The sequence below is a fragment of the Bacteroides sp. DH3716P genome (assembly GCF_025914115.1).
Taxonomy (GTDB): domain Bacteria; phylum Bacteroidota; class Bacteroidia; order Bacteroidales; family Bacteroidaceae; genus Bacteroides; species Bacteroides ovatus.
The window spans coordinates 3,150,383-3,204,191 of the sequence record NZ_CP083673.1; the positions used below are offsets into that span (position 1 = coordinate 3,150,383).

A 53,809-nucleotide genomic window follows, 5' to 3' on the forward strand; every position below is an offset into this window, starting at 1 on the left:
GAGTGTCTTGACCACTATGTCTTTCAGTTGAAGCACGGACAGACCACCTGCATGGACTGCGGACACACTTGGACTACGGAAGAGGATGCGGACAAATGTGTCTGCCCGAAGTGTAAGGCAAAGTTGGAAGTGCAGCGCACCAAGCGACAGAAGGCAATGTCTTCTACCTATTTCAGCGTACTCACTGAGCGTAAGGGACTGCAACTTATGCGAGCATATCAGATGAAAGCATACTACCGCAAGGGACAAAAGGCAAACATTTATTGTTGGGAGGTGGCACGCTATTGGATGAACGAGAAAGGCAAGGTGGAGGTTATGGCACGCAAGCGCACAATGGGTATCTATATGGACACGTTCTGCTACGACTCCGACATTGAACTGCGCAGGGACAACACCACCTATCAGCATATTGCTTCATTTCCGGTCTGCCCCGATATGAAAGTCATTCCTCAGATATGGCGCAACGGCTTTGACGGAGCGTTTCACGGCATCGAACCGCTTACATTGTTCAAGGCGATGCTGACAGACCACCGCATCGAAACGATGATGAAACAATGTCGTTACGGACACGTCCGCCACTTCATAGACCATCCACGGCACTTGGAAACTTGTTGGAATGCCTACAAGATAGCCAACCGCAACCATTACCTTATTACAGACATCGGCAAATGGGCGGACTACATCTGTATGTTGGTAGAAATGGGCAAAGACATCAGAAGTCCACATTACATTTGTCCCGACAACCTTGAAGCCGAGCACGACAGAATATCCGAGAAAATCAGAGCCAAGAAAGAAAAGGAGCGCACCGAGGAGGAGATACGCAAGGCATTGAAGAACGAGGACAAATTCAAGGAAATGAAGAGCCGTTTCTTCGGTTTGATGTTCACGGACGGCAATATCGTGGTGAGAATGCTTGAAAGCGTCAGGGAGCACGTTCTTGAGGGTAAGGCGATGCACCATTGCGTAGGCAGCGGTACAAACTACTCACTCAATCCCGACTGCATCATCTTCTCAGCAAGAATAGCCGAACAAAGGGTTGAAACAGTGGAGTTTTCTCTCGAACAGATGAAAGTCGTACAATGCCACGGACTACAGAACAAGGACACCGAGTACCATGCCGACATCATCAACTTGGTGAACAGCAATGCAAGACTTATAGAGCAACGAATGGTTGCAACGACATGAAATCCATATCGGCGGAGCGATGAAAATTCGTTCCGCCACTTTCTTCATGAGCCGAGGAGCGGAAAGAAAGTGGCAAAGAACCGTTTTTTCCTTATCTGCGATGCTTGCAGAATAACAAAGGACAGCCCAAATCAAAAGGACTGTCCTTTATTCATAAATCGTTTTTTCTGTTCCTTGGGAGATAGTCCCATCTGGCGATTGACACTTTTGCTTACTAATGCGGCATGATGCCGTCCTATGGATTCAGTGGCAAGCTGAGATTTTAGCCGTAGTCTTTCTTTTTCATTGGCGTACTCTTAATTTATTGTCAGAGGCGATACGACTTGAGACCTTCATCGAATGCAGCCTTGATTTCGGCTGCATAGGCATTGAAGTGTTCGTTGATGATGTTATCCACATAACTTGCAATGGAAATCTTTCCCTTGCCTACGATACTGACAAATTTAGTCACACGCTCATGAATGTCCTCGCTGATGCCAACATGTCTGCCATATCTTGCGGTAAAACCTGCATTTGCCATGAACTTACCGACATACTGCTCAGCACGCTCTTTCTCCATTCTGTCGATTGGCTCAAATTCACCCACATCATAATTCTCATATGCTGCATCTTCATCAAAACACTCCTCCTTGTCGGAAATAGTTGACGATGTACGGTCTTGAAATGTCTCTTCAAGACAAGCGTCAATCTGTTTTCCAGCTTCCTCCATTGTCTCTTCATAATTTCTCATGAAAGCCTCATACAACTCCTTGGCATCTGTCGAAGTGAGTTGTCCTTTACCACAGTTTTTTGTTTTGTCTGCCATAATTATTTTTTTAATTGTTATACAAAATCTCTGCTATTGAAATACTTGTTGACTATTGAAAATCCAACCTCAACAGTTTTTGTCAGATACCTGACATATGCAATTCCATCAACGCATCTATTTTGCGTTTAATAATCTTTGAGCGTTCTGCGATTTCAGCTTGTAGCTTTTTGCTGTTCATTTCCGAGAATATCTTGCCCACATGTGCAAATCTATCCTTTGTTGCATTGTTCTCTTCTGTTCTTTCCATAATTCTCCTTATTAAATTGTTATACAAAGTCGAGGATATTGAAGTCCTCTATACAGTCTGGCACCTTAAACTCTTTCTTTGGCTTGGAAATCTCTACAATCTTATGAGTTTGCAAGTAGAAGGTGACGTAATCATGGATGTTCTTCTTGCACTCCTCGCTGTTCTCCATGAATTTCTCATAGAATTGGCTGCCATCCATCTCATGGAAAACCTTGCCTGCATGTCTTTTCTCCTTGTCCGTTGCTTTCGGTGCCTTGACGGTATTCACAGCTGCGTCAATGTCCTCAAAACTTGACCCTTTGGCTTGTGGCACATCGGCATCTTCCTTATTGTCAGAATATTTCACACCAATATCTTCTATGCGAACATTCGTAAACACATCATCAAGCTGTTCGTCAGAAATCCGTGCCGTACTCTTTGGAGAATCGTCAAATGTCACGTCATTATCCGATACGGACATGGATTCTGTTTGTTTTTGTTCCGTTTCTTCTTTCTTCCGCAGTTGGGACACTTTGAAAAGACTTTTGCCTACAAGTGCCATCGGGTCGATAGGCGTTTTTTTCTCCTTTTCCTTGCCGTTCGCAACTTCAAGGAGCAACTTGTTGTAAAAATAGATAGTCCAAACATTGAATGCAGCCAAGACTATCAAGAATATAGTTTCCATTGTCATGCTTGTTCCTTTTTGTTACACATTCCAATCGTCAATCTCTTTTCTCAGCAAGCCGTTGATTTCTTCCTGGTTCTCTTCAAGATGTCTCTCAAGAATAAGGTCGATGTAACCACCGACTGTCAACTCATGCTTTGCGAGCACACTGACTATTCTTGAAATTCTCCTGTGTATCTCACGGCTGATATAAACGCATTGACGAGTCTTTATCTCGTTTCGCTTGAAGAATGCCGAATCGTAACTTTCCGAAGAAGCCTTGGGAGGCTTGCGTGAAATTGGCGACTTATCGGTCTGCGAGCATTGGGACTTCCAGCCAACCTCTTCTTTCTCTTCGGTATCTTTCACTTGGGATTGGGAAGCTCCGTCAAGAATGGATGCCGTTGTCGTGCCAATCTTGCTCTTGCCAATAGAGGCAATGAGCAGATTTTCATCTATTGCGTCAGTGTTGATTTTTCTGCTTACCATAGGCTCATGTCTTTATGATTTCACAAATCTCGTCGGACAACTCCTTGATGCCACTCCCTCGCAACAGGTTTGGGTCTGATGGAAAGATGGTGGAACGGAACACTGCCTTTCTGTTCTCCGACAGCTCTCTTCTGAAACGTTTGCTGTCTGGCAGTCGTGTGTTGAGAACCGAATAGTCGAGAGACTTGAACATACCTTCATATACATCATACAAACTCGTGCGTTCTCGTTTGTCAACCATTGTCCAAAAGAAAGCAAGTTTCTTGGTGACCGACCAACCCTGTGTCAAAAAGTTGTCGTGGAACAACTGCATGAAGCTCATTGCGCTTTCTACAACAAAGCGGTCTGCGCTGACGGGTATAAAGATGTAATCCATCTGAGACAAGGTCTTCATGACGCCCTCACTTTTGATAGTCCCAGGCATGTCAAAGAAGATGAAGTCAAGTTTAACCTCTGTTTCATTCAACACTGTCTCTGCGTCGTCAAGCGCATTGACAGCATTGCTTCTCGTTACGCTGAAGGACTTCTTGCCCAGCTTTTTGAAATGCCCACAGGCTTGCGCCTTGAAATAGTCGCTGCTTTTGATGAGTTCCAGTTCCTCGTCTCGCAGGTCTGCAAGGTTGTATTGTGGCTCGTCACAATCTATGACCGCCACATTGAAGCCCTTGACATTGTGAAAGTAGTTGGCTACAAGAGCCGTGATGGTGGACTTTCCTATTCCACCTTTCTGTGTCGCGAATGCAACAAATCTTGTTTTACTCATATTTTTAACTTTTTAAATTGTTGATAACTCACTTCTATGATATTCTGCCAATTTAACGATGTGGACACATAAGAGTCCATGTCTATAATTCATAGCTCCATTATGGAGACCTTGAACCATTGCAGTGCTTCATCATTTCCATACGACAGTACGACAGTGAATCAGTAAGTCTGTACGTCAGTAGCGCATCATTGATGCAAGGCGATACTACAATAATGACAGGTTTATTCATTTCTACAAATGCTTGTTTCATCATATTTTCAAATCATTAGTTCGATGTTTACGGCTGCAAAGTAACAATGCTTTTTCCGAAAAACAATGGTTTTCAAATCCTGTGGCAGCATGTTGCCGATAGTTGCAGTGGTTGTCTGGGGTGCATCTGTTCCAAGGGTGCTATTTTAGCCGTAATTTTGCACCCGAAAGGCAAAGCGATGGATAGCGCATCCATATCGTTCCGAGAAGAACAAGGCTTGATGTTCCGCAAAGGACTGGATTTCCCGAACAGCTTCCATTCGGGATAGGGACAGCTTCTTACGAAGGCTAACTTCAATCCACCCTAAGCGGATTTTTATGTCCTCAAAGACATAGCAAGGTATGTTTTGAGTTACTCAAAACCTTTGGAGTTACTCTCCAAAGACCTTGCCCTGCCGGGTTGGTAGCCTCTCCGAAGTCGGGCTCCCCATGTTCCAATCTGACGATAGTTTGTGCAATTCCATTATTGCCGCATGTACCACTTAATCCATTTTAATATGAACACAGAAAGAAAACGAGGGGGACGAATCCCAAAACTGAACCCGAAGTCGCACCATGTGATGCTTCGGTTCGACGATGACGAGTGGATGAAATTCCTCGTCATGTATGAGCAGACTGATGTGAAGGCAAAGGCTGTCTTTGCCAAGGCACGCATCTTCGGCGAGCCGTTCAAGGTGCTGCGCGAGGACAAGACACTGGTGGAATACTACACCAAGCTTTCTTCTTTTCACTCGCAGTACCGAATGATTGGCAACAACTACAACCAGGTTGTCAAGGAACTCCGTTGTCATTTCTCAGAGAAAAAGGCGATGGCTTTGCTCTATAAGCTGGAGAACTGCACCAGGGAACTGGTCTCTCTTACCCGTGAGATTGTTGAACTAACCCGTAAGTTTGAGGAAAGATGGTCGCAAAGATAAGTTTCGGAAGTTCATTGTACGGCGCTCTGGCATACAATGGTGAGAAGATTAACAAGGAAGAAGGAAAACTCTTGGCAACGAACAAGATCTTCGATGATTGTTCGGGAAAGACGAGCATCGCCAATGCCTTGCGTGATTTCCAGCGATACCTTTCTCCGCATATCAGAACGGAAAAGCCTGTCGTGCATATCTCCCTGAATCCGCATCCTGATGATGTGCTGACGGATATGGACATGGAGAACATCGCACGGGAATACTTGGAGCGCATGGGATATGGCAACCAGCCATACATGGTTTACAAGCATGAGGACATTGACCGTCACCACATGCACATCGTGACCATCCGGGTGGATGAGAACGGCAAGTGTTTGGATAGCCGATACAACTACCATAGGAGCAAGGCTATCACCCGTGACTTGGAGGAGAAATACAATCTCCACAAGGCGGACCGCAAGCAACGCCAGGCAGACAATCCACTCCGCAAGGTGGATGTAAGCCAAGGCAATGTGAAGAAGCAGGTTGCCAACACAGTAAAATCTCTCTGCGCTACCTACAGGTTCCAGTCCTTGGGCGAGTACCATGCACTTCTCTCCTTATATAATATATCCTTGGAGGAAGTCAGAGGCGAAGTTGGCGGTCGTGAGTATCATGGTTTTGTCTATTCTGCCACGGACGGACAGGGCAACAAGGTGGAAAATCCTTTCAAGGCTTCCAAGATTGACAAAACTGTCGGTGTGGAGGCAATAGAAAAACTGTTCGCTTATTCTGCCAAGAAGTTCAAGGAGGACAAGAAACTCTCCGAGATGACCAAACATAGTGTGGAGGCAGTGTTGAAGCAGACTTACCATAAGGATAAGTTCGTTGAACTGCTGAAAGCAAAGGGCATTGATGTTGTTTTCCGCCATACAGCTGACGGCCGTATCTACGGAGCAACATTCATTGACCACCGCACCCAAAGCGTGTTCAATGGTTCAAGGCTTGGAAAGAATCTTTCTGCCAATGCCCTGCAGGAGCACTTCACCTTGCCTTACGAGAATGAGCAGCCGATACCGCTTGCCATTCCAAAAGAAGAAGACTCTGGCTTGGAGCAGGAACTTCAAGGTTCTGGCTTGTTCGATGAGGACGGCAGCGGTCTTGGACTTATGTCTGGAGGAGGTTCATCAAATGAGGCACAGGAAGCAGCATTCGACAGAGAACTACGCAGAAAGAAAAAGAAGTGCAAAGGGCGAAGCCTTTAGTTGTATCATCAAGATTGGCTTTCTTGAACAATGGAGAAAGCCAGCTTTATGTAAAATCAAAGTATAACTTCAAAATAGAAAAACAATGGCACAAGAAGATGATTTGAGAGCATTGGGAAAAATTATGGATTTTCTCCGTGCCGTGAGTATCATACTCGCAATTATGAATGTGTATTGGTATTGCTATGAGGCAATGCACATGTGGGGAGTGACAATCGGGGTTGTTGACAGAATCCTTATCAACTTCAACCGTACAGGTGGAAAATATTTTATATCGCAGTGACACTGTTTGTTTATGAAAAATATAATTGGTTAACTAAATCTCCAATATCACAGGATAGTGATCCCCACCCTTCATATGATATCCTCGTACATATGTTTTTAGCTGTAATCTGCTATCGATAAGGAAATAATCTAATTCTCGACCTGAAATATGTGTTGGCATACCACAACAGGCAAAATAAGCACTATTTCCCGGCCTACTTCTGGTACCTGTGGTCATTATTCTTAAATTATCTGATAATTCGCTTGGCGTTGAATTCATATCTCCGCCAATGATGAAAGGAGATACTGCATGGCGTACTAAATCTCTTATATCTCCTACAGCACCAGACCCAGATTCGCAATGAAGGGTATAAATGTTACATCCATTATAATTTAAACAAATTGCGGATCGGCCTGTTCCTGATATCAGATAATGTATTGATGCTACAAAATTCAAATCCGCAATGATACAAGTATTACATCTCTGATTATAAGCACCTGCATGTTCTACCACAATATAGTGGTATCTACCACTATGTTGTGCAGGCAGTATGAATTTACCACATTCTTGTATCATAACAACATTACATTGTTCTATTGTTAATAGATGATTCAATATATTTAATTTAATAGCATCATTAAGAGGATTTCCTTGGGAATTCCATGTACAAATTTTCATATGGCTATTTTTAGATGTTTGATGCATTTATTATGTTTTCATAATAATTGTTATCAAATTTGAACGGGACTTTATCCATCCCGTTCTATATGTTTATACTCTATTTACTGCTTTCTGTATTTATAGGCTCGATACATGATGCCATTATATCCATCAGTTTAGACAGACCTTCGGTCTGCGGCTGCTGGCTGGCAGAAACATGTATCTGGTATTTTGCCGTTTGGTTGGTCATGCGGGTGTTCTCGCGGGCGGTTGTGACTTTGCCGCTGATTTCCGCATTTATAAACCAATGTTTTGCAGAAGCTTTTGTCTCTACTTCTGCGTTGGTAGTGCTTTTTACGTTTGATGTATCGGTAACCTCCATCTGGAAATCGACATCCACGCGATCTATGAGCAGGGAAGGAATAGGCACCAATCCTATAAACGGAGCCTTGACACTTTGTGACATTGTTGTCATTTTTCCATCCTGCTGTATCGGTCTTTTAATATCGAATTCCAATACACGAGCTGTTTTACCGTCTTCATCAAAAGCAATTTTCTGGTAGAAATTCCATGCTGTCGCTGCCAATTCCTGTTGAGCTTCGGCTGCTGCAATAAGCGGTGCTGCAATCAGTTCCCGCATGGGAAGCCCCTTAAAATTGTCAGTCACATTCGGATCTCCAAGTACAGGGGATGTACCGTTATTTTTAGTCTCTTCCAATGCAGCGGAAATAATCTCTTTCGCTTGCCCGCTTATATTTTCTGCATATTCTTGTTGCCCTTGGTTCTTTGTTTCTTCTGCCATAACATTTGAATTTTGAAATTGTTAGATGTTTTTTACAAAATCGTCAATGATTCGGGAAATACTCTCCGGAGTCTCCTGAACTTTAAAATTGACGCAAACCTCCATGACATCATCTGTATCTGGTTTTATGTTGCTCATCTGCATCTGGAGATTGGCTCTGTGCGGACTGGATAACAGCAAGTTGTTTTCCGGAATCTGTGATTCCACGCTTCCGACCTTCGCCTTGAACTTTATCTGCACATTATCCATTGCAAGATAATGATGGGATATCAAGGCTATAAGTGGAATATCAATAGTCTTGTCTCCAACCATGATTTTTTTTGATTGGAACGTATTTGCGTTATTTGCATTTGTTCCTTCAAAAAGTCTGGTCAGATTTTGTATCTGATGATTCTGTAATGTATCTTGTGCACAGTTTACGGCGTACTGCAAACCATTCATAATATCAGAGAATGAATTGGTTTGAACACTGTCCGGCTCATCGTCATTATTTTTCTTGCCTCTGTGAAAAAGTCCCATGTTTTTAATTTAAATACTTGATTTGTTGTCTTTAATGAGCACCAATCTTGACAATGTCCGGCTTACAGCTTCCATATTTACACTGGAGACTATATTATTATTGACAATGCCTTGATGCCAAAACCAATATGGTGGATTCTCCGTGTGTTCCATCACGTCCTCCTTTCTTTATTGGGGTTATACTTCGGTTCTTTCCGTTGCGGGCGGAACTTTTTCCGCCCGACGGTTTACTGCTTCCTCAAGGTAGGCAATGCTCCGTTAAGTTCGTAACGCCACTCTGAGCCTACGTTCTGCAAGGCGGTGTTCATGGCATCAACGGCATTCTCCCAGGTAACGTAAGTGCCGTCCACCTTCGTAGATTCGGGGGCGGTCTTATAGCCTCGTTCCTGATTGTTCTTCCAGTAGCAGGCGGTCACGGTGGTGTAGTTATCTCCCAACAAGCCGAAGATATGTACATTGCCAGTGCTACTACCTGTACTGGTTACGTTGCCCGTGGCATAGCAGGCACGAACGCCTTTTCCTCCGTTCATTCCCACCAGACCGCCGCCAGAGATATTCTTTTTGGGGGCTATTTCTATGATCACGTTGCCCGTGGCATAGCAAGCGGTCAGGGTGGCACCCCCATTCGTCTGACCTGCCACGCCGCCGACATAGACCGTTCCCTTCACTGTGGCAGAGGAGCTGCATCCGGTGATGGAACCGTTCCATTGAGCACCCACTACACCGCCGACGTACACCGTGCCGCTGACGCTGCCCGACACCGAGCAGTTTTCAATGGTGCCATCGCTATATCCTGCCACACCGCCGGCAAAGCCCGAACTGCGATTGCTTGTTATCTGTACGTCCTCCATCATCACGTTCTTCACCGTACCAGCATAACCGATAGAGCCGAACAGACCCACAAATTGGTCATTTGTCGTAACGGTCAGCCCCTTGATGGTATGACCGCCACCGTCGAAGGTGCCGGTGTATTTGTTGCTGAAACTTGTGCCTATCGGCGTCCAGTCTTTGCCTGTGAGGTCAATGTCTGTGTCGAGGGTAATGTTAATGTCGGTCTTACCTCCGTTCACTAATTTGGCTATATTCATCAGGCCATCGGCAGAGGTCACGGTGTAGCTGCCGTTGCTCTCTATGGTATAGCCCAGGTCTTTTGCCGCAGCGAGGGAGACGGTGTAGGTATATTCACCGCCCGCCTGCCAGTCGGTAGCATTCTTCATCTTATAAACGAAGGTCTTGCCGTTAGTGAAGGTGCAGGTAATGAATGCCGTGCCAGCTGCCACACTTTGCGGGGCTACGATGGCGGTGTAGGTGTTGCTGCCCTTGTCATACGGGGTGATTTCGGCAGGGTTGTCGCCTTCGGTGGAGAGGCCCGTCAGTCGCACGGATGCCAGCCCCTCGGTGTAGTCCGTCAGAACGATGGTCACTCGCGCCGTGCGGTGGGTGAAGCGAAGCGTGGGGCTGCCGTAGGTCACCGTCTGCCCGTCGGCTACGATGAGGTCACTGCCCTCAAAGTCTTTCTGGGTACTTTGGTTGGCTTTTACCTTTACCGCAGGCGGGGTTGTCTCGCCAGCGGTGTAGGGCCACCACGCTGTGACGGTGATGTTGTTGTGGTTGGTCCAGTAGTACGGGTCGGTGGAGGTCAGCGTGGCGCTGGTGGGGTCGGCGGTGGAGGGCGTCACGTTGTACGTCTTCACCATGCCGTCCATCAGGACTGCCACGCTCTGCACACCCGTCCAATTGCCATCCACGGGGGCACGGGTGCCGGCGGTGGCTGTCGCGGCGGGATTCAGCCCCGTGGCGGTGAAGACGATGGGTGTGCCTTCCGCCCCTTCCGGTAGGAAGCCCGCTTCGTCCTGCGTGCAGGCGGCAAGTGAGAGGACGAGCGCTGCAAGTGCAAAAAATCTTGTCTTCATTATATCTGTTGTTTTATTACTCTGGTTCTTTCCGTTGCGGGCAGAATTTTTTCCGCCCGACGGTTTACTGCTTCCTCAAGGTAGGCAATGCTCCGTTAAGTTCGTAACGCCACTCTGAGCCTGCGTTCTGCAAGGCGGTGTTCATGGCATCAACGGCGTTCTGCCAGGTTACGCTGGTGCCGTCCACCTTCGTGACTTTGGTGCTTTCCCTATTGTAGCCGATACCTTGTTCATGATTGTTCTTCCAATAGCAGGCGGTCACGGTAATGTAGTTATCTCCCAAAAAGCCGCCGATATGTACATAGCCAGTGCTACTACCAGTACTGGTTACGTTGCCCGTGGCATAGCAGGAAAGGAGGCTTATTCCGTCGTTGAATCCCACCAGACCGCCGCCAGAGATATTCTCTGTGCGGTCTATTTCTATGATCACGTTGCCTGTGGCATAGCAAGCGGTCAAGGTGGCACCAAAAATCGTCTGACCTGCCACGCCGCCGACATTGATCGTTCCCTTCACTGTGGCAGAGGAACTGCATCCGGTGATGGGATGGTCCCTTTGAACACCCACCACACCGCCGACGCTCACCGTGCCGCTAATGCTGCCCGACACCGAGCAGTTTTCAATGATGCCCCAGCTAAATCCTGCCACGCCGCCGGCATAACCCAACCTGTGATTGCATGTTATCTGTATGCCCTCCATCACCACATTCTTCACCGTAGCGGGCTATTATTGAAATTACCGAGATAGCCGAACAGACCCGCATATTTGTCATTTGTCGTAACGGTCAGCCCCGTGATGGTATGGCCGCCGCCGTCGAAGGTGCCGGTGTATGAGTTGTCGTAGTCTGTGCCTATCGGCGTCCAGTCTTTGCCGGTGAGGTCAATGTCGGCGGTGAGGGTAATGTTTATGTCGGTCTTACCTCCGTTCACTAATTCGGCTATATTCATCAGGCCGTCGGCGTTATAGACCGTGTAGGTATTGGTGTTGCTGTCGTAGATGTAGCCCAAATCCTCAGCTGCGCCGCTCTCGCCGCCGCCGTCAGCCCAGTCACCGATAGTGCAACCCTCTAACGTTAGGCCGGTGGCGTTCACCTTGACGGTATATTTATAGCGGGTGCCCGCCTCTAATACGACGTCGTTTTGCGGACGGAAGTAGAAGGTGCCGCTGCCGAGTTCCACCCGGATGAACGGCCTGCCTGCCGCAACGGTCTGCGGGGCGGTCAGTGCCTCGTAGGTGTTGCCGCTTGCGTTGTAGGTCTTGATGGCAGTCGGGTTGCCGTTATCGGCTGACAGGCTCACGAGTCTCACTGTGGCACCGGCGACGCTCGTGAATCCCGTGCCGGGCTTCAGTTCGATTGTCACGCGTGCCGTGCGGTGGGTAAATTCAAGAGTCGGGTTGTTAAATTCCACCTTCTGGTTCTCAGCAGAGATGAAGTCGCTGTTCTGGAAGTCAGCCAATTTGCTTTGGTCTTCTGCCACCTTCACGGCAGGCATCTGTGTGATGTCAGCCTTGTTGAAGGGCCACCATGCCGATACGGTAATCGGGTTGCGGCTGGTCCAGTAGTACGGGTCGTTCTCGCGTGAAAGCGTGGCACTCTTGAAATCGGTAGAAGCCGTTACGGTGTATTCCTTTACCGCATCGCCCATCTTGAGTGCCACGGAGGTGACGCCCTGCCAGTCGCCGTCCACAGCGGCACGGGTGGAAGGGGCTGCCAGCGGAGTTGCTTCTACGGACAATCCGGTGGCACGGATGACGACGGGGTATTCACCTTCGGGCAGACGATTATCGCCAGCAAGTTCGTCCTGCGTGCAGGCGGCGAGGGCGAACAGCAGTGCGGTGGCTGCGGGGATAAATAATCTATGTCTCATAATTCTTCATTCTAATCGATTAATTATTAACATCCTACAGGTCAGCACCCACATCTCCACCGTCTATATCGTTCCACTTTGCAATGGTGGCTTCGCTGACTTCAAGGACTTTGTTGCGTACCTTGACGGTATAGGTATAGTTGTTGCCCGCCAGTAGTGCGCCATCGGGCATGGTGAGTGTGGCATGATATTCCTGACCTTTGTAATTCACAACCAACGGCAGTGATGCAACTGTCTGCGGGAAGAGGATGATCGATGACGTGAGATTGCCGTCTGCCAGATTCATGGTCAGTTCTCCGGTCTGTAGTCCGTTGTCTGCGGTGGCAATACCGTCGGCCGTGTTGAACGTACCGGTGAGTAACAATCCGTCCAGCGTGTAACGTTCAGGCTTGACCACGCTGAAATTCACACCGTCGCCCGCCTCGAAGGTAAGGGTTATCTGGCTCATGCGGTGGTGGAAAGAGTTGTCTTCACCGCCTTTGGCGGTTTTGTCGGTGAAGCTTACTACCGGGTTGTTTTTGTCTCCCGTGGCTCCTGAAGCAAAGAGGAAGTCGATGGCAGGCTGGTTTTGCTGCGCCGTGGCATCGGTCGTGGCTGTGAGGATGCCTCCCGCCGCGTTGTACGGATAGTAGGCGCGGAAAGTATGGGTCTTTGCATCTTCGATATAGATAACCTTTCCTTCTGCCTCAAATTTCCCGTTTTTCAGGATGAAAGGCACGTTGCCGTACTGGGAATCGTTGCCGATGTCGGTGATGCCGATACGGTCGCCGGCAGTCCAGGTGGTTCCGCTGGCGCGGGTGGCGGGGGCGATGTTGGCGGTAAACTGGACGGCCACGGGGTCACCGTTCAGGTTCTCATTGTCGTTGTTGCAGGCTACCAGTGCGAGGGCGAGCGCTGCAAGTGTAAAAAATCTTGTCTTCATTATATCTATAATTTTATTATTTACAAATCAGCATTTACATCATCACCTTTCACTTCTTCCCAGCCGTTGATTTCGGCTCCGTCCACTTCCATGCCTTCGGGAGTCTCAACCAGCGTTCCGCCGAGGGTCAGCGATTTGCCCTTTCCGGTGTTGAACTCCTTGAGAGCTTCTGTGAGGTCGCTTTTCAGCGTGGTGGGGCTCGGGTTGCCGTCCGCATAGCGGATTTCAGCCGTCAGCAGTTGTTCCGTACCGGTCACACCCAGCAACCGCACCGTGGCTTTCCACTTGCCGGCATCGTCACCTTCGGTTATCTTGGTGAAGGGCAGCACGACGTTTGAAGCGGCTCCGTAGGTATCGGTAGCGAAATCGAGTGTTCTGGCTGCACCCGTCAGATGGGCAACAATCTCCGTGATGCGTCCGGCGGCATCACCCGTCGGTTTGACGACAAGCGTCAGTTCGCGTACCTGCTGCTTCATTGCGGCGGTCAGCGGATAGTCCTTGTCTTTCTCGATGCTCACCTGTTTCGTATAGGTGAAGAACCATCCCGGGGCATTGTTCACAAAGGCATCCGTGCCTGCCCGGTTTCCCGTGGCTGCGGCAATGGTGGCGGTGGTACCATTTACCGTGATTCCTTCAGCCGGGTTCCACACCGCAAGGGCGTAGCTGCCTGGAGCAAACAGATGGTCGGGGGCATGGGTGGCGGAAGTCTCCGTACCCGTATAGTCGCCCATGGTGACCGTCCATGTGGCAGGTATGTCGATACCCTCACCGCGTGCCGACCAGTCGGCTGTCACCGCAATTTTCCCATAGTCGGGATGCGACGTGTCATAAAGCGTGTCCTTCACGCAGGAAGAGAGCAGCACGGTGGCTGCCATTCCTACCATATTTATATATTGTCTTGCTTTCATACTCTATTCCTCCGTATTAGAATAACTTCCATACCAATGTTACACCGGCGTTGATGGGGCCACACCAATTTTTTGTCTCGTTGCCACGGCGCACGCGCACACCATCGATGACTTCATATTTTTCGAAATCGGCATTCAGGTAGCCCAAGCCGAGGTTGAAATCAAGAGTCAGTGCCTTGTTCAGCCGTAGCTGATAGCCGGTGGTGATGCCGCCACCCATCAGGTCGCCTTGCTTGCCTGTTTCGGAGATCTTGTAGTTGAACTGTCCGGCCTTGAACATCGCCCCCAGATACCAGGCTTTCTTCTCACCCATGTAATAACGTATTTCCGGAGCCACTTCCCAGAGTGCATAGCGGCGGTCCTTGTCGCTCCACGTCCAAGAAGTCCATGAGCCGTTTACGGCAATGCCACACGACGGACAGATGCGCCATTCAAGTCCTAAATCGGGTGTTAGGGTAGCCCAGCGCAACAGGTTGGCACGCAGGGAGAGATGATAATCCGTTGTGATTTTGGTTCCCGACGGCGTGTCGGCAAGTGTATTTTGTTGAGCGGTTTTCTCGGCTTCTGCCTTTTCAGCGGCAAGTCGGGCTTCTTCCGCCTTGCGCTGCTCTTCGGCAAGCCGTTCCTGCTCGGCACGCTTCTCGGTTGCCAGTCGTTCGGCTTCCGCCTTGCGTCGTGCTTCCGCTTCCGCATCCATCGCGGCTGTTTCCTTTGCGGGAACCGTTAGGCGTACGATTACAAAATCACCCCCTGTCGCATGATTGTGGGTAATGAAGTTTTCTTCCTTGATTTTCGCGCGTGTAATCAGTTCTGATTTTACTCGATTGGCACGGATCTTCGCCGTTGCAAGGTTCTCGGCTTCACCGCCCAGCGAATTGCAGTAGCCGTCAACCAGTAGCGGCAACTTGCCGTCAAAAATTGTTGCTTTACTGTTTTCGATACATTCCAACAGGCGGGCAAGTTCAGTGTCATTGCCATTCCAAGGAACGTAGAACATGTCCTTCTGCGGAACGAAGCGGAAGGTGTAGGTCGTGTCTGTTTTCTGCTGCGCAATGACAGGAAAAGTTACCGTCATCAGCCACAGAAACAAGGTAAGAAAAGTGATTTTTCTGCTCATATAAACTTGCATTTATTATCTTTGTCCTCTCCAAAGATAATAAATGTCATTCTATGCCCAAAAGATTAGAAAAACTTTTGCTGTATAATTTTATAAATAATGTCGTTTGAGCATCTTTTTGTCGAATTAGCACTTTTTGAATTGTCGAATTAGCACTTTTTTGTCGTTTGAGCACTTTTTGGAAATGGGTTTCTGTGACCTTTTCCGATGTTTTTTACTACACAAATTATTCCCGATTTGATTTTTTCCATTTGGCAGGCGTACATCCTTCTTTCTCGGAAAATAATTTGATAAAGTTACTTTGGGAAAGAAAACCAGAAGACTCAGCCAGCTTCTGTATATTGATTTCTGGATGCTCCTTCAGTATGTTTTTCGCATACTCCAACCGAAGACTGGTTATCCATTCGCGGAATGTCATTTTATACGTAGTCTTGATATAAGCGGAAAGATAGGTACGGTTCGTATAAAGTATTTCGGACAGTTCTTTTATGGTAAGTCCCTGCTGGACATAGCCGTCTGTCTTTATCCAGTTGTCAACCCTCTCTATAAATTCTGTATAGGACCTAGGAACTTCTTTCTCAGAAACTATTTCATGTTCAGTTTCCGAATTTGTCAGAAGTTCTTCTTCAGATTGTATATCCTGCTCAAACGCATTTTCTACCTGTTCATAGAACAGCAGGTAGTTCAGATAGCTGTAGAAAAGATAGCTGTAGAATGGTATTGACGACAAAATCCAGATAAAAACATATTCGTCTGGCAGAAATGTCAGCAATCCGCATCCGACACCGAAGATAAGTGCCCAATAAGTGAATATGGAAAGCCATTCGATATATGCGCCTATATCATCCGCCTGAGTTTCATTGAAAATCCGAATGGCTCTACGATATGCAATTATAACTCTGTGAGCTAAAACGACTCCAAAAACGACTAACCAGGCAGCTAAAGCAAATAAAGAGATTTTTTGCATGATTCCGCTTGGCAACAGGAACAACACAACTCCGGAAAGAGTTGAAAATATAATCCATAAAATGATATGTGTCCACACACGCCGTTTGGTAATGTAAAAACGATCAAGCAACATTATCAATGCCGAACTGAACAGAGAATAGCACAGAAAGTATGTGGACATGTTCATCAATATGGCAGAATCCGCATTTTTGAATCGGATACCAAAGAAGAAATGTACCGAATAGTTTGCTGAAAGCAGCAACATAGCTATACCCATAATCTGTCGGGAACGGAGATAATTCTTGAAAATTTTCTTTTCAGGAGTCTTTGCAAACAAAAAATAAAAGCCGAAGAATAACATTAACGGCAGTGCGGTACAAAGTGAAAAACTGTATATAGATGGTTCCATTGTTATGCTTATTTAGTTTTGATACAAATTTTGATAAATTTCCGAATTATAAGCCAGTTGGGATAAAAAACAGAAATGAATATCACTGAGTGCTCGCTGCTTGAGTTAAAATGTCAAGACCGACTCACCTAAGATCTTGCATCAAATTGCTCTAAGTCACACGTTTCTTATTGAAATCAAATAATGAGAATGAAGTATTTATTTTTTTCATTACAATTCTTTATAAGGATTATGTTCAGGAACCCTAATGAGTTCTTTTATATCAACTTCCAGACATTGAGATATCTGTATTAATGCTTCTAAAGGAGGTTGACAAGCATTAGTACACCATTTGGAAATGGTTGCTTGGTCTCTGCCAAGTTTCTCTGCAAGCCATTTGTTCGTTTTCCCCTTTTCTGCAAGCATAACTTTTATACGATTAAGATTTTTCTCAGCCATTGCGTATATTATTATTGTTTTCGGTTGCAAAGATACTCATTTTCCTCCAAATATCGTTTGTTTATCCGAAAATCATTATAAAAATCGGCAAATAATTTGCCTAATTAGAAATTTTGCTAATTTTTGCATGATTTACAGTGACTCGTCCCATCTTCATCTTGCATACCACTATATTCTATTAAAATGAAAACAGATGTGCCTACTTATAATTTTCTTCTTTTGGAGTTGATTTATGAATATTAAAATCGGAAAAATTCCGCGTTATCCGTGTTAATTTTTGTTTTCTCATAATTTCATTTTGGGGTTACGGGATTTTGTTGTTCCTAATTTGTTTCTTTTGCCATTTTGTAATTCGGATTAGCATTGATTATCAGAACATTACAAACAATCAGTAAGATTGCGAAACAAAAATAGCGTACAGTGTACAACGACAAAAATCGTTCTCTCTGTACGCTATTAAATCTTATTAAAAAGATGAAAGATTCTAACTAGCATCTCTTGGCATCGTTCCGTTCATTACAATAATCATCGGATACTCGTTTTTTACTTGCTCTGCTTGGCACACCTTGCGGTTCACAACCTTACTGATAAGCCATTGTCTGAACAACAAGGCTTGATATGTATCCATTTGAAGTGCTATGGCGATAATCACTTCCATATCATAGACATTCGCAGAATATCCATTTTCAAGTTTGATGTATTGCGAATGCTGGAAGTCTTTCAGCCCACTTTGTTTCCAAATGCGCTTGATGGTATTCTTCACTGCTGTCCCTGTTACATTCAACAGTTCGGCAATCTCCCAAACTGTCATCCACACCTCACCATGATGTGGGGCGTAGATGACCATATCTTCTTGTATTGTTATCACTTGTCGTTTCATACTCTGCCATTTATAGTGTTAGTATTATCGTTGCAAACATTTCCAAACGTGAATTCCTCAATGTTATTTATTTGCTGAGACAACTTTTCCACGTCTTTGCTCAATTTTTCCTTGGTAATCTTGGCATACACCTGGGTTGTCTTTATGTTCTTGTGACCAAGCATTGAACTCACGGTTTCTATTGGAACTCCGTTGGAGAGGCAAACCGAGGTTGCGAACGAATGACGGGAGACATGCCAGGACAGCGGCTTGGTGATACCACATTTTTTGCCCAGTCTTTTGAGCGAATCCATACAACTTTTGTAGTTGGGTACTGGAAACACCCTGCCGTCTTCACACAATCCACGGTATTTTTCCATAATCTGCTTGGGATAGTCAAGCAACTTGATGTCGGCTTCAGTTCCCGTCTTCTGTCGATGAATTATTATCCACTCGCCATCGTCAAAGAACGTTTTGATGTTCTCTTCCTTCAGGTTATAAAGATCTATGAAGGCAAGACCAGTGAAACAACAGAACAGAAACAAATCACGTACCATGCTCATCTTCTTTCGGGTGATTGGTATTTCCATGAGCAAGCGAATCTCTTCTTTTGTCAAGAACTCCCTTGTCGTCTCTTCTTCCTTGTACTCATATCGTCTGAAAGGGTCTTTTACAAGCCACTCATTATCTATGGCGCGGAATACCATTGCACGGAGATTGCGGACAAACACCATCGCAGAGTTTATCTTCAAGTGCTTTTCGGTTCTGAGAAAAGTCTCGTAGTCCGTGATAAAAGGCAGAGACAACTCTTTCAAAGCAATATCCTTGACATGATAATGCGATTGCAAGAACTCACCGACATAGGCACATCCTATTCTGTATCTTGTGAATGAGCTCAAAGACTTTATGCCAGCCTTATATTGCTTTTCCATTTCATCACGGCTTTGAGAATAGACTTTCATCAGTGTATGGCAACGATACTCCAAGCCAAGAAAGGCGTTCTTCACCTTGTCGGCAGTGACGAAGTTGTCCCTGTCCATAATCTCCTGATAATGCTTACTGATACTCACACGCATCTTGTCCAATTTGCGGTTCACCTCCAAAGCCTGCATACTCTTACCTATCATGCGTCCGCCCTTGGTGTCCCACAAATTTGGATTGGCAGTTGTTTTGCAACTGAACTGCGACTGTGTTCCGTCCACTGTGATACGTCCCATAACTGGAACAGTACCATCTTTCTTTACTACCTGTCTTTTGAGGTAGAAGATAATTGAAAATGTACTCTTCATAACGTCATTCTTTTTTGCGTTCAAAATTAATACATGAAGAGTCTTTTCTTGCTACGCATTTCACGGCAGAACACGGCAAATTTGGTTCGTAACCAAAAATCTTACGTTACTCATCAGTAACTCACTATAAATCAGAGTGTTCAAATTCAATTCGTAACCTTCCTCATTCTTCCGAACCTCAACATTCCCCATTTGGGGTATAGGTTACGGATAGGTAACGTTCCTCTGTCTCATCTTGTCGTATTCCCGTCTTCGTCTGTCCTCATCACTTTTAACCAAAATGAGGAAAGTAACTGATAACCAGTAAACTTTCCTCATTCTTCTCTCAAACACTTTTTATATGTACTTTCCATCGTTCAAAGCATCGGTTTACACTTAACCAAGCGTATGATTTACTCAGATAAAACACCTGATTTCCCATCCCCCGGCAGCTAAAGTGTCTTTACACCCGGGCTTACAACCGCTACAAGCCGGGGTGAGATTCTCCGTCACCGCAGCATATAACAAAAAAGGAGAAAGCTTTCGCCTCCTCCTTCTATCGCAGTTTAACCTCAATCTATTTTATGATTCTGTATCCAAAGATACGACATTGAAAAGCCAAAGTCAAGTATTTCCGGATTTATTTCTTGAAAAACTTATCAAAGAACAGAATCTGATAATCAATGGAGTTATTCCAATACTGTCCATTATGTGCTCCCGGACGAGTAATAAAATCATGATCGATCTTTCTTTCCAGTAGACGGTTATGCAAATCCTTGTTCACATTCAGGAAGAAATCTCCTTCTCCACAATCGACAATGATAGCCAAATCACCATTCTCTATCTTATCAATCTGATTGATAACGGTGTGATTATCCCATACCTCTTTATTTGATTCATATTCTCCCAACTGCTTGGACATATCCCAGTTCTTCGGGAACGGGCGAATATCCATTCCTCCACTCGTACTTCCACCGGCACCAAACGTATCTTTATGACGGATCGCATTCCACATTGCTCCGTGTCCACCCATACTCAATCCGGTGATGGCACGTCCCTTGCGGTCGGCAATCGTCTTGTAATGTTCGTCGATATATTTCACCAATTCCGATGAAATAAAGGTCTCATAGCGGAAAGACGGATTGATTGGGCTATCCCAATACCAACTATTCTTTCCGTCCGGACAAACGAATATGATTCCTTTCTCGTCTGCAATTTGAGGAAGATTCGGTTTTATGTCAATCCATGTTTTAGCATTTCCACCGTAACCGTGCAATAAATAAATGGTGGGACAAGCAACAGCTTTCTTTCCCAACGCAGCATCCGGCGTTACCACCACCACTTGCACATCCTTATTCATGGAAGGACTTTTAATTAATAAGGTATCTACTTTGGCAGCAAAAGACGGAGCCACCCATACTAAAAGAAGAGCAATTAATAAGAGTTTTTTCTTTTTCATTGTGTGTTATAATAGTTAGATATAATTATTCCTCTGTCTCTGCAGAAGGATTAAATTTAGAAACCGGCATTTCAAAGGTTTTATGACACTGTTTACAGGTATAGTTCCAGTGGTTATCTCCCGGAGGAGTGACCATCAATGCAGAAATGATAGCGGCACCCAAAGCGCGCCACCGCTTTCCTTTTCTTAGAACCAACTGAATGTCCGATGAACCGCAATACGGACAAAGCGTCAACTCTTCCGGCCAACTATCGTTATCCCTCAACACTTGGACAGCATTTTCATAGTCCTCATCCGCCACCAATATATCCACTCCTGCTATATTGCTCACACAACTCTTATACAAAGTAGAGAAATTCTCATTGTGCAGAATAGACTCAATGTCTTCATTCTCCAACGCTCCCTGAAGGATATGTGCCTTCATCGCATCATTACAAGTTATCAATTTTACAGTCTTCATAAGGAATCTGTTTTAATATGTCCCACAAAAATAAGATATAAAAATGAAATGTGAAACAAAACCCGACTAACTTTATCAGCAGGTAAAACGAACCAAATCAGAAGTGATTCTTTTTTTATTCACGGAAGGTATCATTATTTAATACTTTTTTCGTACTTTCGCAGCAATAATTCGCAATCACATGAAAAAACTATTGACACTGCTACTATTTTCTAACATCCTGCTTTCCCTGTTACAGGCCCAACCTGTACATCAAATAAAGGGAACGGTGATTGAGAAAAACAGCCGTCAGCCATTAGAATTCATTAACGTAATGGTTCTTGGGCTGAACAAAGGTGGTGTCACCAATGCGGAAGGCCATTTCACCATCGAACAAGTGCCTCCCGGCATCTACCGCCTGCAAGCAACTGCCATCGGCTACAAAAGTGTCACCACCCCCGAATATATCTTATCTACCAAAGATCTGAACATTTCGATAGAAATGGAAGAGAACCTGACCGAACTCGCAGGAGTAACCGTCACCGCTTCTCCTTTCCGGCGCGATCTGGAAAGTCCAGTCAGCCTGCGCATCATCGGATTGCAGGAAATAGAAAAAAGTCCGGGAGCTAATCGGGACATTTCACGTATTGTTCAGTCTTATCCGGGAGTTGCCTTCTCGCCTATCGGCTACCGCAACGACTTGATTGTGCGCGGTGGTTCTCCTTCTGAAAACCGTTTTTATCTGGACGGAGTGGAAATACCCAATATCAATCACTTCAGTACGCAAGGAGCATCCGGCGGTCCGGTGGGAATCCTTAATGCCGACCTGATACGTGAAGTCAATTTCTACACTGGTGCTTTCCCCACTGATAGAGGAAACGCACTTAGTTCCGTTCTTGATTTCAAGTTGCGCGACGGAAATATGGAGCATAACTCTGTAAAGGCTACCCTCGGAGCATCCGAAGTGTCGCTCGCCTCCAACGGGCATATCGGGAAAAAGACCTCTTATCTGGTATCTGTACGTCAATCTTATCTGCAATTCCTGTTTGATATGCTCGACCTCCCTTTCCTGCCGACTTTCACCGATGCGCAGTTCAAATTGAAAACCCGGTTTAACGAACAGAACGAGCTGACGGTATTGGGACTTGGAGGGATCGATAATATGCGACTGAATACGAAAGCAGATAGCGAGGACAATGAATATATCCTTAGTTACCTGCCGAAAATCAAGCAGGAAACGTTTACCCTAGGTGCTGTATATCGTCATTATGCAGGTCCGCATGTGCAATCGGTGGTAGTCAGCCACAGTTATCTGAACAACCGCAACACCAAATACCGTCAGAATGATGAAAGTATTCCGGAGAATCTGATGCTCCGCCTCCGTTCTACCGAACAAGAGACAAAATTCCGTTTCGAAAACAATTCTTCTTTCCGCAACTGGAAGGTCAACCTCGGATTGAACCTGGATTACAGCCAATATACCAACACCACCTTTCAAAAGGCATATACCAATCAGGCACAAACGTTTGATTACCATACTTATTTGGGGATGATGCGCTGGGGACTTTTCGGCACTATCAGCTACTCTTCGATGGACGAACGCTTCACTGCTTCTTTGGGATTGAGAGCGGATGCCAACAATTATTCATCGGCGATGAAATCACTCTCCGACCAGCTTTCACCGCGCATATCGCTTTCCTATCAACTTGCCGATCACTGGTTTTTAAGCGGAAATGCAGGACTTTATTACCAGTTGCCTCCTTACACGGCTCTCGGTTTTAAGGATAATAACGGAACGTATGTCAACAAATACAATCTCCGCTATATGAAAGTCAGCCAGGAAAGCTTGGGTATCAGTTGGCGCAAAGGAGATACTTTCGAAGTTTCCGTGGAAGGATTCTACAAAGATTATGATAAAATTCCGCTCTCCGTTGTAGATGGCATTCCTCTTACCTGCAAAGGGAATGACTACGGGGTGATTGGCAACGAATTGCTGACCTCCACCGCCCAGGGACGTTCGTATGGTGCGGAGATTCTGGTGAAATGGCTGATCGCCAAGAAACTGAATCTGGCTTCTTCCTTTACCTTATTTAAAAGCGAATACCGCAACGACAAAGAGAGTGAATACATTGCATCCGCATGGGACAACCGGTATATCTTCAACTTACGGGGAACCTACAATCTGCCGCGCCAATGGAGTGTCGGGATGAAAGTCAGTTGCATCGGCGGTGCTCCTTATACGCCTTATGATGAAGAAAAGTCATCTCTGGTATCTGCCTGGGATGCACAAGGTAAAGCATATTACGACTATTCTAAATATAATAAAGAACGTCTTCCGGCTTTTGCACAGGTAGACCTCCGTATCGACAAGACATTTTATCTGAAACATTGTATGCTGGGATTCTATCTTGATTTGCAAAATATCACGGTAAGCAAACTGAAACAGCAAGATGTACTGATGAGCACCGGTATCATCGAAAATCCGGAAGCCCCTGCCGACAGTCAACACTATAAAATGAAACGCCTCAAACAATCGAGCGGGACATTGCTCCCCACATTAGGAATAACATTTGAGTATTAATTTATGCATAAAACTGTAAACTAGAAAAGAGTATGAAAAGAGAAATCGCTATGATTGCCTTCGTATTGTTAGGCATGGGTATGACAGCTTCTGCACAATTCGGCAAGAAGATTAATTTGGGAAAAGCGTTACAAGCCGGTAAAGACGTAGTATCAGCCGTTACTTTATCTGATGCGGACATCGCCAACATGAGTAAGGAGTATATGGTATGGATGGATGCTCATAATCCATTGACCAAACCTGATACTGAATATGGCAAACGTCTGGAGAAATTGACGGGACATATCAAAGAAGTGGATGGACTGAAACTTAACTTTGGTGTATATGAAGTGGTAGACGTAAATGCTTTCGCTTGTGGCGACGGTAGTGTACGTATTTGCGCCGGTCTGATGGATGTGATGACGGATGAAGAAGTGATGGCAGTGGTAGGACATGAGATTGGCCACGTAGTTCACACAGATTCTAAAGATGCCATGAAGAATGCTTATCTCCGTTCAGCCGTGAAGAATGCAGCAGGTGCCAGCAGCGATAAAGTAGCCAAACTGACCGACTCCGAGCTGGGAGCTATGGCTGAAGCTCTGGCAGGCGCACAATATTCACAGAAGCAGGAAAGCGAAGCGGATGATTACGGAGTAGAGTTCTGTGTAAAGAACGGTATCGACCCGTATGCAATGGCTAACTCACTGACTAAGTTGTCCGAACTGTCGAAAGATGCTCCACAAGCTTCTTACCTGCAAAAGATGTTCTCGTCACACCCGGATACCATGAAACGTATCGAACGTGCAAAAGCAAAAGCAGCAACCTACGCTAAATAATAACGGACATCGTTCCTAAATCAAAAACAGAGGAGGAGATACTGCGGTTTGTCAACCGCAGTATCTCCTCCTCTGTTTTTGATAAAAAAGGACACACTATTATTAAAAAATCATTAATCTATAACATAGATTTGCATAGTGCCCTGATTTCTTGTAATTTCGACCCTATAACCATTTTAATCCATTTATGGAATTTCTTATCATACTTCTCTTACTTGTACTGAATGGCATTTTTGCCATGTATGAAATTGCGCTGGTATCATCCAGCAAAGCACGTCTTGAAACACTTGTCGCAAAAGGTAACAAATCAGCCCGTGGAGTTTTAAAACAATTGGAAGAACCGGAAAAGTTCTTATCTACCATTCAGATCGGTATTACGCTGATCGGTATCGTATCCGGTGCGTATGGTGGTGTGGCTATTGCCGACGACCTCGTTCCTTTCTTTTCCCTCATTCCGGGCGCAGAAGCTTATGCACGCAACCTGGCAATGATTACTACCGTAGCAATCATTACCTATCTTTCTCTGATTATCGGAGAGCTAGTACCCAAATCTATCGCTCTTAGTAATCCGGAGCGATACGCCACTTTGTTCAGCCCGGTCATGATTCTCCTGACAAAGGTTTCTTATCCTTTTGTATGGTTGCTGAGTGTCTCTACCCGGCTACTGAATAAACTCATCGGTTTGAAAAGCGAAGAACGCCCCATGACGCAGGAGGAAATCAAAATGATTCTCCATCAAAGTTCGGAACAGGGTGTGATTGACAAAGAGGAAACGGAAATGATACGCGATGTGTTCCGCTTCTCCGACAAACGGGCTAACGAACTGATGACGCATCGCAGAGATCTCATTATCCTTCACCCTGATGATACGCAGGAAAAGGTGATGAAGACAATCGAAGAAGAACATTATAGCAAATATCTGTTGGTGGACGAACGGAAAGATGAGATTATCGGTGTAGTTTCCGTAAAGGATATTATCCTGATGATAGGCAGTAAAAAGCTGTTTAACTTACGCGAAATAGCCCGTCCTCCCCTCTTTATTCCGGAAAGTTTATATGCAAATAAAGTTTTAGAGCTATTTAAGAAGAACAAAAACAAGTTCGGAGTTGTTGTTAACGAGTATGGCAGCACAGAAGGCATTATCACACTGCACGACCTGACCGAAAGTATCTTCGGAGACATCCTTGAAGAGGATGAAACGGAAGAAGAAGAAATCGTCACAAGGCAGGATGGTTCGATGCTGGTGGAAGCTTCAATGAACATCGACGACTTCATGGAGGAAATGGGGATTTTATCCTATGAAGATCTGGAATCGGAAGACTTCACCACTCTGGGGGGATTAGCCATGTTCCTGATTGGCCGTATCCCGAAAGCGGGAGACATCTTCACCTACAAGAATCTGCAATTCGAAGTGGTGGACATGGACCGCGGACGAGTAGACAAACTGCTTGTCATCAAACGGGACGAAGAGCAGGAATAGGATAGCAAAAAACGAGCAATAGCTCACTATATTTATATTAACTTAAAGCACTTAACGATGAAAAAAGTAATTATGTTAGCAGCAGTCGTAGCTGCTTTGGCATCATGCCAATCAAAAGCAAACAAAGCCGCAGAGGCTCAAGCAGACAGTCTAGCTCTTGCTATGACTCCGATTACCGAATTGACTGAAGTTTATGAAGGTACTCTTCCTGCTGCCGACGGTCCGGGTATTGACTATGTACTAACCTTGAACGCTGCAACTGACGGTGTAGATACTGCGTATACACTGGATATGACTTACCTCGATGCTGAAGGTCAAGGACAAAACAAGACTTTCACTTCAAAAGGAAAACAACAAACAGTACACAAGGTTGTGAACAAAAAACCTGTTACTGCTGTTAAGTTAACTCCGAAGGATGGTGAAGCTCCGATGTATTTCGTGATTGTAAATGACACCACTCTTCGTCTGGTGAACGATAGCTTGCAAGAAGCTGTCAGCGATCTGAATTATGACATCATCAAGGTAAAACAATAAAATAAACCTAACCCTAACCAGTAAAAAAAGCTCTGCACGGAACCTTCGTTCTTGCAGAGCTTTTCGTTTTTGGGAGTCTTTCCTCATATTATTCCAAGTATTGTTTCAACTGATTCTTCAATTCCTCCGGATTGCTTGGTCTTTGTGCCTTATATTCTACAATAGTTCCCTCCCTATTAACAATAATAAACTGAGGAACTGAAAGCCCGGCGAAATTACCTTTCTCATCATAAGTGACAAACAACTTCTCCACTTCAACAGAAAATTTATTATTCTCAACACTATTCTCTGGTCGATGATAGGTGACAAAATACCCATTTAATAATCTTTCATCCAATCTTTTCAAACAGGCATTCCAATCCTTGGGTTCATCTATTGAAATAAAAAGTCTTACAATATCATTCTTTTTGAAAAAATCATCTGTTTTTTCATATTCTTTGAGTTCTGCCAGACAGGGTTTACACCAAGATGCCATTACATCAATATATACAATTTTTCCTTTAAAATGCCGAAGCAATAACTCAAACGAACTAGGATAATTCAAGCATTTGATATTAGACTGCACTGATTGCTCCTGTGCAGTAATGATTAATGATATCAAACAAAAAAAGAATAAAACTCCATTTGTTTTAATGCACTGTTTCATACAACATAGATTTATTGTTAAATAACTGTGATAAAGATAGTGTTTTATTCTATATAAATCTTCTTTATTTAATTACATTCTTTCCTTCTTGCAGACGTTTCAACCGAAGCAATGCTTCAATGTAGTAATAATCTGCATAAATAATAGAGGCATCTATCTCTGAATGAGCCGGCCAATGTCCTACACTATGAAGCAGGAAGGACGGTTTGCTCTTGCCACTCTGATAACTGTCAGAGTTCAGGCTTGCCAGCATTTCAATAGCTGCATCTTTATAACGTTTTCCGGTTCCATTCGGGAGGTAAGTAGATAGTTCAAGCAAAGCAGAGGCCACTACTGCCGCAGCCGAAGCGTCACGCGGAGCATCCGGTATTCCCGGGGCACTGAAATCCCAATAAGGAACCTTATCTTCCGGCAGACGTTCGAGATAAACATCTGTCACTTTCTGTGCGAAATCAAGATATTTAGGATCTTTCGTCTCCCGATAGACTACAGTATATCCGTAGATTGCCCATGCTTGACCACGCGCCCACATGGTACTGTCTGCATAGCCCTGATGGGTTACTCCTTTTATCAGATTACCAGTGATGGTATCATAGACTGCTACATGGTAGGATGTATAATCGGGACGGAACTGACATTTCATTGTTTTATCAGCATGAGAAACGGCAACATCATACAAATAAGGATTTCCACCATTCTTTGCTGCCCAGAAAAGCATTTCGAGATTAATCATGTTATCCATGATTGTGTTGTGAGGCCAGTTGCGTGGTTCCACTTCACGAGGCCACGAAAGCATTGTTCCTACAACCGGATTGAATAAAGTAGCCAGCGAATCGGCCGTATCCAGAATCACTTTCTTATAAGCAGGATCTTTCGTCAAGCGATAGCCATTTCCATAACTGCAGAATACGAGAAATCCCAAATCATGGTCATAAGCTGGTATTCGAGAAAGGAATTCCAATGAGTTCGTAAACTTCTTCGCTTCTTCCAGAATATGCTTATCCTGTGTATATTCGTAATCATACCAGAGCACACCCGGCCAGAAACCGGCACACCATTCTTCTTTCGTTGCCTTACGACAGTTCCAGTGGTGTTCGTCAGCCATAATGTTACGTGGCATCATCGTATAGTCAATGCCGGAATCTGTTTTCAGTTCCGTAAGCGTACGTTGTGTCTGCTCTGCACAGTAGTCTAATGCCCTATTCACATCCAATGTACCGGAAGGCTTGTGAGTGCACATACAAAAACCTAACATCACAGCCAGACCTACTACAATCTTTTTCATCTTAGTTCAAATATATTCGCGTTAATTCTTAATCTTTATTTCTCTTTGTCAGTTACTTGATCGGTCAGTTACTTAGTCATCCGAAACCAGTCTACATCTGCCCATCCACGATTGCCCTCATTCGGAGTTACGCAAAATACTCCAACTTTGGCTCCAATCCATTTGCCTTGTCGGGCTGTGAAAGGCTCTCCCACTGTCATGTATTGCTTTCCGTCCAGACTATAAGCGAATGTACAAACGGCTCCTTTACGAACCTTTACTTGCAAATAAACTGTTTGCCACTCATTATCTGCTACTCCCGGCATCTTCAGATGTTCCACCGGAATGTTTGCCAATTCTTTTATCTGTTCGGGATTTTGCTGTTCCGCATCCTTGCAGACTGCTTGTTGCAGAATAAACTGATCTCCCTCCTTACGAATGGAGAGATAGCTATAATCCCATCCCATTACAATGATTCCGGTTTGTTCCCCATCCTGCTTGGCAGTAAATGTCAATTTGGTTGTAGCCGTAAACTCTTCAGCCGGAAACTTTTGCATCAACAAGTTAGGAACTTCCCAGAAGTTCACAAATTCTTTTGAGAGACTGCCTGCATAAAGACGAATATACCCCAAGTCGGTCGTGAACCCGTAAGTGTCTTTTTTATTGGCATGCCATTGCCATTGTAACCCTAAATGACGGGTATTGAATTCATCACTCTCCGGCGGAGTGGCTATCGGATATGTCTTTCCTACATTCGGTTTCTTATAGGTCGTTACCGGTTCACCGCAACCATCTTCATCCTTATCTACTCCGATTACAGGCCAATCATTTACCCAAGTCATCGGATTCAGATGAATCACGCGTCCGTAAGCTCCTTTATCTTGAAAATGAACGAACCAGGATTCTCCTGTGTTGGTATCTACCCAGCCACCTTGATGAGGCCCGTTGATATTTGTCTTTCCTTGTGCCATTACGATCTTCGATTCGTAAGGGCCGTAAATGTTCTTCGAGCGAAGTACTAATTGCCAACCGGTTGCTACTCCACCTGCCGGAGCAAAAATATAGTAGTATCCGTTGCGTTTGTAGAGCTTCGGTCCTTCTACCGTATGGTTCTTTCCATCATTTCCATCAAATACCATCACCGGATCGGAAATTACTTCTGTTCCCTCAGCATTCAGTTCGCAAATAACTACGATGCTATTCACTCCGCTACGACTACCAGCATATGCATGTACAAGATAAACTTTTCCATCTTCATCCCAAAGTGGTGTCGGGTCAATCATTCCTTTCCCGGCTTTCACCAATACAGGCTTGCTCCATCTTCCTTTCGGGTCTTTGGCTTTAATCATATAGATTCCATAATCCGGATCACCCCAGTAAATGTAGAACTCTCCGTTATGAAAACGAATAGCCGGTGCCCATACGCCTTTACCATGCTGTGCCTTATCGAAGAATTCTTCCGGCTCCTGAATCGGTAAAGCATAGTTTACTAACGACCAATTCACCAAATCATTAGAATGAAGAATAGGAATTCCGGGAATACAATTAAAACTGGACGCTGTCATATAGAAATCATCTCCGGCTGCACATACATCCGGATCCGAATAGTCTGCATGAAGAACCGGGTTCTGATAAGTTCCATTCCCCTTATCAGCCACCCAGGTCTTAGAGATTTCTTGTGCACCTGCCAATGAACAGCAAGCCATCATTCCTGCTAAAAACAGAATCTTTTTACGCATATACCTTAATAATCAATTTCATTCAAAATAAGATTCGTTATTCCTAAAAACAGGTTCTTTCTACCTTCACAAAAACTAATCACTTCAAAAACTGAATCCAATCTCTGATTTCAAACAATCTATTTCTTAACCTATTTGCTTATATATACGAAGGGGATTAGGTAAATACCTAATCCCCTTACAAAAAATATTCAAAAATGAATATTATCATTCTCTATAATGCATCAACGTACCAAAACCTAACTGGTCAAATCCTCCACTGTTCGGTCCGTAGTTTCCACCTCCTCCGTCAGGACGCATCTGGTCAGCCCATTTTTCGCTATAGAGAGAAGAAATTCCTTTCTCCTTACAATATCCATAAAACAATTCCCATGAAGGCCGTTTAGTGCCACGTTGCTCTGTAGATATGGTTGCGTTTGTATACGAGGGATTAGAATAAGAAGTATAAGGGAAAGAATTAGAATCATAGATGAAATCATCCCCTACCAATGTTCCTTTGTTAAAAGACTCATCCTTGATAAGATTATACTTTCCTACATATTCTGCCATAGCTACTGCCCTATAATTATCATAAGCAAACAAATCCTCACCAATGTTATAGGCCATTTGGCAGAATGTCCCCATCAAAGAAACACATAAAGTAGCATGCCCCTGGTCACGTCCGGACTCCTCACATTGCCCAAGTATTTCATCCGAATCCGGGTCTTGATGCAAATAAGGAACTGCATTCTTTATATTTCCCGCCTCTTTATATCTTCCTTCTTCATTCTTGAAATATACAATAGCCTGATTAATCATCACGTTATCATCACATAAAATACCAATTGAAAGAATAGATGTCATCTGTGCCAAATCCCAATTTAACCAATAGTGCATATTACCTTGTCCACCATTATGATTTTTAAGAAACATATCGGAAACACTATAAAATGTATCTTTCATCCAAGTTTTAAACTTTTCAAAATCATCCCTATCCCAGCCATTATAGTCTCTAAGTAATTCTGCTGCATTTGCCCACTGATGTGCCTGAATAGGAATTAGATATAGATTAGGATCTGGAATATTATTGGTATAACCTTCCATTCTTAATATCCCCTTACAATTAGTAGCCCATGCATTGAAAAGTTTCACAGCAGCATCCGCAAATGATGTATTTCCCGATAACTGATAACGAAGTGCCAATTGATAAGCAGCCGCAGCATCATACATACATGCTGTGTAATTTGAATAATCCGAATATTTACCTGACCAATTATTCTTATCCATTCTTTTCAAATATCCGTCAAGCAAAGCTCTTGTGTTTTCAGTATAAGAACTTTGCGCATATTGGCTTGCTTCCAATTGGGCATAAGCTTCCGCCCAAGGGGATCGGTTCAAATTGCTCTTTACCCTATTAATATCAGCCTGCGTATGGAGCATACAAGGATGGTTCAATGGCAAATAATCTCTCTTTACCATATCCTCCTCCGGACTTTTCATATCACTAAACTTATTTGCGTCCCCAGTAGGAATTTCACTACTGCATGACATCATAAAAGATGCTATAACAAAACTAAATAACACATTTATATATTTCGTTTTCATACTTCAGATTTATTTGTTATTTTCTTTTTCTATGTAAGCTTTCAAATCTTCTAATGTTTTGAAGGTTTTTATCCAATACATATCATACGTTTTATCGATTGCGGCTTCTTTAACATCAGCAATCCACAAAGATAACAATGTCATAGTAGCAACACCGGCCTCATTGGTTAATATTGGGCTACTTCCTTTTATAGCATTATCTACAGACATATCATATACATAGATATTAGGCTCACCATATTTTTCTACTCCTGTACCTTTTTTTACGATGGTGAGAGTTTCTTTATCAAACACATAGTAATCTGCTGAATTGCAATAATTACCTGCAGTCACTCCATCTCCTATATCAAACTTCAACACACCTGCATTCGCAGTTGCACTTTGTTGCGGTCTCCTTAATTTAATAGCTAAATATTTATAAGTTTGAGGAGCATACTCCAGTTTCTTTTGATATGCATCATTAACTATATTAATATCTTGGCGCCAATTTCCATTACCGTCAGGACCTTTCATTATGATATGAGCATATCCATTATCAAATGTAACCGTACCACCTTGATTAGGTTTTAAATCACATGGTTTCAAAGTAGATTGGAACTGATAATCCAATAAGGCTCCTACAGTAACACTAGTGGTAGCCGAAATATTTGACATAGGATCGGTTGCGGTAATCGTCACAGTTCCATAACCCACTCCCGTTACAGCACCATCGGCATCCACAACAGCCACTTTTTCATCACTACTTACCCAACTTAACAAACCGGAAGTGGCCTCTTCAGGAACTAAATGACAGCCAATAACAACAGTCTGTCCAATCATTATGTCATCAACCGGATCTAATTGTATTGATTCTACCGGGATTACCTTCCGAACAGTCACTTTAGCAGAAACTGTCAAAGAAGTTCCATCAGTGGCAATAGCTGTAACAACAGCTTCTCCCGGGATAATTCCAGTCACAGTACCATCTGCATCCACCTTTACTATTTCCTCATTGCTACTTTTCCAATGAAAGACATTATATCCGTTAGAAGGTGTAATTTTTACAGAGGCTTTTTTAGTCGTGCCTTCAAACAGTTCAAAGTCATCCATCTCAATCGCAGTAGCTACCGGTTTTACTTCCACATCTATCGTTTTAAGTGTTTCAAAGGCCGCTTTCTGGGATATATTCACTTTTGCCTTTCCTACTGCTTTTGCAGTAATTTTACCTTCTTGTGACACAGATACTATATTCTCATCTGATGATTTCCAAGACAACTCCGGATAAGTAACATTCTCCGGAACAGATTTGCAAATAACCTGTATATCCATTCCTACAGCTAACGCTATGGATGATTCTATATTCATCTCAATATCATTCATCAATTGCCCTTCACTCATCGCATCACCATATTCTTTATCGTCACATGCAATTGCCGACAATAGCAAGCCTAATATAGCAAGGCTCACCGATACACATTTCGCTGATAAAAAAGTTATATATTTCATATTGATTCTCTGTTTTTATTCATACTCCGTTATTTCCAACCGGGATTCTGTCCCAAATTCGGATTCAACTGTAACTGATCGGAAGGCAATGGATACAAATAGTTCTTATCTGCCCACTGGCGACCTGTTTCTACAACAATACATCCATCATCATTCAAACTGAATGGCGTATTCCATGACTCATATTGAGTACCTTTCCATTTAATACCTAACATTGCTTGCGGCATCTCATTTTCTGCAGTTTTCCAACGCTTTAAGTCATCAATACGAAAACCTTCGTTAAACAGCTCAACAGTACGTTCTCTACGTATTTCTGTCCTCATATCCAGTCCGTGGGTCTGCGCAAATTCTTTGGTCAAAGCCGGCATACTGGCATTCACGCGCTGACGAACCTGGTTCAAAGATATATTCAAGTCTTCATTTTCTATCTTATCATCCCTTTCATACACTGCCTCTGCATAATTCAGCAAAACTTCAGCATAACGGATAAGTGGGAAGTCATATCCTTCTTGTGTATCCGGAACAACACGTTCAGCGCTCCATTTTTGATTACCATAACAAGTACCGGACGCAGGATCATATAGCTTTGAGGTCTTCAGATCTACCTCATCCCATTGCCAAGAAGTCCGTCCGAACTTATTTCCCCAATAACGAGTTCCCGGCTTTAGTAAAGTATAACGCATACGATTGTCACGGTTCAGAAATTCAGAAACTTTCTCATCATATTTCTGAAAACGATCTGATTTATCGATGGGCAATCCGTCGTCACATAGATAAAGATTGGCAAACTTACGAGTAATCCATTGTACATTTGCCAGACACTCTTGAGTTATATTCTTTCCGATTGAAGCTAAAATCTGGTCATGGCGACGAGCAAAAATATATTCATGATTAGCAGATTTCTTGATGCCAGCCGGATTAGATTTCTCATTCTCCAAAATAAACATATACTTCTGTGCGCTGTCACCCAATACTTTTGTTTCACTATCTGTTCCAAATAAGCGGAAACTATATCCATATTTAGCATCCATCACCGTTCGGGCTGCTTTGGCAGCTATATCCAGTAAATTCTTGGTACGTTCCGTATTCTGATTATTATTACGTGATTTCTGCCATGTTCCTTCATAAAGAGCAACTCTGGAAAGGAAAGCCTGCGCACCTTCTTTAGAAATACGTCCCTCTTCTTCAGTACTAAGTTCTTTAAAAGCCGGCAAGTTGTCAATAGCATGTCCGAGATCATCAATAATAAGATCAACCACTTCACTACGGTCGTTCCGTTTTACCTTCATCTCCGGATCTGTAATATCCAACGGTTTCTTCGTTATAATAACATCACCATACAATTGAAGTAAGTCAAAATAACTATATGCACGGAAAAAATAAGCTTCCCCTAAATATTGTTTTATATCTTCCGGTTTGGAATAAGTTTCAGCATTTTCTATCAATAAGTTTGTACGACGAATATGTTTATAATTATCCGTATAGTTAGCATCTGAAGAAGGGATCGAGTTTATTCCGCGGCTAAATTCATTATAGCTCTGGTAAGTAATCAAGTCCGAACGCTTATCACTATGTGTTCCATCATATACAACAGAAGAGAAGTCACGTGTCCAACTATAAAAAGTATTGGCAAACTGTTTATAATCATTGACTGAAGTCCACATGTTTTTACCCCCCAACTGATCTTGAGGTTCCATGTCCAGACAAGAGTGCAAAGTTATTCCTAACACTATAGCAAGGAAAAATGTTATTTTTGATCGTTTCATAATATTCTATTTAAAAAGTTGCATTAACACCCACAGTAAAAGTTCTGTTAAAAGGATAACGTCCCAGATCTTTGGTTTTGCGTGAAGCCTCCGGGTCCCATCCGTCTTTTAATTTACTATGCTCCCAAAGATCTGCTCCGGTAAAGTAAATACGTAACTTACTTATCACATTTGTTTTTGCCAACCACGAAACAGGTAAGGTATATCCCAAAGTCAGGTTCTTCAATCGAAGATAAGACCCATTCTCTACTGACCAGGAAGAACATTGGTAATTATAATTGTTAATAGATCCTACACTGGTATAGGTAGGATAATAAGCATTCCTGTTTTCAGGACTCCATGTGTTGCCAATAGATTGAGTAGTTGTATTCAAATAAATGGCACTCATAGGTACTCGCCAAGTTTCGTTACCTTCACCACCACGATAAACAGTTCTGCGACCGACTCCTTGGAAAATAGCTGAAAAATCAAAGCCTTTCCATTCTAATCCAACATTAAATGAATAAGACAATTTCGGATCATCTGTTCCCAAATATACATAATCATTTTGATCCAAAACACCATCGCCATTTACGTCCTCAAACATATTATCACCTAAACGAATATTATCCTGCATTCCTATCCCATTTCCATCCAAATAATAATATTTATATTTTTCCAATTCTTCCTGTGTCTGAATCTTTCCAATATAGCGTAAACCAAAATAAGAATTCAAAGGATATCCCTGTTGCTTATCTACAAAACCTGATTTCAAAACAGAAGTTGCACCCAAATCAATCAATTTATTAGTGGTATAAGTTATAGTTCCACCAATATGATATTGAACTGGTCCGATTTTATCCGACCATGTAATGTTTCCTTCCCAACCTTTGGCCTCAAACTTCCCTAGATTCATTGTAGGAGCATTGTCTCCCAACACACCCGGATACTGGGCATCAATCAACATATTATTATTTTTCTTCATGAAAAGTTCGAAAGTACCAGTCAACCGGTTATTGAGAAAAGCAAAGTCCACTCCCAAGTTATAACTATGAATACGTTCCCAAGTACGGTCTGTAGTCACTATCTTTCCGTTCGTATCAATAGTGGAAACTTTTCCGCTACCAATATATGCTCCGTTGGAAGAAGCAAAATTATATAGCTGTGTTCCATCATAACGGTCTACTCCACTTTGATTACCTAGCACACCGTATGAAAGTCTCAATTTCAGATTGTTAACTACGGAAGACAATGAGTGCATGAAGCTCTCTTCGCTCAAGCGCCAGCCACCGGATACTCCCCAAAAGAATTGCCAACGATTTTCAGGACGGAATTTTGAAGAACCATCATAACGAAGATTACCTTCCAACAAATAACGTTGTTTATAATCGTAATTCAAACGTCCGAAATAAGACATCATAGCTTCATGCCATTTCGCCGGTTTGCTATCCCCGTCTTTAATCAAAACTTCTCCAGCACCATTAGGAATTTCCAAAGATGGATTTATGTCTTTTACTGATACAAAAGTATATTTATATTGTGTATAGTTATACTGTGCGCCAGCCATAGCACTCAAGTTATGCACCTCTGCCAATGTCTTATGCCAGTTTAAATAACCGGATGCCATATAATAATCAGTCCTTGAGAAAGAATCAGAATATTTACTATTTTCCTGTGTAGGTTCTGTTGCCAACAATGTTGTACCAGCGTAATTATACCAATCTATTGATTTTTCCACTTTCTCACGTGTTGCTGTAGACGTGTTATATCCCACATTCACAACCATATCAAGATCTGAATATATTTTCCAATTCAATGACTCACTAATATTAATGGCCGAAACCTTCAGTTTGTTATCGCCACCTTCTTCAGCCCACCAATTCAATGCACGCCAAGTACCCCAGCCATACGGGCGTCCATCTATTGTCGAAGCAGGTAAACCCGGTTGAGGGGAAGACTGGGAAAGGACCTTGCCAATCATACTGGGAGACACCTGATCTTGACGATTATAGCCAATACTGGATGTCAACATTACATTATCCGATAATTTGAACTGATTATTCAAACGCATATTGTAACGTTGGTTATTATTATTTCCCCATTTCAAAGTACTGTTGTCATACATATATCCCAATGATAAACGAAATAAATTCCTCTCGGTACCTCCGGAGACACTTAGATCGTGCTGGGTAGACCATGAGTTTCCCCACAATATATCCTGCCAATCATTATCCATAAATACAAAATCTTCAACGTCTTTAAAACCTTCCGGAATAGGATGAGTACTATGATTTAAGTCAATATATTGATTTTTATAAAGCTTGGCCAGTTTTGCATAACGAATCCAGTTAGAATCTGAATAACCATCATTAGTCTGTGCAGTGATTACAGCATCTGCCCATTGATCTAAGGACATCAGTTCCGGTTGTAATCCAACAACTTTTCCTGTAAAGGAACCATTATACTGAACAACGGTTTTTCCGGCTTTTGCCTTTTTAGTTGTAATCAGAACGACACCACCGGCCGCTTTCGAACCATATATTGCAGCAGAAGCATCTTTCAAGAAATTTATAGATTCAATATCATCCGGATTCAGATTGCGCATACCATTAATACCATCACTGTATTCCACTCCATCCACAATTATAAGTGGATCTGTAGAATTAGAAGAAGATGCACCACGGAGTTTCATACCCCAGCTTTCATCTCCTGGTGCTCCAGAATTACGCGTGATAATAACTCCCGGAACTGTTCCTTGCATAGCTTGCAAAGGACTTGACATTGTTCCCTTATTTTCCAATTGTTTAGCTCCTACAACAGTCACCGCACCAGTCAAAGACTCCTTCTTTTGAGTACCATAACCAACTACAACAACTTCATCCAACACTTCTGTGTCTTCTTTCATCACGATTCTCTTCAAATTCGGATCAGAGGCAGGAAGTTCTAGTGATTTAAAGCCTATATATGAAATCACAATAATAGCGTTTGGTGCACTTACATTCAAAGAGAAATTTCCATCAATATCAGAAATTACCCCATTTGTAGTTCCTTTTTCAAGTATACTTGCACCAATAATCGGCTCTCCCATTGCATCAACAATTTGTCCTTTTACTTGTTTATGAGATTGTAGTACAACTTGATTCTCATCCGCATTATCAAAAGCCCAGATCTGTGTAGCAGGACATAGTCCCAGCATTAATCCTAACGCAAACACGACTGTCTTGTTAGGTTGCGAATTAAAAATTAATCCTCTTCGTTTCATAAAATTAAATTTGAGGTTTAAAAATAGTATTAAATTTTTGTTCTCTAAAATAAAGTGAGGCATATAGATGTCTCTTTGTAAATACTGACTCCTTTTCCATAAGCACAAAGGGTTATTTATTAATGAATAAGATTATATACAATTTCGGAAAAACTCGCGCATTTCACGGCGTCCAAGGAATAAGTGATTTTCTACCGTCCTACAACTTAGATTCAATTCATTAGCGATTTCCGGAGAAGTTTTATTTTCGAAACGGTTTAATGTATAAATTAACCGACGTTGTTCGGGCATGGCAGCCAGACGAGTCCGTTCCATTGTCATTAAATCATCACCGATAATTTTTTCTTCTGTTTCATTGGTAGAAGTAGACATAGTATCATAGATGTAGCTATCTATTTCCTGCTTCTTATAATAACGACGGATATAGTCGATTACAATATTGCGGGCAATAGTGAACAGGAAATATTTCACAGTGTCCGGACGGAGCATTTGTTTGTAGTCCAGCAGACGTACAAATACATCTTGGGTTAGATCCTCCGCTTCGTAGCGATGAGTGATACGATAAGTAATATAGGTAAGAATCACCTGATAATATTCTTCATAAGAACGGGTGATAATGTCGTTGTAAGTGTTAGCTATTGTCTCCATAATACTATCTTTTTCGGTTTTGATCACGATGCAAATATAGAGGGGATTTCGGATATAACAGCTTGAAAATAGGGCGGAGTAATCTCTGAGAATCCAGATAGACTTATTCGCATATATTTCACTAAATATCAGCTAGTTACACTCACAGCAAACAGAGTCTCATTTTATAATCTGATACTCTGTTTACTAAAAAACAATGTATTTTCGCTCTCCTTATACCCATTTGCTTTCACCCCCTTCACCTCTTTAGTCCCTTTCTTCACCATTTTGGCCTTCCCTTTATCTTACATTCAGGCTAATGATGATGCAGGACATTAAGAGATAAGTTCCTTTTCATTAATGATAAACTTGTTTTGCCCTTGTTGCAAAGTTGCTTTTGGTTAATGATAAACTATAAATGAAAGTTCTGATTATATAATTGCAAGCTTTGTTTTTATAAATGCAAGCTTTGATTATAAAAACAAAACTTGCATTTAAAGTTTGCTTCCTATAAAAAACAACTTTGCAATTAAGGAAAAGGAAGTTTAGATGGGGAGAAGAAGAACTTATCTAATAACAGATTGGAGATAGGAAAAGAATAAAAGAGAAGGGGTTCACCAAGTGAAAGGGCAGGGTTCACCCTCTAACCCCGATGAACAGGGAGAAGTGAAGGGTGAAGGGAATATGGATGCAAAATAGATTTCAGGGATAATAAGTTGAAAAGTTACTCTTCTTTGGCTGTGCCGCCAATACTACGGATGTATTCATTCGGAGTAACTCCCGTACTCTTTTTGAATGACCGGAAGAAAGAAGCACGCGAACTAAATCCACAAAGTTCCGCCAATGCAGTCAATGTATAACGTGAATATTGGCTGTCCGCCACCATTTTCTTGAATTGAGTGACACGGTATTCGTTTATAAAGTCATAATAGGACTGATTAAGATACTGGTTCAAAAGATACGATAATGAATGTGAGGAAGTATCCAATGCAGCAGCCAGGTCACCCATTTTTAAGTCGGGATTGATATATGGCTTTTCTTTCTCCACATAAGCCACCAGTTTCTTATGGAGTTCTTTACATTCCTCTTCAGTCAGTCTATTGGTCTTATATTTCTCTTCAACAACGGAAGGTTGTTGCTCTGAAATTACTTCCGGATGTTCTACAGACTGTTCTCTTTGTTGTATCGCCTCCTCTACTGATGATGCCGAAACCAGCGAAGCAGAAGAAACAAGCAAACGACGCATACGTTTCCAGACATAATACCGTATAAAGGCTATAATTCCTACGATTAATAAAATGGAAAGCGTCCATCCCCACCAAGGTATCATAGGGCGTACTGTCACTTGACAGATAGCTTCCGATTGCTCATTTCCCGGAAGGCGTACACGGAAAGTATAAGTTCCAGAAGAAAGTCCGTAATAAGAGACTTCGTTCTGCGCAGCCAATAGTTTCCAGTCCTTGTCCACTCCCTCCAATCGATATTCATATAGTAAGGCAGATGGCAGACCATAGGCGAAATCTGTGAAACAGAAAGTCAAATTATTCTGGTTGTATTTCAAAGAGGAACTGGTAAAAGGTACGCCATTAGCCAGTATATCGGTAAATACAATCGGACGAACCTTGCCACGCACTTCGTCCACACGTTTCGGATCGACATAAATCAGTCCTTTAGTGTTACCAAACCACAATAGTCCTTTTTCATCTTTATAAGCAGCTCCATTCGTAAAAGTTGGTCCCGGCACTCCATCATTAAAAGTGAAAGCATCATATTCCTCTCCCTCTTCTTTGATACGCAATAACCCGTCATTGCAAGCCACCCACAACCAGCCTTGGTTATCTTCTATAACAGACATTAGCGAATTGTCCGGAAGAGTAGAAAAGATAGAGCGGTTCTGGAACCGATCCATCGTTAAAGTAGATGTAAACAAGCTCCCTTTCTCACGGATAAAATAGAGATTGTGTCCAGCATCTTCGTAGATAGTACGCACTTTATCCCGATGAACGAATCCCTCCGGAAACACATTAGAGCGTAAACTTTGAGAAGCCGGATCATAAATACACATACCGGTTTCGGTGGCAATCCATCCTTTGCCTGTAGAATCAAAACTTACTTCATACACATTGCCCTCCGGCAGTTGGGAATTAGCACTAGTAAAGTGTTTGATCTGTTTGGTCTGTCCGTTATAACAGAAGAGTCCTTGTGAAGTCCCTATCCAAAGATTTCCTTTTGCATCCGGTTTCACACAGAATATATGTCCCTTTTGAAAAAGCTCCGTATCGCCTTGTGCAAAATATTTCAGAGATAATGTTCCCGGATTCAGTACCATCATACCGCCACCATACGTACCGATATAATATTCTCCTTGATAGAAGCTGATTGTCAGTATCAGATCTGAAGTCAAAACGGGCTTTACAAAACTTTTCACTACTCCGGTGGCTTCGTTTATATAAAACAAACCGTCACGTGAACCGATAACTTTCTCTTGTCCTCTGTTTACGAAAGAACGAATGGAAAGATTTGCCGAATTGAATAAAGGTGGATAGGCATACGTACGGAAAAGGCCGTTCTGATAGAGTGAATAATCCAGCCCTGCCTGAAAATGCCCCACCCAGACGGCACCTCTATCATCTACAAGTAAGGAATAAATAGAATTACTGCGAATTCCTTCCTTATCATTGACATCATGGTAAAAACGACGTGTCACTTGTTGGTCTTTGTGTGAAAGGAAGTGGACGCCATTACCGTCAGTAGCTATATAAACAGTCTCTTTCCCATCGCTGGATATATCAGAAATGACATCGCAGCCTAAAGATACTGTATGAGAGAATGTTTCCTTTTTTATATCAAAACGTACTACACCTTGGCTCATTGTGCCTAAATAAAGCGTTTCTCCAATACGGGTCAGGCAACGGAAATAATCGGCTTCGGGCACATTCTCCTGAAAATGCCAGGAATTAATATTGCCGTCTTTCAGTGAATAAGAATACAGCCCCTGCACCGTAGCCAGCCATAATACGGTTTTATCTTCATTCAGACAAATATCCATGATTCTGTTACAGGCGGCAAACATATTCCGGTCTGTCAAGACCTGTAGTAATTGACCGTCTTTATGAATGAATAAGCCTTTCTCTGTTCCAATATAAAGAATATCCTTATTAGCCAACAAAGTATTTACAGCAAAATCAATCTTTTCAGGGACAATTCTTTCCAATTGACTGTTTGTACGATTCAATCGCCAAAGTCCGATTCCATTTCCTACCCACAGTTGTTTGTTGGCTGTTTCTGTAACGCTGTTTACCCGCTTCTTTCTTCCTGACTCAATACCCCGGAATTCAAAATGGCGTACTTTCACTCCATCAAAACGGTCGAGACAATTATCTGTCCCTAACCACACAAAACCTTCGGAATCTTTATAAATAGCATTGACCAACAGTCCTGACAGCCCGTCGGACATGACAATATTACGGAATATATAGTCTTTAGCTTGTAGTTCCACACCACAAGCCAAATATATTAATATAAGAATCAGATATTTAATCGTGTCTTTCACTTACAACTGCTTCCTTTCATATTAAACATGTGACAAACATACATAAAAATCTCCAAAAGGAAGTACTTATAATTAAAAAAGTCATCCCTTCGTATTCTCTATATGCACATAAACAAATACGAAGGGATTAAATTATTTACTCAATGTTATTTGAAAAATATTTGAGTAACAAAAATAAAGAATTTACTACCTTAGAAAAAGATAACAGCATATATACAAGAACGATGTTGTAGAATTTATAATTTCACTTTCACCTGCGATTTCTGATAAACTACCGGGATTTTCTTATCATTCACTTCTACAGACACAGGCTTCTTTGTGCTTCTAAAGGTGGTATTTATCTTCGGCTGTCCGTCTATCCAAAGATCAAGTTTCTTATCTTCTGCTTTCTGAATAACGAACAGCTTAGCCAATGATGAAAAGTAAGTTTCATTACCCCGTCTCAATGCACTTCCATAAGCAATAAAGAAGTCCTTAGCGTTCTTTGCTTCAGTACCTTCTGGGTAAGAAACTGCAAACATATAAGCATCTGTCATCCAGCCGTCGGGCATAATCCATGAATTACTGTGCATTAATCTTCCGTCCGCCAGTTGGTTGATATATAAATCGGTAATTTTACCTTTATGACGGATACGAAGCCCTATCCAGTCCTGCCCTTCACGTCTTTCCATTTTAGGCAGGTCTTTTTCATCGGGAGTGTCTTTCAGAATAATAGCTGTCAGTCCTTTCACACGGTTCACCTTGGCTGGTAAATGGAATGAATAATATTTTTCGGTTCCTTTCAAATCTTCCGTAGGAGCTTCTATTTCTTCCCAATATAAATCTTCGGGATAGTCGTGCACAAAATCGGACTTAGCCAACATGCGGGGATATAAAGGACGGATGACTACTGAAGAATTTCCGTTTGTCACATTCACGTCAATGCCCGATTTCTTATAAGTTCCATTGGTATGCCATAACCATTCGAACTGTCCTACCTTATGTGTCTTCAAATCATCGATCATATAAATCACATTATCCATCCACAGGAAATGACGGAAGTTACGGCTGAAATTATTAGAGACAGGACCTGTTCCATTGGCCAAAACATATTTCACATTACCCGCATCCAAGAGATGATAAAGATTTCCTCGCAAAGTAGAGCCGCTATACTGTTGTTCACGAGGTTGCCCCTCCCCGTTGAACAGGACTACATTATGTGCCTGGCTTTGAAAAAAATAGTTGCGATAGGCAAGATTGGGATACCAGCAGTTTCCTCCATCCTTGATAATATCAACGCCTTTATGAAAAACAATAAAGGAGTTGGCATCCGCATGGGAATGATTCCACGTATGACCGCTTTTCACAGCAAGCATCGTAGCATCCTTCTCCCAAGAAGTACGCATGGTGGCCCAACCGAAATCCGAGAATAGCTGTGAGGTTTTCAAATCGGGAGTTACGGGAGCTTTACTCAAATCAGGGGTATAGAGAAAGCCCATCGGACGATTCAGGAAAAAGCCATCACGATGTTGTCCTTGTTCCACTTGGGCTATATACCACAATATTGTTGGATCTTTCATCCCCAATGCATACAATAACATCATACTGGATTCTGCCGATACATTTTTATGGCTATCTCCAAAATTCAAACTATGCAGCATTCCTGTACGCGGATAGCATACTTGAGAAAAGTAGTTCGGAAGTTTTGCCAATTGGGGTATATTGCCGGGATTTTGTCCCGGATGAGTGTTTATCCAAGCGATTCGAAACAATAGAGCTTCCTGAATACCAAAGTTTGCATAATTCAGACTTTCATACATTCCTCCAGCCTCATCAAAACTCTTTGCTTTCTGTTGCAAGGCATCGCCTGCAAAGTCAAACCATTCGGGAAGTGATTCATGAAGTTGCTCCACCCAATCTTTTACTTCGGGAAGTTCATTTTGTAGGCTTAATGCTAATATTCCACCCTGGCATACACAGGAAGTCCACCAGTTGTGTCCCATAGAGTTCAAAGAATGGATTCGGGTAGGTTCCAACAGCCAGTCGCCCAAGGCAGACTCTACAGCCAATCGTTTCAAGCCTTCGGCAATCTTTTTTCTTTCCGAAGAAGACATTATGTTATAAGCCGCATCATATCCTATGGCAGAAAGGAAGCTCTTATGTGCCATGCCCAGTTGCGAACGCCAGACTGGAATACGTGCCATCATTTCCATATCTCCCCAGGATTCGGCTTCCACAGCTTTCAAAAGAATTTCTTTGATTATATTTGCATACTCTTTATTATCCGTCATCAGATAGGCCAACGACAAATAATCCAACCGATTGAAATCTTCCTTTTGCAAAGCTTCATCGGCGGTTTTCTGAATATCCTCCCAGGCTTCCCGCAATTTCGGTTCATTCTGCATACGTTGTTTTACCTGCTGAATACGTTGAGGGGTGTACAAAAGGGAAGGATGATTTATCTTTTGTGCAGATACAAACGATGCAAATAATATTCCGATCAGGCATAGAACTATTTGTTTCATGATATTTATTGCTTTTTCATTTTACTGTTCAATATTGATTAAAAATTCTTCTAAAGCTGCATTGAATTCCTCCGGTCGCTCCATATTCATCATGTACCCGCAATCCTCTATGATTTTCAGCTTTCCATTAGGTAGATATTCCAATATGGGAGTTTTTTTTGAAAATTTGTTATCAGAAGAATGACCTTCAACAATTAAGGAAGGTACGGCAGGGTGACTCTTCTTCAATTCTTCAATAGCATCCAGCCCTGCTACTACCCGTACTTCTTTGTGTAGCGGTTGCCATGCATCCCATTCGTCAATCATCTGCCACAAAGGAGCACGCATCCGTTCACGTTGACTTCCACCGGATTTCATTAATCCTTCAAACCACTCTTTCTTCATCACCTCCACTCCTTTCTTTTTCAGGGCAGTTATTTCTTCATCACGCACCTTTGCTTCTTCTTTAGTCATCGGCTCACTGGGACCCTTCGATTTCCGGATGTTTCCACTGGCTAAAAAAGCCGATAACATCCGGTCTGGGAAATACGCCAACATATCAGCAGTAATGAACCCGCCCAAAGAAAGCCCGACAATATGCGCTTTCTTGATGTGCAAAGAGTCCATTAAAGTAACCAGATCTTCAACATGCATAAATTGATAATCTTCTGTTTGGGAAGAAGAAATGCCGTATCCTCTTAAATCATAGCGAATGACATGATACTTTTTCGCAAACACAGAAAATTGTTCATCCCACATACGATGGTCGAGCGAATGACCGTGAACAAAAATTATCGGTTCACCCTGACCGGCTTCTTCATAGTATAGAGAGCCGTTTCCTACATTGATACGCCCTTGTTTGACAACCAATGGCTTGCCTTTCAGTATTTCTGAAACAGTCCGTGAAATGACAGGGCTGCCAAAGAAAGAAGAGAAACCATCTTCTTTAGCAGAAGAACCTGTTACATGGGAGATGAAGAATCCGTAAACTTTATCGTGTTTATTTATCCACGGATAAGCACCGGCCCATCCCGGTGAACTAATCTGATAAGCTTCACCTGTCTTTTTATCTATTAATTCACGCCATTCTCCTAATCCGTAGACTCCATTGTGGGATTGTCCCAGTCCTTTCGCTACATAATTATCCGAGTTATTCGAAGGGATTATGGCGCCTTTCACTTGGTCGGCCTGCATTTCTTTCACAGTTTCTGCTGATATAATTTGCTTGCCATTATACATTCCATCGTGATAAATCATGGACAGGAAGTGAAGATAATCATTCATTGTAGTACACAGTCCGCCCCCTAACATGGGTGCATGTCCGCCGTCCGTGTTGATTGGGGTAAAATGAGAGTTCTTCATTTCCAAAGGTTGTGCCAGCAGTTCCTGAAAAAGCGTTTCAAACTCCTTTCCCATCGCCACTTCTGCCATTCTTCCGGCAATTTGCATGGCAAGTCCACCATATTCAAAACGAGTGCCGGGAGTAAAGACTGTATCCAAAGGAAGAATTTCAGTGACTGCCGAATCCAAATGATTATAGTTATCTACACGAGGCTCGGGAAGATATGGACGTACTCCTGATGTATGGGATAATAATTGCCGGAGAAGAATCTTACCTTTAGCATCGTCTTTAAATTCCGGCAACCATTTTTCTACCGGATCATCCCATCCCAAATCAGTACGGTCTACCACCGCGCCTATGACAGCAGCCGCTACCCATTTTCCGGCAGAAGCGACATATACTTTTGTATCGGGTGTATAATCCCGATAGTTCTTCTGAAAAATGACGGTATCATTCTTCACTACACAAATGGATGCTCCGGGGTAATATCCCTTGTCTACCCATCCTTGGATAACAGAATCCAAAGAAGAGAAGTCATACCGACTTCCCTGACCGAATGATATTTTGCAAGAACCAGACAAAAAGCAGATACTTACAAAAGCGGCAATTAATAAACGATTCTTCATATCGTTGTTTACTATCTATTATTCTGATTGTAAATCCCAATATACGACATAGCGCTGGTGATGTAAATCATACAGCGGACGAATCACATCTCCTTGTTCTGTCGTAAACTTCAAATCACTTCCTACACGTTGCAAAGCACGTTCAGGGTGTTTCTTATCCAGTTTCAAAGAAGTGCGCAGATGTGCAGGGACATGAAAATTATAGGTATAATAATCATTATAAAGAGCCGGATTTGAGAAAGGAGCAGGTGCTTGCATACCTTCAGTTCCCCGTTCTCCCGCCAATACCAACGGGCCATATAACAGGGCTGCCTTATCCGGGTTATCCGGAGTAGTTCCCAGTTTGATTTGCATCGGATAAGTAGCCGAGATTTGATCGCCATCTTTCCATTCACGGGTAATGGCAATATAAGAACCAGATTTCTGTTTTACAGATATTTTCTTACCATTCACCGAAACTTTTACATCCTTGCTCCACGAAGGATAGCGCAGATAAATAGTCGTGCGGACAGGATTTTCTGCCTGAAGAGTAAAACGTGTTGTTTCTTCCTGTGGGAATTCCGTTTCCTGACGGATTGTCAGTCCTTTTTCTTTCCAGGTTACCTGTGAAGGGATAAATAGATTTACATATATTCCCCGGTCGTTGTGATAGTAAATAGCTTCTCCATATTTGGCATGATTCTCGAATCCGCTGCCTACACAACACCAGAAAGAGTTCTCTTTTGTGCTATACAGTTTATGAGACCCGGAAAGCAAAGGCAGAAAATAAGCTACCATACCTGTTTCAGGGTCTTGTTGTCCCAAGATGTGATTATACAATGCCCTTTCGTAATAATCTGCAATAGATGAATCGCCCGTCCAGCAGAAAAGATGGCGGCTAAGTTTGAGCATATTATAGGTACAACAAGTTTCTCCGGTATAGCCAGTCAGATGTTGGGATAACTTCTTCGGATCAAAGTAGTGTTCTTTGTCACTGCTACATCCCGGAGCAAAAGTATGATGGTCAATCATGGTGTGCCAGAAGAATTCCGATAGTTTCCTGCTTGTCTCGTTGCGGGTTAACTCGTAGTTGCGGGCTTCGGCTATGACTTTCGGGATAAAGGTATTCGTATGTTTAGTCCCCAAGTCATCGCGAAGTTCTTTCAATGGGTCGATTACGTCATTGTGGTAGAAATATTCCGCCAGCCAGCGATAACGTTCGTCTCCTGTGATAGCATACAAATTGTAAAATGACTCATTGATACCTCCAAACTCATTACGTATCATAAGTTTGCGGGTTTCTTCTGTGAGCGGTTTTAGTTTGTTATAAGCCCAGTCGCCCATTTTAGTCACCACTTTCAAGGCTTGCAGATTATCTGCATACAGATATTGGTCTATCAGACCGGAATAAAGCTTATGCAAGGTGTACCAAGGTGCCCAGACACTCTTTCCCCGGATATTACGGTTTATCAATTCTTCGGGAAAAGCACTTAGATATCCTCCTTTCAAAGCGTTCTGAACTTCAGTCAGCCCGTTGACAAGGCTATCCCCTTTCAGCTTGAAAATTTCACTTCCGGTAGCGGCATATATCAAAGCATAAGCCGAAAGCAAATGTCCGGTAGTATGTCCGCGAAGCTCACAGTCCAAGGATTCCCAGCCACCGAGTTTCTTCACTGTCATATACCCGCCTTCACGACCGGCAAAGACTCCGGCATTTGTCCGGAAACTATGCAACAGGCGATTCACATCAATGGAAGTCATCCATGCGGAATCCCGCAACATATTGTCACGAAAACGACTTGGCAATAAACGGATGTCTTTCAAATCAAAACTTTCCACCCGTACAGGAGCTACTGTCTCTTTTTTCATTTTCCCCTGGTGTTGTCCGGGGTACACGGATTGAGCCGACGATATAGCCGATACTGCCAATAATGCGATTGCAACCAAAAACTGCTTACTCATAATCATTGTTTATATATTTAATATCTATAAAGCTACTATTTAAACTAATTTTACCGCACACGTATATCCTCTACAAATTCGTTCTTTACAAATCCATTCAAATCCGTCATCCTCTGACCATTAATAACGACATTATCAAAGATTACATTCTTCACTTTCCGACTGTTGTCGAACCCTTTGATTAGAGACGGATTCTCACCAAGCCCGTCATAAGTAATATTACGGAAAGTGACATTTTCAATTCCCCATCCGGGAGCTTTATCATATTTCTCATTGAAACGCACATTGAGATGAAAAAGTCTGCCTTCTTGAATACTCTCTACACGAATGTCCTCAAACAAGACATTACGTACCAAGTTCTTATCACCGCAATCAATCGCCATACACCCTTGATATGGAACATCGTCCTCATCATGTTCCAAAATATCTATCTGCCGGAAAGTAAGGTTTTCCATTACTTCGCCTACCGGTGATTCCGGGTCTCCATGTCCACCGATATTAATCGGATGAGCAATATCCGCCCAAAGAACAGCATTCTGCACTGTGATATTGCCAGAGCCTCCCCACCAATTCCAACGGTGATTATAGAGTGCAATGCAATCATCACTGTTACGCATAAAAACATTGTCAATCAGCACATCACGACAGCACATCAAGTCGATTCCGTCACTCCAACTCTTACAGCTAAAGGATTTCAGATTCTTCACCGTCAACCCTTTTGTTCCTGCACCAAACACCGTATAATGATTCGGATTCACTACCGTAATTCCATCAATGAGTACATTCTTTGCATTCGTCACTTCGATACCACGAACCGGATGAGCCAATATACCACGACCGATAATACGTACATTTTCTACACCGTCAACTAATAACTTAGCCTTAAGCACTGCACCCGGAGCCAAATATACGGTAGTATTGCCAGGAACACGTATCAGATTATTTGGCAAATCCAAAGGAGCATGAACACCCGGTCCGAAATACATGATACCTTTTTCTGCTTTTTTATAAACCTCTGTTTCCAACGGATTGGCAAAAAGATGCAGATTATGAAGTCTGTCCCCATTAAATTCCACTGACAGATATTGAGGCTTGTCCAACATAAAAGTAATCACATTCTTGTTCTGCCGGTATTGGATGTTGCAACTAAGAGGACGTATATCAACCTCACGTACGGTTCCATTATTCTTTTTCACCATCACCTCAACCGTTCCATTCATATCAAACTGAACCATTGAAGCATTCTGCACAGCATCCATATCTACCTGTACATTATATTCAAACAAATCTTCCCATTCACCTCCCGGAATACGGACACGCACCGTATAATCATCATTATGTGGCATATTCGCCTTCAAACCTTCCGGATAAGTCACCAACTGCGCCTGTAATGTCACGCAAAATATGAATAATAAAATACTGCAAATTTGTCTTTTCATATATAATCACACATTTTTTATAAAACACTGCCATTCCGTAGCCACGTTTTCCGGCTATGAAATGACAGTGCAACAACATTGTTATTAAATAAAACCGTAAATTCTTTATGAGTACTTATTCTTTAATACGCAGCAATATGCCGAAATACTCAATCCGAAAGTACTAAAAATAATCAAATGACAATTGTATTAATAGATTTACCTTTCAATATAACACGTATATACTTGCTACCTACCTTAAAACTACAAGGGCGTTCTTGCTCTTCCGGATTGTAAGCTACAACTACCACTTTACCATCATGCGAACGGAAAGCAAGCGTATTCTTACCATCTGATACTTTCAGCAGGCGACTGCCCGGCTGAACAAAATGGGAAAGATGTTTCATCAAATAATATTCATCCGTATAGCGTACCTGCCCTGTTTTTCTGTCAACAATAATAAGAGTGTTTTGTGCCCAGTCCCACCAACTCTTACAGGTTTCGTTCAATACCATATTCCAATAAATATAAGAATCAACACCATTATTGAAGCAGTGAACTACAGCATTCCATGTGTTTTCCAAAGCAGACCAGTCATTCTCCGAATTACCACACATATTCTCTGTCTGCATGTAGCAATAATCCGGATATTCTTTATGTACAGCCGGCAAAGCCCGCATGCCTGTCCATTGCACGCCAACACCTTTTACATATTTATCAGAATCTTTCTGCTTGAAAAAAGTACGTACATAATCCGGATTCGGATAATTGACTGTTCCCATCCAGATTTCAGTATCAATGGAATCTTTTTCAAACTGGGGCCCAAGATACTGATTGACAAAAATAGCCAAGTCTTCCGGACGCCAAGTACAGGAAGGCCAGCAGGGAGTCCATGCGATTTCATTTTGCGGCATAATCATCTGAATGTTTATGCCGTTCTGCTTGTAAGCCTGTACGTATTTGGAAAAATAAATGGCATACGCCTGAAGATACCCCTGTTGCATTTTAAAACCGGTAACATTCCCTATAAGATTACGATGAGGGTCGAGACGGTTGTGCCCCACTTCAGTCCCTTCAATACCGGAACTCTTCTGCGAATAATGTTCATTGACTTTCATCCATGCAGGCGGTGTCCAAGGAGAGGCCCACATCTTCAAATCAGGACGCAGCTTCAGCGCTTCCTTAATATAAGGAATGAGGATATAGCGATCACGGTCAATACTAAAGTTACGCATGGTATAGTCATCCTTTACGTCATTGTAGGAATAATATCCCATAGCATAATCACTGGCACCAATAGGAGTACGTCCTAATGCGAAATGAATACCCTCTTCCGAGAACAAGGCTGCCATCACTTTATCACGTTCTGCCGGAGACAAGCATTGCAAGGCATCCCAACTAAGTTCATTAAAAGTACCTCCAAACCCAACAACATTCTGTAACAGACTGTCAGGATAAACACAGATATCCGCTTGTCCGGCAGGATTTTTATCCAATGTCTGTTTTTTCTCTACCCAACGTTCGGTAGAAGTGGTGGAATATATACTAACCTTCTGGGCAGAAACAGTAGTAGAAACTGCCCATGTTATTGCAAAAAATGCAGTTATAGTCTTTAATTTCATCATTGTCTTTATTCTAATCAGGATAAGAAACCGCCCGTTTACAGACGGTTTCTTATTTTTATCTTATCAACTTGTTACCTCAACTCATTCTCCTTTGTAGAACATCAGAGTACCTATTCCGGGAAAATCATTATCATATTCAAACGGGTGAATACTGGTAGCCGGACGATATTTCTCCGCAAACTTCTTCGAATAGGGAGCACTCACTCCTTTTACATGCTTATAATGACTATAAATCATTTCATATCCTGCATAGAAGTGTCCCCGACCTTGATATGAGATTTCGTTTTGCTGACCATGTCTGGTTTCCCAATAGGTAAACGGCATATCTACAGCTTCAATAGGATCACAATTGAACTTTGCATAATATTCAAAGAATGCAAGAGTCAGATTTACTTCCTCAAATATAAAGTATATTGATAATCAATTAGTTACTGTTAGCAAGGTACAAATGATATGCAAATGTAAGTATAAAACCATATAGAAAAAGTACAAATGGACATTACTTTGTATGATAACATCCTTTTCTACAGATTAAGGGTCAATACAATGATATACTACTGATATTCAGTATATTGAAGCTGTTCCTTCCTTGCATTCAACAAAGAGCGTTAAATTATATTAAATCCTACAGGACCATTATGATTCGTGCAAAGATAATATTTTGCAGTCAAAGGAAGAAAGACTTCTTGAACCTCTTATATGGTTCTGTGCTTCTGTTTCTGACGTAAGCTGACCCGTACGGTTTTCGAGCTTCAAACAGACATATATACAGTTTACTTTAGGTTAGCATATATATAAAAGCTAACCAAGGTAAACTAAAGTGTTTTTGTCCTGTAGATACTGCACTTTGTGGACTCTTTTCTCCTTTGACTGCAAAAACCTCTTATAGCCTTTTCTCCACTTGTAACGTTCAGTCATACTGCTGTACCATGCTGTCTGCCATGTACCACCCCATCGGGCTTTGATAGGAATTGTGTTGCAAAGGTACCTGTCATGGCGTTCATCCTGCAAGGTCGGTGCCTGTGGTTTGTCCGTGAAATCTCCACGCTCTGATTGTGGCAGAGGTAGTATTTGACGGCAAAACCTTGCATTGATGAGCCATAACACCTTTTGGGGCAACATAATTCTTTAATCAATCCCGATGGTAGTTGGTTCTACATNCAAGGTCGGTGCCTGTGGTTTGTCCGTGAAATCTCCACGCTCTGATTGTGGCAGAGGTAGTATTTGACGGCAAAACCTTGCATTGATGAGCCATAACACCTTTTGGGGCAACATAATTCTTTAATCAATCCCGATGGTAGTTGGTTCTACATAAGGGAAGAAAATAAAATATTATCTTATGGCTAACATTTGCGACACTCAGTACAAGGTGACAGGCTCACGCAAAGCCGTGGCAGACCTTTGGAACACACTCCAAGAGTTGGAGGTGAACAGTAAGAATGTGTATCTGTATCTCTTGGCAGAACACTATGGCATTGACTACGAGAAGAAAGGCATCTCGGTGAGAGGACACATCTATTGGGCAGAGTATGAGGAGAACGTGGAAGACGATTATGCCCTCTTGTCCTTTGACACCGAAAGTGCTTGGTCTTCCTGCGACTTGTTCTTTGAGGAGGTGAACAAGGCACTTGGCGACGAACTTTCAATCAGTTGGCGAGAGATTGAGCCAGGTTGCGACATCTTCTATACGCACGATGAGAACGACTTCTTCCCCGAAGAGTGCTA

43 protein-coding genes and 2 pseudogenes (1 of these 45 only partly in view) are annotated in these 53,809 nt (G+C 42.7%); 10 read left to right on the top strand and 35 right to left on the bottom strand.

Annotated features, from left to right (window positions below):
- On the top strand, positions 1-1,185 hold the 3' portion of the coding sequence (locus KQP79_RS11600) for a PcfJ domain-containing protein (protein WP_234120675.1). The gene continues 93 nt to the left of window position 1, outside the view; only the last 1,185 of its 1,278 coding nucleotides appear in the window; its start codon lies beyond the left edge, outside the window; its stop codon occupies positions 1,183-1,185.
- A 307-nt stretch (positions 1,186-1,492) separates the two neighbouring features.
- On the opposite strand, the gene KQP79_RS11605 is transcribed toward KQP79_RS11600, so the two are convergent.
- The 5 genes from KQP79_RS11605 to KQP79_RS11625 form a co-directional block, all read right to left on the bottom strand.
- Positions 1,493-1,990, bottom strand: coding sequence for a DUF3408 domain-containing protein (locus KQP79_RS11605; RefSeq protein ID WP_230315341.1), 498 nt, complete (start codon positions 1,988-1,990; stop codon positions 1,493-1,495).
- An 82-nt stretch (positions 1,991-2,072) separates the two neighbouring features.
- A complete protein-coding gene (locus KQP79_RS11610) occupies positions 2,073-2,240 on the bottom strand; it encodes a hypothetical protein (RefSeq protein WP_234120678.1) in 168 nt (55 codons plus the stop codon).
- Positions 2,241-2,259: 19 nt separating this feature from the next.
- On the bottom strand, positions 2,260-2,904 hold the full coding sequence (locus tag KQP79_RS11615; RefSeq protein WP_264386635.1) for a hypothetical protein: 645 nt from the start codon (positions 2,902-2,904) through the stop codon (positions 2,260-2,262).
- 21 nt (positions 2,905-2,925) lie between these two features.
- Positions 2,926-3,372: a DUF3408 domain-containing protein gene (locus tag KQP79_RS11620; RefSeq protein ID WP_120489994.1), complete on the bottom strand. Its 447-nt coding sequence runs from the start codon at positions 3,370-3,372 to the stop codon at positions 2,926-2,928.
- A 4-nt stretch (positions 3,373-3,376) separates the two neighbouring features.
- Positions 3,377-4,135: a ParA family protein gene (locus tag KQP79_RS11625; RefSeq protein WP_234120683.1), complete on the bottom strand. Its 759-nt coding sequence runs from the start codon at positions 4,133-4,135 to the stop codon at positions 3,377-3,379.
- A gap of 299 nt (positions 4,136-4,434) precedes the next feature.
- Between KQP79_RS11625 and KQP79_RS11630 the strand changes: the two genes are divergently transcribed.
- The 4 genes and pseudogenes from KQP79_RS11630 to KQP79_RS11645 form a co-directional block, all read left to right on the top strand.
- Positions 4,435-4,656, top strand: a complete 222-nt coding sequence (locus KQP79_RS11630) for a hypothetical protein (protein WP_234120686.1) — start codon at positions 4,435-4,437, stop codon at positions 4,654-4,656.
- A gap of 228 nt (positions 4,657-4,884) precedes the next feature.
- The gene (gene mobA, locus KQP79_RS11635) at positions 4,885-5,304 is read left to right on the top strand and encodes a conjugal transfer protein MobA (RefSeq protein ID WP_032856281.1); all 420 of its coding nucleotides are present in this window, start codon (positions 4,885-4,887) and stop codon (positions 5,302-5,304) included.
- The gene (mobB, locus tag KQP79_RS11640) at positions 5,289-6,542 is read left to right on the top strand and encodes a conjugal transfer protein MobB (RefSeq protein WP_234120688.1); all 1,254 of its coding nucleotides are present in this window, start codon (positions 5,289-5,291) and stop codon (positions 6,540-6,542) included. The genes mobA and mobB overlap by 16 nt, the downstream gene beginning before the upstream one ends.
- Positions 6,543-6,627: 85 nt before the next feature.
- Positions 6,628-6,810 (top strand): annotated as a pseudogene (locus KQP79_RS11645) (YWFCY domain-containing protein); the annotation flags it as partial.
- 48 nt (positions 6,811-6,858) lie between these two features.
- On the opposite strand, the gene KQP79_RS11650 reads toward KQP79_RS11645, so the two are convergent.
- From KQP79_RS11650 to KQP79_RS11715, 14 genes and pseudogenes are all read right to left on the bottom strand, one after another.
- Positions 6,859-7,485: an endonuclease gene (locus KQP79_RS11650; protein ID WP_149948994.1), complete on the bottom strand. Its 627-nt coding sequence runs from the start codon at positions 7,483-7,485 to the stop codon at positions 6,859-6,861.
- 100 nt (positions 7,486-7,585) lie between these two features.
- A complete protein-coding gene (locus KQP79_RS11655; RefSeq protein ID WP_149941677.1) occupies positions 7,586-8,269 on the bottom strand; it encodes a DUF2589 domain-containing protein in 684 nt (227 codons plus the stop codon).
- Positions 8,270-8,290: 21 nt separating this feature from the next.
- Positions 8,291-8,788: a DUF2589 domain-containing protein gene (locus KQP79_RS11660; protein ID WP_077153022.1), complete on the bottom strand. Its 498-nt coding sequence runs from the start codon at positions 8,786-8,788 to the stop codon at positions 8,291-8,293.
- 227 nt (positions 8,789-9,015) lie between these two features.
- Positions 9,016-10,701: a fimbrillin family protein gene (locus tag KQP79_RS11665; protein WP_264386636.1), complete on the bottom strand. Its 1,686-nt coding sequence runs from the start codon at positions 10,699-10,701 to the stop codon at positions 9,016-9,018.
- Between the two features lie 64 nt (positions 10,702-10,765).
- A pseudogene (locus KQP79_RS11670) lies at positions 10,766-12,567 on the bottom strand (fimbrillin family protein).
- A gap of 34 nt (positions 12,568-12,601) precedes the next feature.
- Positions 12,602-13,489 carry a fimbrillin family protein gene (locus KQP79_RS11675; RefSeq protein WP_234120694.1) on the bottom strand — a complete coding sequence of 296 codons (888 nt, stop codon included), beginning with the start codon at positions 13,487-13,489 and terminating at the stop codon, positions 12,602-12,604.
- A gap of 20 nt (positions 13,490-13,509) precedes the next feature.
- Positions 13,510-14,397, bottom strand: a complete 888-nt coding sequence (locus KQP79_RS11680) for a hypothetical protein (protein WP_234120696.1) — start codon at positions 14,395-14,397, stop codon at positions 13,510-13,512.
- 16 nt (positions 14,398-14,413) lie between these two features.
- Positions 14,414-15,514, bottom strand: a complete 1,101-nt coding sequence (locus tag KQP79_RS11685; protein ID WP_072067124.1) for a DUF3575 domain-containing protein — start codon at positions 15,512-15,514, stop codon at positions 14,414-14,416.
- A gap of 226 nt (positions 15,515-15,740) precedes the next feature.
- Positions 15,741-16,823 carry a helix-turn-helix domain-containing protein gene (locus KQP79_RS11690; RefSeq protein WP_138273927.1) on the bottom strand — a complete coding sequence of 361 codons (1,083 nt, stop codon included), beginning with the start codon at positions 16,821-16,823 and terminating at the stop codon, positions 15,741-15,743.
- 258 nt (positions 16,824-17,081) lie between these two features.
- Positions 17,082-17,309, bottom strand: coding sequence for a helix-turn-helix transcriptional regulator (locus KQP79_RS11695; protein WP_004302144.1), 228 nt, complete (start codon positions 17,307-17,309; stop codon positions 17,082-17,084).
- 484 nt (positions 17,310-17,793) lie between these two features.
- The gene (locus KQP79_RS11700) at positions 17,794-18,189 is read right to left on the bottom strand and encodes a hypothetical protein (protein ID WP_068855616.1); all 396 of its coding nucleotides are present in this window, start codon (positions 18,187-18,189) and stop codon (positions 17,794-17,796) included.
- The gene (locus KQP79_RS11705) at positions 18,186-19,457 is read right to left on the bottom strand and encodes a site-specific integrase (RefSeq protein ID WP_234120699.1); all 1,272 of its coding nucleotides are present in this window, start codon (positions 19,455-19,457) and stop codon (positions 18,186-18,188) included. Before KQP79_RS11705 ends, KQP79_RS11700 begins: the two co-directional genes overlap by 4 nt.
- Positions 19,458-20,076: 619 nt before the next feature.
- Entirely contained in the window at positions 20,077-20,895 is an 819-nt protein-coding gene (locus tag KQP79_RS11710) for an alpha/beta hydrolase (protein ID WP_004308602.1), read from the bottom strand.
- A gap of 25 nt (positions 20,896-20,920) precedes the next feature.
- Positions 20,921-21,355, bottom strand: a complete 435-nt coding sequence (locus tag KQP79_RS11715; protein WP_061448514.1) for a DUF2007 domain-containing protein — start codon at positions 21,353-21,355, stop codon at positions 20,921-20,923.
- 181 nt (positions 21,356-21,536) lie between these two features.
- On the opposite strand from KQP79_RS11715, the gene KQP79_RS11720 reads away from it, so the two are divergent.
- From KQP79_RS11720 to KQP79_RS11735, 4 genes are all read left to right on the top strand, one after another.
- Positions 21,537-23,915 carry a TonB-dependent receptor gene (locus tag KQP79_RS11720; protein ID WP_138343312.1) on the top strand — a complete coding sequence of 793 codons (2,379 nt, stop codon included), beginning with the start codon at positions 21,537-21,539 and terminating at the stop codon, positions 23,913-23,915.
- A gap of 32 nt (positions 23,916-23,947) precedes the next feature.
- The gene (locus KQP79_RS11725) at positions 23,948-24,730 is read left to right on the top strand and encodes a M48 family metallopeptidase (protein ID WP_008774941.1); all 783 of its coding nucleotides are present in this window, start codon (positions 23,948-23,950) and stop codon (positions 24,728-24,730) included.
- Between the two features lie 187 nt (positions 24,731-24,917).
- Positions 24,918-26,210, top strand: a complete 1,293-nt coding sequence (locus KQP79_RS11730) for a hemolysin family protein (RefSeq protein ID WP_004305907.1) — start codon at positions 24,918-24,920, stop codon at positions 26,208-26,210.
- Positions 26,211-26,267: 57 nt separating this feature from the next.
- Positions 26,268-26,744 (top strand): copper resistance protein NlpE N-terminal domain-containing protein, encoded by a 477-nt coding sequence (locus tag KQP79_RS11735; protein ID WP_004296964.1) that lies wholly within the window; start codon positions 26,268-26,270, stop codon positions 26,742-26,744.
- Between the two features lie 88 nt (positions 26,745-26,832).
- Here KQP79_RS11735 and KQP79_RS11740 read toward each other — a convergent pair whose 3' ends face one another.
- The 16 genes from KQP79_RS11740 to KQP79_RS11815 all read right to left on the bottom strand — a co-directional run bounded on the left by KQP79_RS11740 (position 26,833) and on the right by KQP79_RS11815 (position 53,206).
- Positions 26,833-27,390, bottom strand: coding sequence for a TlpA family protein disulfide reductase (locus KQP79_RS11740; protein WP_004296965.1), 558 nt, complete (start codon positions 27,388-27,390; stop codon positions 26,833-26,835).
- Between the two features lie 64 nt (positions 27,391-27,454).
- Positions 27,455-28,675 carry a glycoside hydrolase family 88 protein gene (locus KQP79_RS11745; RefSeq protein WP_004305903.1) on the bottom strand — a complete coding sequence of 407 codons (1,221 nt, stop codon included), beginning with the start codon at positions 28,673-28,675 and terminating at the stop codon, positions 27,455-27,457.
- Positions 28,676-28,743: 68 nt separating this feature from the next.
- On the bottom strand, positions 28,744-30,393 hold the full coding sequence (locus tag KQP79_RS11750; protein WP_004308595.1) for a glycoside hydrolase 43 family protein: 1,650 nt from the start codon (positions 30,391-30,393) through the stop codon (positions 28,744-28,746).
- 207 nt (positions 30,394-30,600) lie between these two features.
- Positions 30,601-31,977, bottom strand: coding sequence for an alginate lyase family protein (locus tag KQP79_RS11755; RefSeq protein ID WP_004308593.1), 1,377 nt, complete (start codon positions 31,975-31,977; stop codon positions 30,601-30,603).
- Between the two features lie 9 nt (positions 31,978-31,986).
- Entirely contained in the window at positions 31,987-33,462 is a 1,476-nt protein-coding gene (locus KQP79_RS11760) for an Ig-like domain-containing protein (RefSeq protein ID WP_004308591.1), read from the bottom strand.
- A 29-nt stretch (positions 33,463-33,491) separates the two neighbouring features.
- Positions 33,492-35,228, bottom strand: a complete 1,737-nt coding sequence (locus tag KQP79_RS11765) for a RagB/SusD family nutrient uptake outer membrane protein (RefSeq protein WP_004308589.1) — start codon at positions 35,226-35,228, stop codon at positions 33,492-33,494.
- Positions 35,229-35,238: 10 nt separating this feature from the next.
- A complete protein-coding gene (locus tag KQP79_RS11770; protein WP_022199389.1) occupies positions 35,239-38,469 on the bottom strand; it encodes a SusC/RagA family TonB-linked outer membrane protein in 3,231 nt (1,076 codons plus the stop codon).
- Positions 38,470-38,601: 132 nt separating this feature from the next.
- A complete protein-coding gene (locus KQP79_RS11775) occupies positions 38,602-39,117 on the bottom strand; it encodes an RNA polymerase sigma-70 factor (protein ID WP_004308586.1) in 516 nt (171 codons plus the stop codon).
- A 703-nt stretch (positions 39,118-39,820) separates the two neighbouring features.
- Positions 39,821-42,649 (bottom strand): two-component regulator propeller domain-containing protein, encoded by a 2,829-nt coding sequence (locus KQP79_RS11780; RefSeq protein WP_004308584.1) that lies wholly within the window; start codon positions 42,647-42,649, stop codon positions 39,821-39,823.
- Positions 42,650-42,885: 236 nt separating this feature from the next.
- Positions 42,886-45,153, bottom strand: coding sequence for a heparinase II/III family protein (locus tag KQP79_RS11785; protein ID WP_004308583.1), 2,268 nt, complete (start codon positions 45,151-45,153; stop codon positions 42,886-42,888).
- Between the two features lie 21 nt (positions 45,154-45,174).
- Positions 45,175-47,100: a class A beta-lactamase-related serine hydrolase gene (locus KQP79_RS11790; protein WP_234120702.1), complete on the bottom strand. Its 1,926-nt coding sequence runs from the start codon at positions 47,098-47,100 to the stop codon at positions 45,175-45,177.
- A gap of 18 nt (positions 47,101-47,118) precedes the next feature.
- Entirely contained in the window at positions 47,119-49,047 is a 1,929-nt protein-coding gene (locus KQP79_RS11795; RefSeq protein WP_138343314.1) for a glycoside hydrolase family 127 protein, read from the bottom strand.
- A 44-nt stretch (positions 49,048-49,091) separates the two neighbouring features.
- A complete protein-coding gene (locus tag KQP79_RS11800; protein WP_061448511.1) occupies positions 49,092-50,480 on the bottom strand; it encodes a glycosyl hydrolase family 28 protein in 1,389 nt (462 codons plus the stop codon).
- A gap of 173 nt (positions 50,481-50,653) precedes the next feature.
- Positions 50,654-52,081, bottom strand: a complete 1,428-nt coding sequence (locus KQP79_RS11805; protein ID WP_061448554.1) for a glycoside hydrolase family 30 protein — start codon at positions 52,079-52,081, stop codon at positions 50,654-50,656.
- A gap of 84 nt (positions 52,082-52,165) precedes the next feature.
- Positions 52,166-52,408 (bottom strand): hypothetical protein, encoded by a 243-nt coding sequence (locus KQP79_RS11810; RefSeq protein ID WP_264386637.1) that lies wholly within the window; start codon positions 52,406-52,408, stop codon positions 52,166-52,168.
- Between the two features lie 477 nt (positions 52,409-52,885).
- Positions 52,886-53,206 (bottom strand): hypothetical protein, encoded by a 321-nt coding sequence (locus KQP79_RS11815; RefSeq protein ID WP_004319902.1) that lies wholly within the window; start codon positions 53,204-53,206, stop codon positions 52,886-52,888.
- 217 nt (positions 53,207-53,423) lie between these two features.
- Between KQP79_RS11815 and KQP79_RS11820 the strand changes: the two genes are divergently transcribed.
- A partial coding sequence (locus tag KQP79_RS11820) for a hypothetical protein (RefSeq protein WP_264386638.1) occupies positions 53,424-53,809 on the top strand: 386 nt, incomplete at its 3' end.

Coding starts and splice junctions, on each gene's coding strand:
- KQP79_RS11605 (WP_230315341.1), bottom strand. CDS start 1,990: ATGGCAGACAAAACAAAAAACTGTGGTAAAGGACAACTCACTTCGACA.
- KQP79_RS11610 (WP_234120678.1), bottom strand. CDS start 2,240: ATGGAAAGAACAGAAGAGAACAATGCAACAAAGGATAGATTTGCACAT.
- KQP79_RS11615 (WP_264386635.1), bottom strand. CDS start 2,904: ATGGAAACTATATTCTTGATAGTCTTGGCTGCATTCAATGTTTGGACT.
- KQP79_RS11620 (WP_120489994.1), bottom strand. CDS start 3,372: ATGGTAAGCAGAAAAATCAACACTGACGCAATAGATGAAAATCTGCTC.
- KQP79_RS11625 (WP_234120683.1), bottom strand. CDS start 4,135: ATGAGTAAAACAAGATTTGTTGCATTCGCGACACAGAAAGGTGGAATA.
- KQP79_RS11630 (WP_234120686.1), top strand. CDS start 4,435: ATGCTTTTTCCGAAAAACAATGGTTTTCAAATCCTGTGGCAGCATGTT.
- mobA (WP_032856281.1), top strand. CDS start 4,885: ATGAACACAGAAAGAAAACGAGGGGGACGAATCCCAAAACTGAACCCG.
- mobB (WP_234120688.1), top strand. CDS start 5,289: ATGGTCGCAAAGATAAGTTTCGGAAGTTCATTGTACGGCGCTCTGGCA.
- KQP79_RS11650 (WP_149948994.1), bottom strand. CDS start 7,485: ATGAAAATTTGTACATGGAATTCCCAAGGAAATCCTCTTAATGATGCT.
- KQP79_RS11655 (WP_149941677.1), bottom strand. CDS start 8,269: ATGGCAGAAGAAACAAAGAACCAAGGGCAACAAGAATATGCAGAAAAT.
- KQP79_RS11660 (WP_077153022.1), bottom strand. CDS start 8,788: ATGGGACTTTTTCACAGAGGCAAGAAAAATAATGACGATGAGCCGGAC.
- KQP79_RS11665 (WP_264386636.1), bottom strand. CDS start 10,701: ATGAAGACAAGATTTTTTGCACTTGCAGCGCTCGTCCTCTCACTTGCC.
- KQP79_RS11675 (WP_234120694.1), bottom strand. CDS start 13,489: ATGAAGACAAGATTTTTTACACTTGCAGCGCTCGCCCTCGCACTGGTA.
- KQP79_RS11680 (WP_234120696.1), bottom strand. CDS start 14,397: ATGAAAGCAAGACAATATATAAATATGGTAGGAATGGCAGCCACCGTG.
- KQP79_RS11685 (WP_072067124.1), bottom strand. CDS start 15,514: ATGAGCAGAAAAATCACTTTTCTTACCTTGTTTCTGTGGCTGATGACG.
- KQP79_RS11690 (WP_138273927.1), bottom strand. CDS start 16,823: ATGTTATTCTTCGGCTTTTATTTTTTGTTTGCAAAGACTCCTGAAAAG.
- KQP79_RS11695 (WP_004302144.1), bottom strand. CDS start 17,309: ATGGCTGAGAAAAATCTTAATCGTATAAAAGTTATGCTTGCAGAAAAG.
- KQP79_RS11700 (WP_068855616.1), bottom strand. CDS start 18,189: ATGAAACGACAAGTGATAACAATACAAGAAGATATGGTCATCTACGCC.
- KQP79_RS11705 (WP_234120699.1), bottom strand. CDS start 19,457: ATGAAGAGTACATTTTCAATTATCTTCTACCTCAAAAGACAGGTAGTA.
- KQP79_RS11710 (WP_004308602.1), bottom strand. CDS start 20,895: ATGAAAAAGAAAAAACTCTTATTAATTGCTCTTCTTTTAGTATGGGTG.
- KQP79_RS11715 (WP_061448514.1), bottom strand. CDS start 21,355: ATGAAGACTGTAAAATTGATAACTTGTAATGATGCGATGAAGGCACAT.
- KQP79_RS11720 (WP_138343312.1), top strand. CDS start 21,537: ATGAAAAAACTATTGACACTGCTACTATTTTCTAACATCCTGCTTTCC.
- KQP79_RS11725 (WP_008774941.1), top strand. CDS start 23,948: ATGAAAAGAGAAATCGCTATGATTGCCTTCGTATTGTTAGGCATGGGT.
- KQP79_RS11730 (WP_004305907.1), top strand. CDS start 24,918: ATGGAATTTCTTATCATACTTCTCTTACTTGTACTGAATGGCATTTTT.
- KQP79_RS11735 (WP_004296964.1), top strand. CDS start 26,268: ATGAAAAAAGTAATTATGTTAGCAGCAGTCGTAGCTGCTTTGGCATCA.
- KQP79_RS11740 (WP_004296965.1), bottom strand. CDS start 27,390: ATGAAACAGTGCATTAAAACAAATGGAGTTTTATTCTTTTTTTGTTTG.
- KQP79_RS11745 (WP_004305903.1), bottom strand. CDS start 28,675: ATGAAAAAGATTGTAGTAGGTCTGGCTGTGATGTTAGGTTTTTGTATG.
- KQP79_RS11750 (WP_004308595.1), bottom strand. CDS start 30,393: ATGCGTAAAAAGATTCTGTTTTTAGCAGGAATGATGGCTTGCTGTTCA.
- KQP79_RS11755 (WP_004308593.1), bottom strand. CDS start 31,977: ATGAAAACGAAATATATAAATGTGTTATTTAGTTTTGTTATAGCATCT.
- KQP79_RS11760 (WP_004308591.1), bottom strand. CDS start 33,462: ATGAAATATATAACTTTTTTATCAGCGAAATGTGTATCGGTGAGCCTT.
- KQP79_RS11765 (WP_004308589.1), bottom strand. CDS start 35,228: ATGAAACGATCAAAAATAACATTTTTCCTTGCTATAGTGTTAGGAATA.
- KQP79_RS11770 (WP_022199389.1), bottom strand. CDS start 38,469: ATGAAACGAAGAGGATTAATTTTTAATTCGCAACCTAACAAGACAGTC.
- KQP79_RS11775 (WP_004308586.1), bottom strand. CDS start 39,117: ATGGAGACAATAGCTAACACTTACAACGACATTATCACCCGTTCTTAT.
- KQP79_RS11785 (WP_004308583.1), bottom strand. CDS start 45,153: ATGAAACAAATAGTTCTATGCCTGATCGGAATATTATTTGCATCGTTT.
- KQP79_RS11790 (WP_234120702.1), bottom strand. CDS start 47,100: ATGAAGAATCGTTTATTAATTGCCGCTTTTGTAAGTATCTGCTTTTTG.
- KQP79_RS11795 (WP_138343314.1), bottom strand. CDS start 49,047: ATGATTATGAGTAAGCAGTTTTTGGTTGCAATCGCATTATTGGCAGTA.
- KQP79_RS11800 (WP_061448511.1), bottom strand. CDS start 50,480: ATGAAAAGACAAATTTGCAGTATTTTATTATTCATATTTTGCGTGACA.
- KQP79_RS11805 (WP_061448554.1), bottom strand. CDS start 52,081: ATGAAATTAAAGACTATAACTGCATTTTTTGCAATAACATGGGCAGTT.
- KQP79_RS11810 (WP_264386637.1), bottom strand. CDS start 52,408: ATGCCGTTTACCTATTGGGAAACCAGACATGGTCAGCAAAACGAAATC.
- KQP79_RS11815 (WP_004319902.1), bottom strand. CDS start 53,206: ATGTTGCCCCAAAAGGTGTTATGGCTCATCAATGCAAGGTTTTGCCGT.